Raw genomic sequence first — 56,707 nt, 5'->3', positions numbered from 1 at the left:
GCCACGAGTTCATCGCACCGCACTCGTCGGCCTCCACGTGCCCGAACGTGATCCACCGCAGTCTGTCGAGAGGAATCAGCCGGCCGACCGCCGCGGACACGGACGGGAACAGCGCACGCTGACCGGTGTGGAACAGCAGCGGTTCCTCACCGTCGACGAGGAACTGGTTCATGATCAGGTTGGGCTCGTCCAGATACGTGGACAGCCGGTAGATGTCGGGAGCGATCTCGGTAATCGTGGTGTCCATCCCTGGCTCCGATCACGTCACGGTGTCGTGAGGACAAGCCTTCTCGGGACAGCGGCGGCGCGCAAGATCCTGCGGGTCCGCGATGGCGCTACCGTCGTTGCCCGACGCCGATCCGGACGAGATCGTGCCCGACGGTCACGGTGCCGGCGAACGTGGACTTCACGCCTCGTTCCCACTGGTCGTCGGTGACCTGCCGGGGGTCGCCCGGCCCGATGTGGGAGAGCACCACCTGGCGGACATCCGCGTCCGTGGCGACGCGCCCGACGTCCTGCGCGGTGGTGTGCGCGTGAATCATGTGCTCGACCAGTGCGGGACCCGAAGTCTGCGCGTAGAAGTCGACGTCGATCACCTCGTGGACGAGGATGTCGGATCCTCGGGCGAGTCGAACCACGTTCGACGACTTCGCGGTGTCGCCGGAGAACGTGACCGCGCCGTCCTCCGTGTCGAACCGGTACGCCAGCGAGGGATAGACGGGGCCGTGCGGAACCAGCGTCGCGGTGACCCGGACCCGGTCGTCTTCGAACACCGGGAACGGCTCCATCTCCGGCGCCGTGTTGTCGGCGGACGCACCCGCCGACACCGGTGACAGTACGTCGTGCAGCGACAACCGCTGTCCGTAGTCGGACTGGGCGCCCTTTTCGACGTTGCGAATGTTGATGTCGTAGGCGAATGCGTCGAGTACGCCCGCGAACAGATCGGTGAGTCCGGGTGTCGGCGAGGCCGGACTCTGGATCGGAATGCTCTTGCCGCCGCGGGGCGTCGCCAATCTGCCCGCCGAGCCCGGGCCGTACACCGGCACCACGTTGCGGAATGTGTAGGACGGTGTCCCGCCCGGCAGCCAGAAGACGTTGAACAGATCGGCGATGTGATCGCTGTGCATGTGCGTGACGAAGACGCCACCGAGCGAATCCGCGGCGATACCAGCCTGGATCAGCTTTCGGCTCGACCAGGGACCCGCGTCGATCAGATACGGTCTGTCGCCGACGACGAGCACACTGGACGTGCCGCTCCGCCCCGGCACGGCGATGGGACCGGCCGCCGTGCCGAGCAGAATCAGCGTCGTCGCGTAACCATCGACGTCACCGGACAACTCGTAGGCGTCCGGTGGCGTCGCGCCACTCGGCTGCGCGTCCGCGGTGTGAGACGCGCAGCTCGTCGCGGCGATAGCAGTGGCGGCGGACCCCAGCAGGGCCAGCGCCCGCCGCCTCGACAGAGCTTGTCCGCCGACGGTTTCCATTCAGGCGTCCGTGCGGGCGGCGGCCAACTCCAGCGGCACCTGCCAGGCGTCGTATTCGTAGACCCAGTCGCCGTTGCCCGCGACCTTCAGCCATTCGTTGGACCGGGAGCCCCGCTGGATGCGTGACGTCCGCTGCAGTCGCGTCTCCTGGTAGGTCTGCAGCGCGACTGCGGGGTCGTCGAACAGGCTGAGGCAGCGGGACAGGACGACGGCGTCTTCGACTGCCATGCCGGCGCCCTGCGCCATGAACGGCATCATCGGATGTGCCGCGTCGCCGAGGAGCACGGACCGCCCGTCGGTCCACGACGCCAGCGGGTCGCGCACGTAGAGAGCCGATTTCAGGACGTCGTCGCAGGCGTCGAGGAGGGCTCGTGCCTCGGGGTGGAAGTCGCGGTACAGCTCACGAAGTTCGGTGACGGATCCCGGTGTGGTCCACGATTCCTCGGTCCACTCCTCCTGACCGCAGGTGGCGAAGACGAAGATGTCCTTGCCCTGGTTGAGCGGGAACGTCACGATCTGCGTCGACGAATCCGGCCCCCACCACTTGGTGAAGCAGTCGAGGTTCGGCAGGTCGCCGACGCGTTCGGTGGGGACGACGGCGCGGAACGCCACGACCCCGGTGAACGTCGGCTGTTCCCGCCCCAGCAGAGCGGTCCGGACCGCGGAGTGGATCCCGTCGGCGCCGACGATCACCTCTGCGGAAACCCCACTGCCGTCGGTGAACTCGATGCGGCCGTCGGCCACGCCCCTGACCCGGCGACCCATTTCGACGACACCCGACGGCAGCCGGTTCTCGAGCGCGGTCATGAGGTCGCCCCGGTGCATGGTCAACTGCGGTGCGCCGTACTGCTGTTCCGCGCTGTCGCCCATCGGCAGCCGGGACGTTTCGGCCCCCGTGTCCCACGTGCGGCTGATCCGGAACTGGGGCCGGGCGGCCGATTCGCGGATCGCCGGCCCGATGCCGAGTCCGTCGAGAGCCCGGACCGCGTTGGGGGTGAGGTTGATGTCGGCGCCGACGCGCGCGAACTGCCTCGTCTGCTCGTAGACCGTGACGTCGAGACCGAACTTGTGGAGGGCGATCGCCGTCGCCAGTCCGCCGATGCCGCCGCCGCAGACGGCGACCGTGGTCACTGTGCAGCCTTTCCGGGGACCGTGACGGGCGGCGTGAACGGTGCCGGCATGTCGCCGTAGGCGGCGAGATCGACCTCGACGATCACCGGCGCCTGCCTCGACACGGCGTCCGCGAGCACCTCGTGGGCCTCGCCGGCGCCACCGATCCGCAGGTACGGCACGCCGATGGACTGCGCCAGCAACGGGAAGTCGGGGGTGACGAGGTCGACGGCGTAGGTGTCTTCGCCGCCGCCCTTCTGCATGTTGCGCAGCACGCCGTAGCCGCCGTCGTTGAACACGAGCAGCACCAGCCACGGCTTCTCCTGCGCCATGGTCAGGATCTCGCCGAAGTGGACGGCCAGGCCGCCGTCGCCGACGAGGGCCAGGGTGGGACGGGTCTCGTCGGCCAGCGCGGAACCGATGGCCATGCCCAGTCCCTGCCCGATGCCGCCGCCGCGAGGGAAGACGTTGGACTTGGGGTCGAACATCGGCAGCAGCCGGTTGCCCCAGGAACTCGACGCAATGGTGACGTCGCGGGCGATCACGGAATCCTGTGGGAACGCGGCACGCACGGCGTCGCACAGCACCGCGTGATCGCCGAGTCCGGCGCGCTGCTTGCTGCGGACGAGTTCGCGGGTGGCGCGAGCACGTTCGGTCCAGGCGGCGTCGACGGGCGTCAGGCCCGACAGCTGCCGGAGGAACGTCGCGATGTCAGCGGTGACCCCGGCCTCCGCCGGGTAGACGCGTCCGATCGCGGCCGCGTCGATATCGACCTGCACGTGCACGGCGGGAACGGGCATGGAGTAGTCGCCGGTCTCGTTGGACCGGAAGTGGGTACCCAGCGACAGCAGCAGGTCGGCATCCTGGAGGAGTTCGCGCCCCACGGGGGTGTTGCCGTAGTTGCCGATGCACAGCGGATGGTCCTCGGGCACGGCGCCGCGCCCGGAGTTGCTGGTGAGCAACGGGACTCCCCACTGCTCCACCAGTTCGGTCAGCTCGACGCCGGCCGTGGCGACACCGCCGCCAGCCCAGATCACCGGGCGTTCCGCCGACTGCAGCAGGGCGAAGGCGACGGCCAACTCGTCGACGTCCGGTGTGCGCGGCGACTCCGACACCGGTCCGACCACGTCGATGACGTGTTCCGCGTACTGGAGGTCGATGGGCCATTCGATGCTCGACGGGCCGCCGGGCGCGGCGAGCGCAGCAGCGACGCCTTCCCGCAACACCTTTCCGGCGCCGTCGGTGTCGAGGATGGTGGCGGCATGCTTCGACGTCGCCGTCAGCATCCCCAGCTGATCCTTGGTCTCGTGGATGAAACCGCGACCCGAGCCGAGGTAGCGGCTCTCGACGTTGCCCGTCACGTGCAGCACCGACGTTCCGGCACTGAGCGATTCGATCAGCGAGCCGGCCGCGTTGCCGGCACCGGTGCCGGTACTCGTGAGAGCGCAGCCGAGGCTGCCGGTGGCGCGGGCGTACCCGTCGGCGGCGCTGACCGCGGTGGCCTCGTGCCGGACCGGCACGAACCGCAGGTGCTTGCTCACCGCCTGCACCAGGGGCTGGTTGTGGACGCTCACGATACCGAAGACGGTGTCGACACCGGCCTCGCGCAGCACCTGGACGAGCAGGTCGCCCCCATTACCCACCTGCTTGTCATTTCGTGCAGACATGGTGTTCCTCTCAGACATAGCGCGCGACGCCTCCGCAGACGTCGAGGCTGGTGCCCGTCACGTAGGACGAGCGTGGAGACAGCAGGGTCACGATCATGGCGGCCACCTCGTCGGCGCGGCCGAACCGGCCGAGGCCGATGCCGCGGTCCTGGGCGATCTCCGCCTCCCATTCGGCGAATGTGGCGTCGGTGCCCGATTCCTCGTAGCGGCGCCGCCACTGGCCGGTGTCGACCAGTCCGAGCGACACCGAGTTGACGCGGATGCCGTCGGCGGCGAGTTCGAGCGACAGCGACTTGCTGAGGTTCAGCAGCCCGGCCCGGGCGGCGCTGGTGGTGACCAGCCGCGGCTCGGGCTGACGTGCAAGCACCGCCGAGATGTTGACGATGGACGCGGCGTCGGACTTGCGCAGTACCGGCAGGGCGGCCTCGACGGTGTTGAGGACGCTGGAGAACTTGAGGTCGAGTTCGTCGCGCCAGTCGTCGAGGGTCGCCTCGCCGCGCGGGACCATGCGGGACTTGCCTGCGTTGTTGACCAGACCGTCGAGGCCGCCGAATCGGGCGACACCGGCGTCGACCAGCGCGGCGACCGCGGCCGGGTCGCGGACGTCGCAGGACGCGGTGAGGACGCGGTCACTGCCGGGCAGCGGCGCGATCACGGAGTCGAGCCGGTCGCGGTCGCGCGCACAGGTGACGACGTTGGCACCCTCCTCGAGCAGCATCGCGACGGTGGCGAGCCCGACTCCCGAGCTTCCGCCCGTCACCAGGTGGGTGCGGTCTTTCAGTTGCAGGTCCACGACGTGGTCCCCTTCTCTAGTGCAGGACGAATCCGCCGTTGACGACGAGTTGCTGGCCGGTGATGTAGGACGCCTCGGGTCCCATCAGGAACGCGACGGCGCCGACGAGGTCCGACGGCTGCTGTGGCCGCTCGAGCGCGCGGTTGAGGCGGTACAGCTCGTGCCGGTGCTCCGGAACCTTCTGCGCCGATTCGCTTTCGGTCAGACCGGGTGAGACGGTGTTGACGGTGATGCCGTGCGGGCCGAGGTCACGGGACATGGCGCGGGTCAGCGCGGCCACCCCGCCCTTGGAGGCGATGTAGTGCGCGAGGCGCGGCGAACCGTACAGGGCGGCGTCGGAGCCGATGGTGACGACTCGTCCGCCTCCGTTCCCGATGATGGAGGGAATGATCGCCCTGCTCACGAGGAACGTGCCGCGCAGGTTGACGCCCAGCACCCGGTCCCACTCGTCGATGTCGAGTTCGTGAATCGGTTTGCCGCCCACGCCGTCCGCGAGGGCCGCGTTGTTGACGAGGCCGTACAGCGGACCACCGGAGGTGACGGTGGCCGCCATCGCGTCGACGGACTCCGCGTCGCGGAGATCGACCCGGACGAACTGTGCCTTGACGCCGTCGGCGCGCAGGCTCGCCGCCGCGTCCTCGCCCCAGTCCTCGCGGATGTCGGCGAGCCACAGGGTGGCGCCCTCCTCGCCGAGCCGGCGGGCCAGGGCGAGTCCGAGACCCCGCCCCGCCCCGGTGACGAGAATGCTGCGGCCGTCGAGATTCACGGTCAGTCCCGCGTCACGCCGTGCATGGCCGACGTCTCGGGGTACGTCGGGATCTGCGGCTTCTGCGCGCCGATGATGACGCAGAACAGAGCGTCCTTGTCGCCGTTGTTCTTCAGGCTGCGCGGAACTCCGGCCGGGACGACGATCATGTCGCGGTAACCGAGGGTGCGCTTCTCGACCTGGCCGTCGCGGTGAACACCGACCTCCACCTCGCCCTCGAGCACGAAGAAGGCTTCCTCGGCGTCGTGGTGGGTGTGCTCCGGGCCCTCGGCGCCGGGGGGAAGCAGCATGTTGGAGAACGTGAATCCGCGCGAGACGATGGTGCGGTTGTCGTTCTCGTGGTTACCCGTCGCGCCGGAGCCGACGTAGCGGATCTGCGCGCGCTTGAACTGGTCGCCGGCCTTGGCCTGGAAACCCAGGGTGTCCCAGTCCTCGTGGCGGGAGCCACGGGTGAGGATCAGCGAGTCGGTGAATTCCTTCAGATCGGCGGTGCCGTATTCGAGTGTCATGTCGTGCTCCTTCTCTAGAGGTGGTTGCGTAGGCGTTCGGTGATGTGGATGAAGGATTCGACCCAGGCGTTGAAAGCCTCCGGCCGCTCCTGGTTCGCGAGGTGTCCGGCACCCCGGATGGTGACGAACACGGCACCCGGAATTCCGCCTGCGAGAACCTGACTCGCCGGAACCCCGGTCACTCTGTCCTCGTCTCCGCCGAGGACGAGCGTGGGGATGTCGATCTTCGGCAGATCGGCCGTGTGATCGGTGGCCGCCATCGACTCCGCGGCGTACCCGTAGCCGGGCAGCCGGATCGACGACGCCATGATCGCCGTGGCCTTCGCGGTCACTTGGTCGTCGGCGGTCCCGGACAGCAGCCGCGGGGCCCGTTCGGCGGCAAAGGCTTCCGCGCCTTCCTGCTCGAGCGTCGCGGCCCGGGCGCGCATCCGGCCGGCGGCGTCGCCGTCCGCTCCCGAGCCGACGGTGGAACTGCCGAGCAGCAGACTCCGCACGAGCCCGGGGTGGCGCAGCGCCAGCCGGGTGGCGATCACGCCGCCCCACGACATCCCCAGGAGGTGCGCTCCCGCGTCACCGCAACGGTCGCGGATCACGTCGGCGGCGGCGTCGGCGTAGTCGTCGAGGTCGAACGGACGGCCCGGGTCCTCGCTGCGGCCGTAACCGGGAGCGTCCCAGGCCAGCAGTCGCAGCGACGACGACAGTTCGTCGAACTGCGGCGCGAAACTGTCTGCGCCGCCCCCGATCCCGTGCAGCATGAGCAGCGCGGGGCCGGAACCGGATTCGACGACGTGCGTCACGACGCCCGCCCGAGGTCGAACCGCTCGAACGCACCGGGGTCGGGGATGCCGGCCATGTGGTCGCGGACCTGCTTGGACGGCGGGCCCGCGGTGCCCCACAGGTCGGAGAGTTCGGGAACCCGGCGCCAGACCTTGCACAGCCACCGGTCCTCGTCGACCTGCGCGATGCCGGACGTGTACTCGCACACCAGCCCTGCCGGGTCGGCGAAATAGGAGAAGGTGTTGTCGCCGGGGCCGTGCTTGCCCGGACCCCACAGCGGCACGGTGCCGTGGTGACGCAACCGGCCGATGCCGCGCATGAAGTGGTCGACGGTGGGCATCTCGTAGGCGACGTGATTCACCGACGTCCACTCGGCCTGGTTGAACGCGATGCTGTGATGGTCGGTGTTGCAGCGCAGGAACGCCATCTGGTGCTCGGACCAGTCGGAGACCCGCATGCCCAGGACGTCGCAGTAGAACGTCACCGCGGCGTCGATGTCGACGGTGTTGAGGACGACGTGCGTGACACCGACCGGGACGGCGTCCTCGCGGCCGAGCTTCGGGACCGCGAGCGCGTCGGCGAGCAGTTCGACGACGCGGCCCTCGGGGTCGACCAGGCTGACGCCGTAGCCGCCGCCGAGATCGTCGACCGGCCCCGGGCCGCTGACGATCGGGACGCCGCGGAGTTCGAGTCGGCGGGCGGCCTCGTCGACCTCGGCCGGCGTGGCGACGGCGAACGTGATGCGGCCGAGGCCGTTCCGCTCGGCCTGGGTGAGTTGCAGCGCGTGGTGGTGCTCACCGGTTCCCCGCAGCCAGGCACCGTCCGTGCCCTGCTCGACCACGCGCAGTCCCCACACCTCCGAGTAGAAGTCGGTGGATTCGATGCTGGCCTGTGTGCGCAGTTCGACGGAGCGCAGGCACCGCAGCCGGGCTATGGGTTGGTTCATCGCATGCCTCCAGTTGCTTAGGTCTCAATATCTTAGCGCTAAAGTAATAGGTCGTACAGAGCTGACGGGAATTTCTTTCCGGACGACCTACTACTTCAGCTTCCCCGTGGGCCGATGTGACCGTGGTTCAGTCAGACGGAACCCGTGTGACATTCGGCGAGCAAGCTTCAGTCAGCCCACGAGCGGGTCGCTCAATCAGCCCACGGATTGGGTTCCTCGTCGAGGCCCCAGTAGATGCTCTTCTGCCGCGAGTAGGCGGCGATACCGCTGCGCCCCTTCTCCACCCCGAGCCCGCTCTCCTTGACGCCGCCGAACGGCGTCGAGATGCTGAACTGCTTGTAGGTGTTGATCCACACGGTGCCGGCCTGGAGGCGGCGGGCGAGTTTCCACGCGCGACGGTAGTCGCGCGTCCAGATTCCCGACGCCAGACCGAATACCGAATCATTGGCCTGTGCAACCAGATCCGCGTCGCCGTCGAACGGCAGGACCACCAGGACGGGTCCGAAGATCTCCTCCTGGCAGGTGCGCGAATTGTTGGGGAGCCCGTCGATGATCGTCGGCAGGTAGTACGCGCCGTCGCGGAGCCGTTCGTCGTCGGGGATCGCCCCGCCGCACAACACTCGTCCGCCCTCTTCGCGAGCGAGGTCGACGTATGCGGCGACGCTGTCGCGGTGCTTGCGGTGGACCATCGGCCCGACCTGGGTGTCGGGGTCGCGGCCGGGTCCGAGTCGCAGTCGCTGCGTCTTGGCCACCAGCTTCTCGAGGAATTCGTCGTAGATGAGGCGGTCGACGAACAGCCGGGATCCGGCGATGCAGCTCTGCCCGGTGGACGAGAAGATCCCGTACATGACGCCGTTCACGGCGGCGTCGAGGTCCGCGTCGTCCAGCACGATCGTCGGCGACTTGCCGCCGAGTTCCAACGACACGGGCATCAGCTTGTCGGCTGCCGCGTGCGCGATGGACCGTCCGGTGTTGGTGCCGCCGGTGAACGTCACCTTCCCGACACCGGGGTGGGTGACGATGGCGTCGCCGACCACCGAGCCCTTGCCCGGCAGCACCGACAGCAGTCCGGCAGGCAGTTGTGTTTGGTCGATGAGCCGCGCCAGTTCCAGCGACACCAGCGGCGTCCACTCGGCGGGCTTGAGAACGACGGCGTTGCCTGCCGCCAGCGCGGGCGCGATCTTCTGCGCGTCGCTGGCCACCGGCGAGTTCCACGGTGCGATGGCGCCGACCACGCCGATGGGCTCGAGAACGCTCATCGTGAGGAAGTTGCCGCGTGGGGTGGTGAGGTCGTCGTCCGCGGTTTCGAGGACGGCGGCGAAGTAGCGGAACGTGCCCGCCGCGCTGCCGACGAGTGCGGTGGTCTCGGCGACCGTCTTGCCAGTGTTGTAGCTCTGCAGCAGCGCCAGCCGGGACGTGTTCGCCTCGATCGCGTCGGCGACGCGGTGCAGGTACTTGGCCCGCTGGTGCGGGAGCAGCGCGCGCCACGCCGGGTCGGCGGCGGCGGCGCGGCCCTTCCGGACCGCCTCGTCGGCGTCGTCGGCGGTGGCCTGGTGGATCACCTGCAGGGTTTCGCCGGTCGACGGGTCCGTGACCGCGAACGCGGGGCCGTTCGCCTGCCGCCACTGCCCGGCGACGAGGATCCGGTCGGCGACCGGGACGAACGGCAGTGTCTGTGGTGCGGTGTCGAGAACGGTCACTGGGAGATCTCCTCGAGGGTCTTTTCGCGGGTTTCGACGGCGAAGAAGCCGACCACGAGGGCACCGATCATTGCGACCGCGGCGAACATTCCGAAGACGACGGTGAGTGTGCCGCCCCCGTCGAGGATGGCGCCGACGGCGAGGGGGCCGACGATGATGCCGAGGCGTCCGCTCGCTCCGCCGATCGCGCAGCCGATGGCTCGCATCCGGGTCGGGTACAGCTCCGCGGTGTAGACGTAGAGCGCCATGTTGACGGCGAAGACGAACAGCGCGGATCCGGCCGACCAGAACAGGACCTTCGTCGCGGTGTCGGCGCCGGAGGCGGCGAGCAGGAAGAGCAGCGAGGAGCACAGGACCATCGACGCGGTGATGCAGATGCGGCGTCCGAGGTTGTCGATGAGGAATGCGACGAGGATGCAGCCGATCAGGCCGGCGACGCTGGTGACGATGCTGTAGTGCAGGGCGGTGTCGACGCTGACGTCGAATGCGGATCGGTACAGCGTCGGCAGCCAGGACGCGATGCCGTAGTTGACGAAGTAGGCGCAGCCCCAGATCGCGGCGAGCATCAGCGTGCGACGCAGGTAGATGCCCCGGAAGGCCTCCGCGAACGTTCCGCGGCGGGTGTCGACGGCGACGGCGGGCAGCGGCTGCGGGGCCGGGAGCGTCTTGCCGTACTTGCCGGTGATCTCGTTCTCGATGCGGGTCATGGCGTTGTGCGCATCCTCGTGGCGGCCACGGGACGCGAGCCAGCGCGGCGACTCTGGCAGCTTCCACAGCAGCGGCAGGAGCACGACGGGCAGCGCGCCGAGCGCGAACAGGATCTTGTAGCCGTAGTTCGGGACCACCCACGCCGACACGATCGCCGACATCACGAGCCCGATCGGGAAGATCACCTCGTAGAGCAGCACGAACCGTCCGCGCTTGTGGGCTTTGGTGATCTCGCCGATGTAGCTCGCTGCGACCGGGACCTCGGCGCCGAGGCCGATGCCCTGCACGAATCGGAAGACGAGGAAGAGCATCAGGCTGTCGGTGAACGCCATGCCGAGGCTCATCACGGCGTAGAGCGCGAGCGAGAAGATGATGACGTTGAGCCGGCCGACGCGGTCGGCGAACCAGCCGCCGGCGAGGGCGCCGACGAGCATGCCGATGCCGCCGATGGCGATCACCCAGGCGATGTCGCCGGGGGTCAGACCCCACTTGGGGATGAGAACGGGGAGAGAGTACGCGATCATCAGCTGGTCGAAGCCGTCGAAGAACGTGACGGCGCCGACGATGACGCGGGCCTTGATGTGCCACCTGCTCATCGGCAGGCGTTCGAGTCGGGCGCTGATCATCTCAGCTGTGGCAGCCATGGCGGGCGATACCGTCGTCATGAGCATCCTCAGGGTCGGGTCGAGGCATTTACTTAAGCCCTCAAAGGCTTACCACTAAGATGTAATCTCACGCACATGAGAAACGTCAACCCTTGACTTTGGAAGAAACATGTTATTCACACCTGTGCGTACTTCTTAACCTTCCGCGGTTAACAAGTGCTCACGGGTGAGAGAGCCGTCGACTACGCGGTGGACTGCATCCATTCTGCACAGATGCGTGTGGTCATGTGTCACCAGCAGCGTCGCGACCTCGCGCTCTCGCACCACACCGAGGATCAGATCCATGATCGCGGCGCCCCGTTCCTGGTCGAGCGCGCTGGTCGGCTCGTCGACGACCAGCAGCGACGGATCGTTCATCAGCGCCCGGGCCAGGTTGACCCGCTGCCGCTGCCCACCCGACAACTGCGCGGGCCGCTTCCCTGCATGGTCTGCGAGGCCGACGGCGTCGAGCAGGTCGCGAGCCTTCGCGCGCCCGGCCCGCCGCGGCACGAACATCCGCTGCCCGAGATGCGCCATCACCTCCAGTTGTTCGAGGGCCGTCAACGACGACACCAGATTGGACTGCTGGAACACGATGCCGATCCGGTCGCGGCGCAGCGTGGACGCCTCCCGCCGGCTCAGCGCGGTGAGTTCGGTGGTGCCCAACCGGACGGAGCCCGAGTCGGGCCGGATCAGCGTCGACGCCACCGCGAGGAGCGTCGACTTTCCGGAACCGGACGGACCGGTGATCGCGGCGATCTCACCCCGGCCGAGGGCCAGCGACACCGAGTCGAGGGCGGTGACGCGTCCCGCGCCGTCGGGGTAGGTGAGGGTGACGTCGTCGAGGGTGAGGGCGGGGGTGGTCATCGTGTGCTCCCGAGGGCGGTGAGGGGGTCGGTGGTGAACAGGAAGCGGAGCGCGAACGCGGCGCCGAGGAGGCCCAGCCCGACGAGAGCGGTGGCGGGCAGGACAGTGGTGGAGATGTCGAGCACGAACGGCACGGCGTCGCCGATCATCGACCCGGCCACCGCTGCCGTCCCGACACCGACACCCACGCCGGCGAGCAGGACGACGAGCGCCTGCCCGAGCGCGTCCTGCACGAGCGACCCGGTGGACGCGCCGAGCGCCTTCAACGTCGCGACATCGGGGGTCCGCTGGAGGGTCCAGACCGTGAAGAACGCGCCGATCACCAGCGCGGAGATCGCGAACAGCATCACCGTCATCAACGTCAGTGACCCGTTCTCGGAGGTATAGGAGCCGATGGCGGAGAAGGAGTCGGCCACACTTCGGGAGGTCGTCCCCGCGACGGCGTTCGTGGCGTCGTCCCCGCCGGCCACCGCGAGCACCGTCGCCGCACCCCCACGCGGGTTCGCGTGCTGCCAGTCGGCGAGCGTCATCCACACGGCCGGGCTGTGGCCGTACCAGTCGTCGCCGCGGACTGCGGTCACGGCGAAGGTGACGTCGCCGACGGTGAGACGGTCGCCGGCGCCGACGCCGAGGGATCGCGCCGCGCCTGCCCCGAGGATCACGGTTCCCGGCGCGGACGGTGAACGGTCGCCCACACCGCCGTCCGCGCCGACCAGTGCCACCCCCTTCGCCGGACCTCCTACTGCCGACGCCGAGCCTCGTCCGACGCCGATCGGCTGCACCGAGTCGGCGCTCCGCCGCCAGACGGCCACCTGCTCGGACGTCAGCACGGACTCGTCGAACCACGGACCGTCGTCGGAGGCGGCGAAGACCACCGACTCCGCGTCGATGCGTTCCACGACGGACACGTTCTGATGACGCAGTCCGGCCGTGAGGCCGCTGAGAAACGTGACGAGCAGCGCAATCAGCACCACGACGACGGATATCAGCGCGAAGCGACCACGCGCGGCACGCAGGTCTCTCGATGCGACGAACACAGGTGGTCCTCTCCAGATCACGACCGACGCCGCAGTCGATGCGGGCCGGGGCGGCCCTCACGGCCTCCGAACTCACCGTGCCCCGGACACGACACGGTTCCATCGCACGTGCGGTGGAATTCTCGGTGGTCGAAGGTCGGGTGCGCGTTCCGACTTTCGATGGATGCCGGGTGCGGTCGCGTCGATAAGCTGGGCGGGGTGCACCGCTCCCCTCTCACGCCCGTGTTCGCGGGACTCCAACTGGGACTGCATGCGCTGATCGCGGCGCTCACTGCAGTCGTGATCTTGCGCGCCGTCCTTCCGGACGTACCACAGGCACCGGCGATCGTGGTGCTGTCGGTGGCGTTTCTCGCGGTGTACGCGGCGGGAGCGACGCGTCGTCTGCGCGGGACGTGGTGGCTCGCAGCGCTGACGGCTTTGTGGGTGGCGCTGATGGTCCTCGCCCCCGACGCCGCCTATCTCGCGTTCGGGCTGTTCTTCCTGTACCTGCATCTGCTGCCGCGACGCTGGGGAGTCCTGGCGGTCGCAGCCGCGACCGTCGTGGCGGTCGTGGGCACCGGAATGCACCGCGGCTGGAGCGTCGCGGGTGTCGTCGGTCCGGTGATCGGTGCGTGCGTCGCGGTGGCGATCGGCCTCGGCTACCGGGCGTTGTACCGGGAGGCTGTCGAACGCGATCGCCTCATCGACGAATTGACCCGAACCCGAGCCGAACTCGCCGAGCAGGAACGTGCCGCCGGCTCCCTGACCGAACGTGAGCGGCTCGCACGCGAGATCCACGACACCGTCGCGCAGGATCTGTCGAGCATTCAGATGCTGCTCCACGCCGTCGAACGCGCCGCCCCCGACCACCCCGCCCGGGACCGCATCCGGTTGGCGCGGGAGACGGCCGCCGACAGCCTCGCCGAAACCCGTCAGCTCATCGGCGATCTCACACCCGCCGTCCTCGACGGGCAGTCACTCGTGGACGCGCTCGCACGGATCTGCACGCAGGCGAGGAACGACACGTTCGACACCATTGCCGTGGTCGAGGGGGAGCCTGTGCGATTGCCGATGCCCGTCGAGGCGGCGTTGGTGCGGATTGCGCAGGGCGCGGTGTCGAACGTGGTCCGGCACGCGCACGCATCCCGGATGGCGGTCACGCTCACCTACTACGAGGACGCGGTCCGGTTGGACGTCGTCGACGACGGCGGCGGCTTCGATGTCGCACTCCTCGACCGTGAACCGTCGAAAGCGTTCGGGCTGAATTCGATTCGCCGACGCGTCGAGCTGCTCGACGGGTCGATGTCGGTGGAGTCGGAACCAGGACTGACCGCGGTCGCGGTGTCGTTCCCACTCGAGGTCGGCGCATGATCCGACTGCTGCTCGCCGACGACCACGCGATCGTTCGCGCGGGCCTGCGCGCCCTCCTCGAGCACGAGCACGACATCGAGGTGGTCGGCGAGGCTGCCACCGCCGACGCCGCCGTGGCGTTGTGCGGGACGACTCCGGTCGACCTGGTGCTCATGGACCTCCGGTTCGGCGCCGGTACCTCAGGTGTGGACGCCACCCGGAACCTGCGGTCCCTGCCGAACCCACCGCACGTGCTGGTCGTCACCAACTACGACACGGACGCCGACATCCTCGACGCGGTCGCGGCCGGCGCCGCCGGGTATCTCCTGAAGGACACTCCCCCGCCCGAACTCCTCGCCGCCGTCCGCGCGGCGTCGGCCGGCGACAGCGTCCTCTCCCCGGCCGTGGCGTCGAAACTGATGACGCGCGTACGCCGACCTGCCACCAGCCTCAGCCCACGGGAGATCCAGGTGCTGACGTTGGTGGCTGCCGGGCGATCCAATCGGGAGATCGGTAAGGAACTCTTCCTCTCCGAGACCACCGTGAAGTCCCATCTCGTCCACATCTTCGGCAAACTCGGCGTCAAGTCCCGGACCTCCGCAATCGCGCGGGCCCGCGAGCTGGGCACCATCCCCAGGTGAGTGGCAATGTGTGCGGACGCACACTTTGCCACTCACATGCGTTTACGCTGGGGAAATGGACCCACCGGTCGTCCAGTACATCCAGCGGGACGGGCACGCGCTGGCGTATCAGGTGGTGGGCGGCGGTTCGCTGGACGTGGTGTGGCTCTTCGAGATCAACATGCACCTCGACCTGATGTGGACAGACCCGCAGATCCACTACCTGATGGAACGGGGCAGCACGTTCGCCCGCACCGCTTACTTCCAGCAGCGGGGGCTGGGCCTGTCCGACCCGGTCGACCACCTGCCGACGCTCGAGGAGCAGGCCGACGACATCGTCGCGGTCATGGACGAGATCGGGATGCGCGAGGCACTGCTGGTGGGCGTGGCCAGCGCGAGCGGCGCCGTCGCGCTCGTGGCGGCGCGGTCACCGGAACGAGTCACCGGAGTGCTGCTGATCCAGCCGTTCGCCGAACGCCTGATCGGCGGTGACCACGATCCGGAGGGATGGTCGACCGCCGAACGGGACCACTTCGTCGAGGGATGGCGGGCGGCCACGGAGGTGTGGGGGTCGGGCGCGACCGTCCCGTTGTGGGATCCCGGCGAGGATTCCCCGTTCAACCGACGGCTGATGTCGATGCTCGAGCGAAGTTCGGCGACACCGGCCGTCGCGCGCGCCCACATGGAGTGGATCTTCCGCCTCGACTACTCCGACATACTGCCGGCGATCCAGTGCCCGGCCCGGATCGTGATCGTCTCGGGCAGTCCCGTTCCCGCGGCCGCCGCGCGGTACGTCGCCGATCACATCCCGCAGAGCACTTTCCATCTGCTGCCGCCCGCGCCGACCGGCGCGTCGCTCGGGGAGGCGTGGAAGCCGATCATCGACGACGTCGAGCAACTCGCCACCGGTGGTCACCCGACACCGGACGCCGGGCAGTTCGTTGCGTCCGTGTTGTTCACCGACGTCGTCGGGTCGACGGAGATGCTCGCCAGGATCGGCGATGGCGCCTACCGGGAACTCCGCGCCGCCCACGAACGGCAGGTGCGCGACGGGGTGGAGAGGGCGGGCGGACGCCTCCTCAACGTCGCGGGCGACGGCACGTTCAGCATCTTCGACGGCCCCACCTCGGCGATCCGGTGTGCGCGGAGCGTCGTCGACGACGCGTGCGCCCTCGGCCTCGACGTGCGGACCGGCGTACACACCGGGCAGGTGGAGCGGAACGGGCCCGACGTCAGCGGGATGACCGTCCACATCGGAGCGCGCATCGGAGCGACGGCCCGCGCCGGGGAAGTGCTGGTGTCACGTACCGTGCGCGACCTCGTGGTGGGGTCGGGTCTCCGGTTCACCGAAGTCGGTGAACACGAACTCAAGGGTGTCCCGGGTCGATGGATCCTCTACGCGCTCTCCGACGCGGACACACCCCGGATGGTGCCGCGGCGCGCACCACGGCTCAGCGTCATCGACCAGGCCATCATGCGCACCGCGAAGCGGGCACCGCAGGCACTGCGCGCGCTCGTCGGCGCCGCCAACGCGAGGCAACGCCGACTGTCCCGCTGACCCCCAGGTGAGTGGCAAAGCGTGCGCCAGCACACTTTTCCACTCACGTCACCTCACACCGCCACGGTGGACCGGCGGGCAGGCGCCTGCTGGATGTCGGGCGTCGAGTATTTCCGGACGATCGCGACGAGGCAGAGCAGCCCGATCGCTCCGGCGCCGGCGAGGAAGGCGCCGACGCGCCACGCGTTGGACGCGTCGCCGTTGATGAGCAGCACCATGACCATCGGTGAGAAGCCACCGATGATGGCGGAGATCTGGTAGCCGAGGGAGGCACCGGAGAATCGGATCTCGGGCGGGAACAGTTCCGCGAACAGCGTTCCCTGCGTTCCGGTCTGGAACGACATGACGATCACGGCGCCGAAGACGGCGAGCGCGAACGGCCACAGCGTGCCCTGGCTCGAGTGTCCGATCATGAGCCACATGGGGATTCCCCACAGCAGCATCCCGGCGGTGCCGATTCCGAAGATCAGCTTCCGGCCGTAGATGTCGGAGAGGTATCCGGCCAGCGGTACCAGCGGAATCATCAGAACGCAGGCGGCGAGGATGAAGCCGAGCACGGTCGAGCGTTCGATCCCGAGGTATGTGGTGGCGAACTGCACGGACCCCGTGATCATCGTGTAGAAGAAGATGACGCCGATGGCGTTCGCGCCGGCCGCGGTGAGTACGGTGCCGGGATTGTTGCGCAGCACCTGCAGGATCGGCGACTTCCGCGCGACCGGGGCCTCGGCGAGCTTCTTCGACAGTTCCTGGAACTCGGGTGTCTCCTCCAGGTAGCGGTGGATGACGAAGGCGACCGGCAGCATCACGAGGCTGATCCAGAACGGGATGCGCCACGCCCACGCGAGGAACGACTCGGAGTCGAATATTGCTGTGATGACCAGGAACACGACGTTTCCGAGCACGACGCCGATGGGCACGCCGAGTTGCGCGAAGCTGCCGTAGAACCCGCGACGTCCGGCGGGGGCGTTCTCGGTGGCGAGGAGGACGGCACCGCCCCATTGCGCTCCGACGGCGAGGCCCTGGCAGATCCGCAGCGTCACGAGAATCGTGGGTGCGAGCCACACGAGTTGGGTGTTTGGTACGAGGCCGATCAGCGACGTCGCGACGGCCATCATCACGATGGCCGCGACGAGTACCGGTTTGCGCCCCACCTTGTCGCCGAAGTGCCCGGCGAGGACGCCGCCGATCGGCCGGGCGACGAAACCGACCGCCACTGTGGCGAACGAGTTGAGGGCGGCGACGACCTGACTGTCGGTCGCGAAGAATGTGGCGTTGAAGACGAGTGCGGCGGCGGTCGCGTAGATGAAGAAGTCGTACCACTCGAGTGAGGTCGAGATGGCGGCCGCGAACGAGGCGCGCGCGGCCCGGGGCTTGCTCGCGCGTTGTGTGTTCGAATCGGTGGGCATGGTGGTCTCCTGCTCAGTCTTGGGCAATGGAACCGAATGTGTCTCGGAGAACGCGTTTGAGGATCTTGCCGCTCGGGTTCTTCGGGAGGGAGTCGGCGACGATCACGTACTTGGGCACCTTGTATCCGGCGAGTCGTCCGCGGCAGTGCTCCACGACGTCCTTCTCGTCGAGTTCGACGCCGGCGGCGGGGACCACGACTGCGGCGACCGCTTCGATCCACCGTGGGTGCGGCACCGCGAACACGGCGGCCTCACCGACGCCGTCGAGTTCGTAGAGCGTCTCCTCGACCTCCCGGGTCGCGACGTTCTCCCCGCCGGACTTGATCATGTCCTTCTTGCGGTCGACCACCCACAGGTATCCGTCCTCGTCGAGGTAGCCGAGGTCGCCGGAGTGGAACCACCCGCCCGCGAATGCTTCCGCGGTCTTCTCGGGTTGTCCGAGATAGCCGACGGTGGCGTGCGGGCTGCGGTGCACGATCTCGCCGACCGCACCCGCCGGAAGCGGAAGGTCCCGGTCGTCGACGATGCGTGTCTCCACGTTGAGAGCGGGTTTGCCCGCCGAACCACCCCGCGTCTCTTGATCTTCCGGCCCGAGCGCCGTCGCGAGTGACGCCATTTCCGTCTGCCCGTAGAAGTTCCACAGCCGGATACCCGGCAACCGGCGGTTCATTTCGCGCAGGATCTCCACCGGCAGCGGTGATGCGCCGTAGTAGCCCTTGCGCAGCGAACGCAGGTCGGCGCTCTCGAACTCGGGTGACTGCAGCAGCGAGATCCACACCGTCGGAGGGCAGAACAGGTTGGTCACCTGCTCGGCCTCGATGGTGCGGAGCAGCACCTGCGGGTCGGGCCCGTCGACGATGATGCTCGTCGCGCCGAGATAGACGTCGGTGCTGAGGAAGTTGTCGAGCTGAGCGCAGTGGTACAGCGGCAGCGCGTGCACCTCCACGTCGTCGCTGCTCATGCCGCCGGTGACGATGCAGCTGATGTACTGCCACATCAGCGACCGGCTGGTGAGCATCGCACCCTTGGGCCGTGATTCGGTACCGGACGTGTACATGATGCGGACCACGTCGTCGTCCGCCACGAACACCTCGGGCGGCGAACCGAATTCGCCCTCGGCCCAGTCCGTCACCGAACGCCACCCATCTGGTGTGGCCGTATCGCCGAGCGGAATCGTGGCCCGCACCCGGACGCTTCCCGTCGATTCCGCGAGCGCCTTCTCGGCAACGGGCACCAGGGCGTCCTCGACGACGAACGCGTGGGCTGCGCAGTCGTCGAGGATGTATGCGATCTCCCCGCCGGTCAGCATGAAATTGACCGGCACGAGAACCACACCGAGCCGGGCGGTCGCGAAGTTCAGCACCGGGTACTGCCAGCAGTTATGCGACAACAACGCGAGCCGGTCGCCCCGCGTCAACCCCTCGGAGTGCAGGGCCGCCGCGACCCTGTCGATCAGGGTGTCGAATTCGGCGAACGTGAGCCGGACGTCGCGGTGCACGACCGCGAGCTTGTCCGGGGAACGCGCCGCGGACCGCCGCGGAATGTCGCCGATGCTCTGCTGCCGGGCGTGCGTGGTGGCCTCGTTCACCCGCGGACTTCTGTCAGTACCGGGGTGGCGGCGAACTCGGCGCGGGCGAGGGAGCGGCGGTGCACCTGGTCGGGACCGTCGGCGATCTGCAGGAACCGGGCCTGCGCGTAGAGCACCGGCAGGATCGTGTCCTGCGACAGGCCGGCGCCGCCGAAGATCTGCATCGCGTCGTCGACGATCCGCTTGACCGTCAGCGGGACCATCACCTTGGCGGCGGCGATGTCGTGACGGGCCGCCTTCGTGCCCTCGGCGTCCATCCGCCAGGCGGCCCGCAGCACCAGCAGCCGGGCGGCGTCGAGGTGGATCCGCGCGTCCGCGACGGTCGCCTGCACGACCCCTTCGTCGGCGAGGGGCCTGCCGAACGCCACTCGGGTGCGGGCGCGTTCGGTCATCAGCGCAATCGCCCGCTCGGCCATGCCGATCAACCGCATGCAGTGGTGGATGCGCCCCGGACCGAGGCGGGCCTGCGCGACCGCGAAGCCCTTGCCGCGCGGTCCGAGCAGGTTCGCCTTGGGGACGCGGACCTTGTCGAAGACGATCTCGCCGTGCCCGCCCTCGTGGCGGTCGGTGAAGCCGAGCACCGTGGTGGACCGGACGATGGTCAGACCGGGGGTGTCCATGGGAACGAGGACGATGCTGTGCCGGCTGCCGACCGGGGCACCTGGGTCGGTGACGCCCATGACCATCGCCACCCGGCAGTCGTCGCGCAGGGCCGCGGTGGACCACCACTTGCGGCCGGTCAGCACCCAGTCGTCGCCGTCCTCGGCGATCTCGAGCCGGACGTTGTTGGCGTCCGAGCTCGCGACGTCGGGTTCGGTCATCGAGAAGCACGACCGGAACTCGCCCGCGAGCAGGGGTTCGAGCCATTCCCGCTTCTGCTCGTCGGTTCCGTACAGGTGCAGCAGCTCCATGTTGCCGGTGTCGGGCGGGTTGCAGTTGAACGCCTCGGGCGCGATCAGCGGGCTCCAGCCGGTGAGTTCCGCCAGGGGCGCGTACTCGAGGTTCGTCAGGCCCGCACCCTCGCGCGCGGGCAGGAAGAGATTCCACAGGCCCTCGCGCTTCGCGACCGCCTTCAGGTCGGCCACGATCGGCGGCGCACCCCAGTGGTCCGGCTTCGACGCCAGTTGCTCTTCGGCGATCGTCTCGGCAGGTAGTACCCGCTCCTGCATGAACTTCGTCAGCTTCGCTTGCAGTTCCAGCACTTTCGGGCTGTAGTCGAAATCCACTTCCGTGGCTCCAATCTCTTCGGTGGTGACTCAGTCAGCGGCGGAGTTCGGACACGGGCGACATGGCGGCGAGGTCGAGTGCACGCTGCAACAGCGGGCCGACCATGTCGCCGACGTCGTCGAAACCCCCACCAACGGTGTCGCCCTGTGCGTGCCGGGCATTGATGCCCTCGAGGATGACGGCGATCTTGACGTCGGCGAACACCGTGTACCAGTCGATGTCGGGGATCTCGATGCCGCGCCGCGTGGCGTATCGGTCGAGAAGTTCGGTACGGGTGGGGAATCCGTCGAGTCGGGCGAGACCCTTGGTCACCGGGTTGTCGACGGCGCCGGGTTGGTCCCAGAAGCTCAGCATGATCCCGACGTCGGCGAGCGTGTCGCCGAGCGTGGCCATTTCCCAGTCCAGAACGGCGACGATCTTCCCGGCGTCGTCGCGGGACGCGAGCACGTTGTCGAGTTTGACGTCGCCGTGGACGATGCCCGGGAAGTGCGAGGTGGGCAGCGCCCGGCGCAGCTTGTCGAGCAGCACGGACACCTCGGGCCGATCGGTGGTGCGCGAGGCCTCCCACTGCCGGGACCAACGGTCGAGCTGACGTTCGAGGTATCCGCCGGGGCGGCCGAACGAGCCGAGCCCGACCGCGGCGGGGTCGACGCCGTGCAGTGCGGCCAGGGTGTCGGCGAGGTCGAGTCCGAGCCGGCGACGGTCGTCCGGGGTGAGTGCCGACGCCTGCTCGACCGTTCCGACGGGTGTTCCGTCCACCAGTTCCATGAGGTAGAACGCGGCTCCGAGCACGTCCTTGTCCTCGCACAGCAGCACCGCGTCGGGCACCGGGACGGCGGTTCCCGCCAGTCCCCTGATCACGGTGAACTCGCGCTTCATGTCGTGAGCGCTGGGCAGGACGTGCCCGTACGGTGGCCGCCGCAGAACCCACGTCCGGTCGGCGTCGGCGACGCGGTAGGTGGGGTTCGATCGGCCACCGCTGATGAGCGAGACGGCGAGGTCGCCGCGCACCCCGCCCTCGAGTGCGTCGTCGAGGTAGTGGGCGAGAGCGGTGAGGTCGACGCCGGCCGAATCCTCCCGGTCCTCGTGGGTGTCCGCTTCGGCGTGGGACGTCGTCATCCGCTGCGTCCTTTCGAGTACTTCGATCTTCAGCCAAACGCTCGTTCGGCCAGTTCTCATCATCAACCGAGTGAACGTCGGAAGTCAATAGCTCCTTATACAGCGACTAAAGATCCAGAACTGCCGAAAAAGGCCCGACGCCCGAACACCTTGCCAATCGATCGTTCGCTTGGCATGATCCACGAGAAGTGATGCACGTCTCATCCGCCTCCGAAAGGTCAGGACACCAATGACGGACCAGTTGACCGGGTCTGCTGCCACCACCGCATGGCGGACCGAAGACCGCATCCGAGCGCGCCGCGCCGCGATCGCGGGTGGCGTGGGCACCCTGATCGAGTACTACGACTTCAGCCTGTACGGCTACCTCGCGATCGTGATGGCCCCGCTCTTCTTCCCCAGCAGCGACCCGGCCATCGCGCTGCTGTCCGCACTCGCCGTGTTCGGCACCGCCTACCTCATGCGCCCACTCGGTGGCATCGTGTTCGGGCACATCGGCGACCGACTCGGAAGGAAGAAGGCCCTCCTCGCGACGCTCGTCTGCATGGGCCTCGGCAGCATGGCCATGGGATTCCTGCCCACCCACGCGCAAGCGGGGATCTGGGCCACCGTGCTGCTCGTCGTCGTGCGGATGGTCCAGGGATTCTCGGCAGGCGGCGAGGTCGGCGGCTCGGCCACGTTCATCTCCGAATCCGCGCCGCGGCATCTCGAGGCCACCTACGGGGCGTTCACCCCGCTCGGATCCACGATGGGGTTCGCGATGGCCGCAGCGGTCGCAGGCACGGTGTCGGCGTTGACGACCGACGCGCAACTCGAGAGCTGGGGATGGCGGGTCCCGTTCCTGCTCGCGTTGCCGCTGACGCTGCTCTGCCTGTGGGCCCGCACCCGGGTCGAGGAGACCCACGGTGAGGACGCCGATTCCGGACCGGTCCAGGCGCCCGTCGTCGCCGTCTTCCGGCGGCAGCCGCTCGCCCTCCTGCAGTCGGTCGGGATCAGCCTGGCGTGCAACGGAACCGCGTACATCGGCCTCACCTACATGAGCATCCATCTCATGAAGAGCCTCGGCTACGAACGCACCCCGGTCTACTGGATCGCGACCGCCGTCATCGGTGTCGTCGCGCTCGCGATGCCGCTCGGGGGCATGCTCGCCGACCGCATCGGACGGTTGCGGTTCACCGTGATCAGCCTCGCCGGATTCGCGATCATCACCTTCCCCGCCATGGCCGTCATGCACCACAGCCTGTGGATCGCCGCGATCGCCTACCTACTGATCATGGTCAACACCGTGGGAACCCAGGTCGGCGCGTACACGCTGATGCCGCTGCTGTTCGACAAGGACGTCCGCTTCACCGGGGTCGCCATGGGCTGGAACCTCGGCGTCGTCATCGCCGGTGGCACCGCCCCCTTCGTCGCCGTCTGGCTGGTGGAGAAGACCGGAAACGTCCTCTCCCCTGCCGTTTTCGTGATCGTCGCTGCGGTCATCGGACTGATCTCGGTGGCCGGTGTGGCCCGCCGGTCCAAGGTCGCGCAGGAGCAACTCGGCTGACGTCCGGACAGTGTCCCCCTCGAGATTCCTCACGAATTGGAGCAACCATGTATCCCGGCGCTCATGCTGCCACCACCCCCGACAAGCCGGCCGTGATCATGGCGGGCACCGGACAGACGGTCACCTTCGCCGAACTCGAGTCCCGCTCGATCCGGATCGCCCGCCACCTGCACGCCCTCGGACTGCGCCGCGGAGATCACGTTGCGGTGCTGGCCACGAACACTCCCGCGATCTTCGACATCTATTGGGCGGCCATGCGTTCCGGTCTCTACCTCACGATGGCGAACTGGCACCTCACGCCACCCGAGATCGCCTACATCGTCGAAGATTGCGGCGCCAAGGCGTTGATCGTCGACGCCGCACTGGACGCGGTTGCGCGTGACCTCCCCGCCCTCACCCCGGCCACCGAGCACCGGCTCGCGTTCGGGGGAACCATTCCCGGCTACGACTCGCTCGACCGGGCCGCCGCCGCGGAGTCGGACGTCCCGCTCACCGACCAGCCCCGCGGGGCGGACATGCTGTATTCGTCCGGCACCACCGGTCGCCCGAAGGGCATCAAACCGGAACTGCCCGCGCGTCAGATCCAGGAACCCGGCGACACCATGACCGGCATGAACGCGACGGTATGGGGAGTCACACCGGACACCGTCTACCTCTCACCCGCCCCGCTGTATCACGCCGCACCGCTCCGCACCTGCGCCTCGGTGCAGGCCCTCGGCGGCACCGTCGTCGTGATGGACCGCTTCGACGCCGAGCAGGCGCTCGCGTACATCGAGCAGTACCACGTCACCTACAGCCAGTGGGTACCCACGATGTTCGTCCGCATGCTGAAGCTGCCCGCCGAGACCCGGCAGAAGTACGACGTCTCCAGCCTGCGCGTCGCCGTGCACGCCGCGGCCCCGTGCCCGGTGGAGGTGAAGCGGCAGATGATCGAGTGGTGGGGTCCGATCCTGTCGGAGTACTACTCGTCCACCGAACTCAACGGAATGACCCTCGTGAATTCGGACGAATGGCTCCGCAAGCCCGGAACCGTCGGCCGCGCCGCGCTCGGCGTCGCCCACATCTGCGGCGACGACGGTGCCGACCTCGCACCGGGCGAGATCGGCACCCTCTACTTCGAGCGGGACACGCTGCCGTTCGAGTATCACAACGCCCCAGCCAAGACCCGCGACGCCCAGCACCCACAGCACCCGACGTGGACCACCACCGGCGACGTCGGCTACCTCGACGAGGACGGGTTTCTGTTCCTCACCGACCGGAAGTCGTTCATGATCATCTCCGGCGGCGTCAACATCTATCCGCAGGAAATCGAGAACACCCTCACCGAACACCCTGCCGTCCTGGACGTCGCGGTGATCGGGATCCCCGACGAGGAGATGGGTGAATCGGTGCTGGCCGTGGTCCAGACCGTTCCGGGTGTGATCGGGGACGACGCGCTGGCCGGTGACCTCCTCGACCACGTGCGGGGACGGCTCGCCCGGTTCAAGGTCCCGCGGAACGTCGTCTTCAGCGACGACCTCCCCCGCACCCCCACCGGGAAACTCGTCAAGGGCACGTTACGAGATCGGTACGCCGCCGGAGTTCACGCCTGAACCGTCAGCCGTCGGCGGCCGGTTCGTCCCGGCGCCGGCGGTCGAGGAGGACCGCGATGGTGAGGACGATCAGTCCGGCGACGCCGAGGAGGGCGCCGACGGCGGCCGGGGCGGTGTAGCCGTATCCGGCCGCGATCACGACGCCACCGATCCACGCGCCACCCGCGTTGGCGAGGTTGAACGCGCCGTGGATCAGCGTCGACGCCAGGGTCTTCGCGTCACCCGCCGCGTCCATCAGCCGCGACTGGACGGCCGGGAAGATCGCCGTCACCGCCATCCCGATGAAGAACAGCACGATCAGCGCCGTCACCGGGTTGTGTGCGGCGACGATGAACAGGGCGAGGACGCAGATCAGGGCGATCATGCACCCGAACAGCCCGGGGACCACCGCGTTGTCGGCGATGCGGCCACCCACGACGTTGCCGAGGATCATCCCCGAACCGAACAGCATCAGCGCCACCGGAACCATCGCGTGCGGCAACCCGGACACGTCGGTGAGCGTCGAACTGATGTAGGTGTACACCGCGAACGAACCGCCGAACCCGACTGTCGCGAAGATCAGCGTCATCCACACCTGCACCCGGCTCAGCGCCCCGAGTTCGGCCACCGGGTTGCTCACGTGCACCCCGGCCAGCGGCGGGACGAGGCGTGCCAACGCCACCAGCGTCACGATTCCGATGATCACCACGAGCACGAACGCGGACCGCCAGCCCAGGATCTGGCCGAAGAACGCCGTCGCAGGCACCCCGACCACGTTCGCTACCGACAGGCCCATCATCACGGTCGCGACCGCCTTGGCGCGCTTGCCCGGTTCCGCAAGGTGCGCGGCGACCAACGCTGCGACCCCGAAGTACGCGCCGTGGGGCAGCCCGGCGAGGAACCGGGCCGCCAGCAGCGACTCGTAACCGGGGGCGAGGGCGGTCGCGAGATTGCCGACGACGAACGTGGCCATCAACGCGATGAGCAGCGTGCGCCGCTCGACGCGCGCGGCCAGCGCCGCGATCGTGGGCGCCCCCACGACGACGCCGAGCGCGTACGCGGAGACGAAGTGCCCGGCCACCGGCTCCGACACCCCGGTCCCCGCAGCCATCGCGGGCAGCAGGCCCATGGACGCGAATTCCGTTGTGCCGATACCGAACCCGCCGAGGGCAAGCGCCAGCATCGCGCCCCGCCGACTCGGTGACGGAATCCGCGGACGCAGAGACGGACGAGCGGTGACCGCAGGTTCGGTGAGGTGAACTGCAGGCGGCGTCATGGCAGCAAGACTCCCGTCGGGCTGATCGTAGGATCGGCGAGCACGTCCAATGGACTCGCCTGAGGATGAACCGGGCCGAGATAGTGGCACACCGGCTCGTACCAGTATGGGCGAGGCTGCAACCGAATTGACAATTCACGCGGGGGTGATTCCACTCACCGGCGCGGCATGTGGGTGCGTCGCCGTGACCTGGGGCGACGCACCGTAGCAGAGCGACCTACGTCACGTGATGTGTTCGAGGATCACCGTGTGCACGTGGTGGGCCTTGTCCATGCCACGGAAGTCGGCCTCGTACGTGGTGTCGGCGACGTCGAGGGCGATGCTGCTGGAGGAGAAGAACTGGCCTGCCCACGACTTGTTGCTGAGGAACGAGACCGAGCGGATGTTCTTGTACGGGATGGACGTGATCGCGGTGCGCTTGCCGACGAAGCTCTTGTCCTGGATGACGACGCGGAGGTTCGTGATCCCGAGGAAGCCGGTGCCCGCGCCGATGCAGTCGTACACGGCGATGATCGTCTCGCCGGGAAGGATGCCCTGCTGGACCTGCTTCAACTGTTCCGACTTGTCGAAGATCGGGTCGGTCATGGTTCCTCCTTCGACGGCGGTCCAGGCCTGTCCATCTTCGCAGAAACTTCGTCGAACGTGACGTGGATGCCCTCGTGCGGTACCGCGCGTTGTGCCTTCGCCTGGTCGGTGAACGTCCGCCTGTCGCCCTCCACGAGGTCGGCCTTGTCCGTGAAGGGCCCGAGCAGCGCCCGCGGGTGCAGCCGGTCGACGCGGACGACGTTGATCTCCACACACACCACGATCGCCGCGGCGGCGAGGAAGAGGAACGCCAGCAAGCCCAGCACGACGGCGAACACCCCGTTCGTCACGGACGCCGTGCTCACCACCTTGCTCACGTAATACGCGCCGAACGATTGGAGTACCTGCCACACCACGGCTGCTGCGACGGCGCCGGGCGCGACGTCGGCGACGGACAGCGGCCGGGCAGTGGCGAGCCGGAACGCGAGGGTGAAGATCGCGGAGTTGATCGTGATCGCGGCGAGCATGAGAAGCACGGTGGACGATCCGGACAGGTGCGTCGCGGCGCCGACCGCCGCCACCGCGGCGGTGCCGAGGACGGCGAGACCGATCGTGCCGAGCAACAGCAGACCCCGCAACCGGCCTCGGATCGGGTCGGGCCGCATGTTGCGGGGCACCGACCACGCCGTGTTCATCGCGTTCTGGCTGGCCAGTGCCACCCCGAGGCCGCCGTAGAGGGCGCCGACGAGTCCGATCACCAGGCCCGTCACCCCGCCGCCGATCCGGTGCGGGTCCGCCAGGTCGGCGCCGATGACCGGGAACTGGCTCAGCGCCGAGTCGATGATGTCCTGCTGCAGTTCGGGGTGCCCCGCCAGCACGAACCCGAGCACCGTCGAGAGCAGAAGCAGGAGGGGAAACAGTGAGATGAACCCGTAGTAGGCGATCAACGCCGCAAGGTACACGCCCTGATCGTCGAGGAATTTGTACGTGACGGCGATCGGGAAGCCCATTGCCGGGTACTTCTGCTGGAGAGCGTCGAGCCGTCTGGCGAACTTCATCTCACGCTCCGTTTCCGCGACACCCGCTACCCCGATTCTGCCCGGGCCGCGGCCACGGCGATCAGACGGTCGGTTTCACCATCGCCAGGGCGAGGTCGGCGTAGCGCTCGGCGAGTTCCTCGGGCTTCAGCGGACCGTCGGCGTGCCACCACGTGCACACCGATTGACCCATGTTGATGATGCCGCGGACGGCGTCCCGCGGGAATTCGGTCGCGAAGTCGCCCTCCTCGACACCGCGCTCGACGACGTCGCGGAAGAGGTGCTCCTGTTCGTCGCGGAGGGCGACGACGAGCCGGCGGCCGGCGTCGTCGAGGCTGCGTATCTCGGTGGCGCCGACCATCGCGTCCAGCTGCCGGGTGGTGTGGAACATGACCCACGCCCGCGTCAGCGCCTGCAACTGGTCGGCGGGGGCGCCACCCGAGCGCAGCAGGGCCCCGCGGGTCATCGCGATGGCGTCGTGGAGTGCGCGCACCATGATGTCCTGCAGGATCTCCTGCTTCGACGCGAAGTGGTGGTAGATCGAGGCGACGGTGATGTCGGCGCCGCGGGCGATGTCGCGCATGGACGTGCCGTGATAGCCGCGTTCGTTCATGTTGGCCACCGCGGAGTCGAGGATCACCTGCCGCCCGGTACCCGTTGCCACGGCGGCGACTTTTGCAGCGCACATCCCTCGGTCTCCGTCCCCGATCCGATCGTCACACGACCACTCAAGGGTAGTGGGTCCCGTCACAGAACCCGCTCTAGCGATCGTTCGGTAACAATGTCATGCTGGGGCGGTGGATCACATCGGACTCGCCGTCGCGGACGGTATCGCGACGATCACCCTGAACCGGCCCGACCAGCTCAACGCGTTCACCACCACCATGGAGAACGAGCTGATCGCCGCCTACGACCAGCTCGATGCGGACGATTCCGTCCGGGCGATCGTGCTCACCGGAGCCGGACGAGCGTTCTGTGCGGGCGCAGACCTGTCCGCCGGTGCCGCCACGTTCGATCACTGGCAGGACGAGGACGGGGACGAGGGCGCCGACGCCCGCCGCGACGGTGGCGGTCGCGTGGTGCTCCGGATGTTCGAATCCCGCAAGCCGATCATCGCCGCGATCAACGGACCGGCAGTGGGAGTGGGCATCACGATGACCCTCGCCGCCGACTTCCGCCTCGCCGCCGACGACGCCCGCATCGGATTCGTCTTCAACCGCCGAGGCATCGTGCCCGAATCCTGCTCGACCTGGTTCCTGCCCCGCCTCGTCCCCCTGCAGACGGCCCTCGACTGGGTCTACTCCGGCCGGGTGTTCCCCGCCACGGAAGCGTTCGACGCCGGCCTCGTGTACAAGCTGTACCCGCGGGAATCCCTGCTCGACGAGGCGTATGCGCTGGCCCGGAGTCTGACCGAGCACTCCGCCCCGGTGTCGGTGGCGCTGTCGCGCCAGATGATGTGGCGGGCACTGGGCGCCGAGCACCCGATGATCGCGCACCGCGTCGAGACACGCGGGATCAATATCCGCGGCATCGGACCGGACGCGCGCGAAGGCATCTCCGCGTTCCTCGAGAAGCGGCCGGCCGTGTTCCCCGACAGCGTGCGCGACGACCTGCCGGACGTGTTCGGCGAAGACCTCCCGACCCCGGCGTTCCGCGGATGACCGCCGAACTGCCTGCCCGCCCCGGCGTCGTCGACCGCTGGCACCACGTCGTCGACCGTCGCGACCTCACTGCCCTCGACGCCCTGATCGCGGACGACGCCGTGTTCTCCTCCCCCGCCGTGTTCACTCCGCAGGAAGGAAGGGCGAAGGTCCTGGCGTACCTCCGCGCCGCCCTGACCGTCTTCGACGGCACCGGTTTCCACTACGTCGAGGAGTGGTACGGCGACCGTTCGGCGGTCCTGGAATTCGCCACCGAACTCGACGGCATCCACGTCAACGGCATCGACCTCATTCACTGGAACGACCGCGATCAGATCACGTCGTTCAAGGTGATGGTCCGTCCCGTGAAAGGCCTGCAGGCGCTCATCCCGCTGATGGCCGCCCAGCTCTCCCAGTCGTAAACCACTGCATCAAGGAGAAATTCATGAGCCTGCCCCCCATCCTGCAAGACCGGCTTCGCCTGCCCGTCGTCGCGTCGCCGATGTTCATCGTCTCGGGTCCCGACCTGGTGATCGCCCAGTCGACGTCGGGCATCGTCGGATCGTTCCCCTCGCTCAACGCCCGCCCGCAGCCCGTCCTGCGTGAATGGCTCACCCGCATCACCGAAGAACTCGCCAAACACGACGCCAACAACCCGGAGACACCGTCCGCGCCGTACGCGGTCAACCTGATCGTCCACAAGAGCAACGACCGCCTCGACGAGGACCTCGCGACCATCGTCGAGTTCGAGGTCCCGATCGTCATCACGTCCCTCGGCGCCCGCGCCGACGTCAACGACGCCATCCACAGCTACGGCGGCATCGTCCTCCACGACGTCATCAACAACAAATTCGCGAAGAAGGCCGTGGAGAAGGGCGCCGACGGCCTCATCGCCGTCGCGGCCGGCGCGGGCGGACACGCGGGCACCCTGTCGCCGTTCGCGTTGATCCAGGAGATCCGCGAATGGTTCGACGGGCCGGTCCTGCTGTCGGGCTCCATCGCCCACGGCCGCTCGGTCCTCGCCGCGCAGGCCGCCGGCGCCGACCTCGCCTACGTCGGCTCCGCGTTCATCGCCACCGAAGAGGCCAACGCAGACCAGGGCTACAAGCAGATGATCGTCGACTCCACCGCATCCGACATCGTCTACTCCAACCTGTTCACCGGGGTGCACGGCAACTACCTGCGCGGCAGCATCGAGGCCGCCGGACTCGACCCGAACAACCTCGCCGTGTCGGACCCGTCCGCCATGAACTTCGGTGTCGGCGAGGACGCGGACAAGAGCACGAAGTCGGAAGCCAAGCCCTGGCGCGACATCTGGGGCGCCGGACAGGGCATCGGCGCCGTCGACGCCGTCGTCCCGGCCGCGGAGATCGTCGAACGCCTCACCCGCGAGTACGCCGACGCGCGGGCTCGCCTGCTCTAGGCGCTTCGCGCCCGTGCGCCTTTTTGGTAACTGGGACAACCAAAAAGGCGCACGGGCGGCGGAGCCGCCTATCCTGCCGCGATGTCGCGACCGATGATTTCCTTCATGATCTCGGTGGTGCCGCCGTAGATCGTCTGGATCCGGCTGTCGACGTATGCGCGGCCGATGGGGTACTCCATCATGTAGCCGTAGCCGCCGTGCAACTGGACGCAGCGGTCGACGACACGCTTCTGCAGTTCACTGGCCCACCACTTGCCCTTCGACGCGTCGACGGCGGTGAGTTCGTCTGCGTTCAAGGCGAGTACGCACCGGTCGATGTGCGATTCGGTCACCTCGATCTCGGTGAGCATCTCCGCCAGCGCGAACCGGGTGTTCTGCAGATCGCCGATCGGCTTCCCGAACGCCTTGCGCTCGAACACGTAGTCCCTCGTCCACTGGTAGGCGGCCTTCGCGGCGGCGATCGCGTTGACCGCGATCGAAATACGTTCGAGGGGCAGGTTTTCCATGAGGTGGACGAAGCCGCGACCCTCGGTGCCGAGCAGATTGGTGGCGGGCACCCGCACGTCCTCGAACACGAGCTCGGCCGTGTCCTGACCGGCCAGTCCGACCTTGTGCAGCTTGCGGCCACGGCTGAAACCAGGCATGCCCCGCTCCACGACGAGCAGGGAGAAGCCCTTGGAACCGGCGCTCGGGTCGGTGCGCGCGACGACGATGACGAGGTCGGAGTGAATACCGTTGGTGATGAACGTCTTCTGACCGTTGATCACCCACTCGTCGCCGTCCCGCACCGCGGTGGTCTTCACGCCCTGCAGGTCGCTGCCCGCACCGGGCTCGGTCATCGCGATGGCACCGATCAGCTCGCCCGCGGCCATGCCGGGCAGCCACCGCTGCTTCTGCTCCTCGGTGCCGAGGTTCACGATGTACGGGATGGCGATGTCGTCCTGGAGGGACAGTCCCGAACCGAACGACGTCGTCGCGGTGCGGGCGATCTCCTCGGCGACGACGTACCGGAACCGGTAGTCGGTGACGCCCGAGCCACCGAATTCCTCGGGCACACCGAGTCCGACGATCCCGGACTTGCCGGCCGCCAGCCACGCCGAGCGGTCGATGAGCCGCTCGGATTCCCACCGTTCGTAGTTCGGCTCGATCTCGCGGGCGAGGAATTCGCGCACGGTCTCCCGGTACGCTTCGTGATCCTTCTCGAAAAGGTTGCGCTGCATGGTCTCTCCTTGTCGCCGGGACGAGCTCGTCCGGCTCGGTGGACCCGGCGCGATGTCAGTGCTCGGGTAGATACCCGACGGTGTGTAGGGCGATGTCGACGTAGCGGCCGGCGACCTGCTCGGGGGTCAATGCTCCACCGAGCTGGAACCAGCGCGGAATGGACTGGCACATCCCGAGGAGGGCGCGCACGGTCTCGGGGACGTCCCCGCTGTGGAACACGTCGCGGGCGACGCCGTCGGCGACGAGGTCGATCATCATCAGCTCGAGCCGCTTGCGGTTCGCGGCGTAGCGGCTGCGGCTGTCGGCCGAGACGTGCCGCAACTCGGTGTCGAGGGACACGTGCCGCACCCGGTACGTCATGTACAGGACGATCGCCTCGACGACGTTGGAGAATTGCGCCACCACGTCGTCGCCGGCCTCGCGGGCGGCTGCCTCGGCGCGGTCGTTCAGCTCGCGCATCTGCAGTTCGAACAGGGCCACGAGAACGGCTTCCTTGCTCTCGTGGTGGTAGTAGAGGGCGGGGACGGTCACCCCGACACGACGGGCGATCTGCCGCACCGTCGTGCCGTGGTAACCGTTCTCGTTGAACAGATCCAATGCCTGCTCGAGGATGGGCGTCAGCGGCAGGGCCTCGAACGTCCGCCAGTCGGCGTACACCGGCTCCGTCACCGTCGGCCCGTCCTCGCGCAGAGTCACAGGTCGCCGATCAGCGCGGTGCCATGCGGATGGCGCCGTCGAGACGGATGGTCTCGCCGTTGAGCATCGGGTTGCTGACGATGTGCGCGGCGAGCGCGCCGTACTCGGACGGGTCGCCGAGACGCGAGGGGTGCGGGACCTGACCGCCGAGCGACTGCTGCGCAGCCTCCGGCAGGGAGCCGAGCAGCGGCGTCTTGAACAGGCCGGGAGCGATCGTGTTGACGCGAATCAGCAGCGACGCGAGGTCGCGAGCGATCGGCAGGGTCATGCCGACGACGCCGCCCTTGGACGCGGAGTACGCGGCCTGACCGATCTGGCCCTCGTATGCGGCTACGGAGGCGGTGTTGATGATGACGCCGCGCTCGCCGTCGATCGGCTCGTTCTTCGAGATGCGCTCGGCGGCAAGGCGGATCACGTTGAACGTGCCGATCAGGTTGACGGTGACGATTTTGGTGAAGTCGGCCAGCGGGAACGCGCCGTTCTTGCTCACGGTCTTGATGGCGTTGCCGATGCCGGCGCAGTTCACTGCGACACGCAGCGGTCCGAGCGACTCCGCGACATCGAGTGCGGCGGACACGTCGGTCTCGCTGGTGACGTCGCCGGCGGCGAAGCGCACACGGTCGCCGAGTTCCTTGGCGACGGTCTCACCGTTGGACGAGGGCAGGTCGATGATGACGACGCTGGCGCCGTCGGCGAGCAGGGCCTTGGTGGTGGCCAGGCCGAGGCCCGAGGCGCCGCCGGTGACGAGTGCGACGCTGTCATTGACGATCATGTCTATACCTTTCGGAAGCAGGGTTTTCGGGGAAGTGGGTCAGATGCGTTCGATGATGGTGGCGTTGGCCATGCCCGCGCCCTCGCACATGGTCTGCAGGCCGTAGCGTCCGCCGGTGGCCTCGAGGTTGTTGACCAGCGTGCTCAGCAGGCGGGTGCCCGAAGAGCCGAGTGCGTGCCCGAGCGCGATGGCGCCGCCCCACGGGTTGAGCTTGGCCGGGTCGGCCCCGAATTCGTGCGCCCACGCCAGCGGCACCGGCGCGAACGCCTCGTTGACCTCGTAGGCGTCGATGTCGTCGATGCTCAGCCCCGACTTCGCGAGGATCTTCTTGGTCGCCGGGATCGGCGCGGTGAGCATGAAGACCGGATCGTCACCGGCAACGGCGAACGAGTGGAACCGTGCCCGCGGGGTCAGCCCCAGCTTCGACGCCATCTCCTCGCTCATGATCAGCGCCGCGGACGCGCCGTCGGTCAGCGGCGACGAGTTGCCCGGGGTGATGTGCCACTGCGCCTCGGGGAACCGGGCCGCGTACTTCTCGGAGTAGAACGACGACTTCAGCCCGGACAGTCCCTCGGCGGTGGTGGAGGCGCGCACGGTCTCGTCGGCGGTGTGGGTCACCGTCTCACCGGCGGCGTTGGTGACCGAGATCGGGACGATCTCCTTGTCGAACAGGCCCTTCGACAGGGCGTCGGCGGCACGCTGATGCGACTGCGCGGAGAACGCGTCGAGGGTGTCGCGGTCGAACTTCCACTTGGCGGCGATCAGTTCGGCGGAGATGCCCTGGTTGACGAGTCCCTCGGGGTAGCGGGCGGCGATGCCCGGGCCGGAGGCGTCCTGACCGATGGTCGTCGTGCCCATCGGAACGCGGGACATCGACTCCACACCGCAGGCGATCACGATGTCGTAGGCGCCGGCGATCACGCCCTGCGCGGCGAAGTGCGCCGCCTGCTGGCTCGAGCCGCACTGGCGGTCGACGGTGGTGGCCGGAACCGAATCCGGGAATCCGGCCGACAGCACCGCTGTCCGGGAGATGTTGAGGGCCTGCTCGCCGGCCTGCCCGACGCAGCCGCCGATGACGTCGTCGACCTGTGCGGGGTCGATGCCGTTGCGTTCGACGATGCTGCGGAGCACGTGTGCCAGCAGTTCGACCGGGTGCGTGCCCGACAGCGCACCGCCGGGCTTGCCCTTACCGGAGGCGAGGCGGACGACGTCCACGATGACAGCGTTGGTCATGATGTTCCCTTTCGAGGAGGAGAAAGTGTGTGCGGCTGCGCCACCCGTGAGTACTTATTAACCGCCCGCGGTTAATAAGTACTCACGGGTCAGCGGCCCTGCCAGACCGGCTGGCGCTTCTCGGCGAACGCCGTCGGGCCTTCCTTGGCGTCGGCGCTGGTGAAGATGGTGGCGATAGCGGCGTTGTTCGCCTCCCACGCCCCGTCGCCCCAGTCGGGTTCGGTTGCGGTGCGGTGGATCATGGCCTTCGATTCGCGCACCGACAGCGGTGCGTTGGCGGCGATCTGCTCGGCGAGTTCGAGCGCGACGTCGAGGGCGGTGCCTGCCGGGGCGACACGGTTGACCAGGCCCAGTTCCTTGCCCTGCGCCGCGGTGATCGGCTCGCCGGTGAGTGCGATTTCCAGCGCGACCTTCTTCGGGATCTGCTGCTGCAGGCGGATCACGCCGCCGGCGGCGGCGAACAGTCCGCGCTTGACCTCGGGAAGCCCGAGGGCCGCCTCCTCATCGACGACCGCGAGGTCACTGGCGAGGACCAGTTCAGTGCCACCGCCGAGGGCGAAGCCGTTGACCGCGGCGATGGTCGGCTTGCTGATCCAGTGTTGCGCGTATCCGGCGAAGCCCCATTCGGGGTGCCCCTCCGCAGCGATGTTCCCGCCCGTGGAGAGGGCCTTGAGATCGGCGCCGGCGCAGAACGCGCGGCCGGCCCCGGTCACGACGACCACCCGCACCTCGGGGTCGTTCTCGGCCTGCTCGAGCAGATTGCCCACTGCGGTCGACAACGCGCCGTTCACCGCATTGAGCGCCTTGGGGCGGTTCAGCGTGATGATGCCGATTCCTCCGCGCCGCTCCCACAGTGCGGCTGCCTCCGTCGTCTCCGTCTGTTCTGGCACGTCTCGTCCTCCGCCTCGGCATGATTACTGATCGCTCGTTAAAGTTAGTACCACGGCGTCACCTACAGGGTCAATGGTCGAATTTATCTAGCGCCCGTTCAGTTGCGTCTGGTATGGATAGTCAGGGACCGACGGAGGAGATCACCACGTGTATGCCCAGCAATTGACCACCGCTTCCGGCCCCGCCGGAGTCCAGCTCGTCGAGATCGACGAACCCGACGGCACCGGCCGCGTCGTCGTGGATCTGCACGCCGCCGGAGTGTCGTTTCCCGACCTTCTGCAGACCACGGGCAGCTACCAGCTCGTCCGGGAACTGCCGTTCGTGCTCGGTGTCGAGGGCGCGGGCGTGGTCCGCAGCGCACCCACGGACAGCGGCATCCGTGCCGGGCAGCGGGTGGCCGTCCTCGCGTCGGACGGATCGTGGCAGCAGACCATTGCGGTGGAGCCGGACTCGGTGTTCCCGCTGCCCGATTCGGTGTCGCTCGAGGCCGGGGCGGGCTTCCTGATGAACTACCTCACCGTGCACTTCGCTCTCGACGAGCGCGCCCGCTACCGCCCCGGCGAGATCGTGCTGGTGCACGGCGCCGCAGGCGGTGTCGGGGTCGCCGCCCTGCAGGTCGCCGCCGCGCTGGGGCTCGAGACGATCGCCGTGGTCAGCACCGAGGAGAAAGCCGGCATCGCGAAGGCCAACCGCGCCGATCACGTCGTTCTCCTGGACGGCTGGAAGGACCAGGTCCGCGACCTCACCGGAGGCCGCGGAGTCGACATCATCCTCGACCCGGTCGGCGGCGACCGTTTCACCGACAGCCTGCGCAGCCTCGCGCCCAACGGGCGACTGGTGGTCCTCGGCTTCACCGGCGGCGAGATCCCCACCGTCAAGGTCAATCGCCTTCTCCTGCGTAACATCTCCGTTCTCGGGGCCGGCTGGGGCGAGTACGTGCGCACCAACCCCGGCTACACGAGCAGGCAGTGGGCGGCCCTGGGCCCGCTCCTCGAATCCGGTGCGCTGCAGATCGCCGAGCCCACCACCTACTCGTTCGAACACGCCGTCGACGCACTGCGGACGCTCGAAACCCGTTCCGCCACCGGCAAGATCGCCCTCTCCGTCCACCCTTCCTGACAAGGATCCCCATGAGCTCCGACATTCCCGGCGTGGACACGACCGTCGACGACGGCGTCCTGCGCGTCACCCTCGACCGTCCCGCCCGCATGAACGCCGTCACCACCGAAACCCTCGACGCCGTCGCCGACGCATTCGACAAGTACGCCGGCGACGCGGAGGTGCGGGCCGCCGTCCTCGCCGGCGCCGGTCGTGCGTTCTGCACGGGTGCGGACCTGGGTGGCGAGAACGTCTCCGGTCCTCCGTCGTCCGCGACGATCGACGCCGCGAACCGCACGGCGGCCACGATTCGCGCGTTCCCCCGGCCCGTGATCGGCGCGGTCAACGGTCCCGCCGCCGGCGTCGGGGTGTCCCTCGCCCTGGCCTGCGACCTCACGGTCGCCACCGCGTCGAGCTATTTCCTGCTCGCGTTCACGAAGGTCGGCCTCATGCCGGACGGTGGTGCCACCGCACTGGTCGCCGCGTCGGTCGGTCGCGCCCGCGCGCTGAAGATGGCGCTCCTGGCCGAACGACTGCCCGCACCTGAGGCTCTCGCGGCCGGGTTGATCGCCGACGTGTACCCCGACGACGAGTTCGCCGCGACCGTCGACGCCCTCGCGCGACGTCTCGCCGACGGACCGTCGGAGGCGTTCCACTTCACCAAGGACGCGGTCAACGACGCCACCCTCACCGAACTCGACAACGCGTTCGCCCGCGAGCGCACGGGTCAGCTCGACCTCCTCGCCGCCCCCGACTTCCGGGAAGGCGTCGCGGCGTTCCTGGAGAAGCGTCCGGCAGTGTTCGGCCGCGGCTGACGGCATCACGATGACCGCGACGTCGAACGCGCAGCCCTTCGCCTCCCGGCGCACCCACTGGGCGAATCATGTTGCCCGGCATGCCTTCGCGAAACCCGAGGCGGTGGCGCTCCGGTTCCGGGGCACGTCGACCACCTGGCGTGAGCTCGAGGACCGCAGCGCGCGGACGGCCGCCGTCCTCGCCGCCCACGGTGTCGGCCGCGGCGACCGCGTCGTGCTGCTGCTGACCAACCGCCCCGAGTTCCTCGAGGTGATGCTGGCGGCGACTCGCCTGGGTGCGATCGCGGTGCCGGTGAACTTCCGGCTCAGCCCCGGCGAGGTGCGGTTCATCGTCGCCGACAGCGACGCCACCGTCGTGGTCGTGGAGGATTCACTCACCGGGCTCGCCGCGGAGGTCGACGACAGCGTGCCGGTTCTCGTGGTCGGCGACGCCCCCGTCGACGTCTCGCTCGAGACGCAGTTGCGCGCAGCCGATCCCGACGTCCCGATCGCGGACGTGGCGGAAGACTCCCCCGCCGCCATCATGTACACGTCCGGCACCACCGGCCGTCCGAAGGGCGCGGTGCTGTCGCACCTCAATCTGCAGGCACAGGCACTGACCTTGATCCGCGGATGGCGACTGTTCGACACCGAGTCCGAGGTCAACCTGGTCTCGTCCCCGCTGTTCCACATCGCCGCCCTCGGCAGCGTCGGGCCGTTCCTGCTGATCGGCGCCACCATCGTGATCCACCCGACCGGTGCGTTCGATGCGACCGAGCTACTCGACGCGCTCGAGCGTGAGCGGGTGACCAGCGTGTTCATGGTGCCCACCCAGTGGCAGGCCATCCTCGACGACGCCGGCCTCGAGGGTCGGGATCTCGCCCTGCGGGTGCTGGGCTGGGGAGCCGCGCCGGCCACCCCGACCCTCCTCGACCGCCTGTACGCCGCCTTCCCGGACGCCGCGATCGTCGCGTTCTTCGGGCAGACCGAGATGTCGCCGGTGACGTGCATGCTCGACGGCAAGGACGCCGTGCGCAAGATCGGGTCGGTCGGGAAACCGATCGACACCGTGGCGATGCGCGTGGTCGACGAAGCGATGAACGACGTGCCGCAGGGCGAGATCGGTGAGATCGTCTACCGCGGCCCGGGACTCATGGAGGGGTACTGGCGGAACCCCGCGGCCACCGCGGACGCGTTCGACGGCGGCTGGTTCCACTCCGGCGACCTCGTGCGGGTGGACTCGGACGGGTTCGTGTACGTGGTAGACCGCAAGAAGGACATGATCATCTCGGGTGGGGAGAACATCTACTGCGCCGAGGTCGAGAATGCCCTGGCCGCCCACCCGGACATCATGGATGTCGCGGTGATCGGGCGGGCCGACGAGCGGTGGGGTGAGGTTCCCGTCGCGGTCGTCGTCCCGCGGGCCGGGGCGGCGCTCGAGGTCGACGCCCTCGCGGACTGGCTCGACGGCCGGGTCGCCCGCTACAAGCGGCCCAAATTCGTCGAGGTCCTCCCCCAACTGCCCCGCAACGCCAGCGGGAAGGTCGTCAAAGGTGTTCTGCGGGAACAGTTCGGCACGGTCAGCGGCTAGCCGGGGGACGGAGGTGGCGGACGAGGAAGTCGGTCTCGTCCGCGACCACCCGCTCGAAGAGCTCGCCGAAGTAGGGGTCGAAATGACCGCCCGGGTACACGTGCACCTCGGCGCCCGGGGTCTTGGCCGCGGCCTTCTGCGCGCTGCGGGTGAACGTGACGACGTCGTGGTCCGCGATGGCGAAGAAGACGGGGCAGGCGATCTTCGCGACCGTTTTCGTCGGCCGGTACAGCGCTGCCTGCAACGCCACCCGCCCCGGTGTCTCGTTGCGCCATGTCGAACCGGGCGGATCCATCCCGTGATATCCCGCCTCCGCGTCGGGTGTGGTCATGGCCGCGAACGAGCCCGGCGGCCCGACGACGGGAAACATGTACGGCGGCCGGTGCCGCAGCTGGGCGTACCGGTCCCGCAGGTAGGCGACCGCCATGCGGCCGAGGCCGACCACACCCAGTCGCGGAAGGTTCGTCAGACCGTCGACGTACGGAACCTGCGACACGACCGCGGCCACCCGCCGGTCCCGCGCTGCCGCCGTCAGGACGAGTCCGCCGGACAGTGACGTTCCCCAGAGCGCGACCCGGCTGGGGTCGATGTCCGGGCGGCTGCGCACGAACGCGACGGCGCTGTCCCAGTCGTCGAGTTGGCTGTCGATGTCGAGCAGTTGGCGGGGTTCGCCCTCGCTGGCGCCGAAGTAGCGGTAGTCGAACACCAGCGCCGTGACTCCCGCGGCCGCGAACCGTTCCGCGAACGCGTCGAGTCTCTGTTCGCGTACCCCGCTCCAGCCGTGCGCGAGCACCACACAGGGTGCTGCCGTGTGGGTTTCGGAATGGCGCCGGTACAGCCAGGCCGCGCAGCGCTGTCCCCGCGAGGAGAACCACACGTCCTCACGGCGGACGTCAGGGCACGACCGACCAGCTTCGACGGGTGACGGCCGAGGATTCATGGGAGGCGCCTCCGAGAGGTGTGGACATGGTCCAGTCTCGGGCCCTGCGCGCGGCGGCGACAGCCACCCTAGGGTGAAGAATCGGCACCCCAGGGTGGAAAATCAGCTCTCGAGTGCGACTTTCATGCACTCGAGCGTCTGCCGCATCCCGTCCTGCATCAGCTGGTCGCGGTTGCTGCCCAGCACCTTCGACTTCTGCACCAGCCGTACCCACCATACGGGCGTCGCGTAGATCTCCCGGGTCTCGGTGACGAGTGTGCCCGCGCCGGAGGGTTCGAGATGATACGTCCAGCGCGCCTTCGGCTCGTCCGCCTCGAAGGAGAACTTCTGGCCCGGAACGATATCCACGACGGTGCAGTGCGTCTTCCACCGAACCGGGCCGTGCCGGTTGGCGCCGATGAACCGCGCGCCCACCGTCACCGGGGTGCCGGACTTCCAACGGGCCCCGGTGTTCTCGGGGCTGAACCGGCCCATGCCCTCCACGTCGGTGACCACGTCCCACACGATCGCGGGCGGAACCTCGATCACGATGCTCGCAGTGTCCACGGCTACCGGCCCGGGATCCACTGCAGCGCCTTCACGAAAGGCGGCATGATCTTGGCCCACACCTTCGGCGACAGTCCGCGCGGACCGCCGAGGTTGAGGATGCGGGTGGTGGCGATGGTCTGCGGTTCGGTGTACTTGAGGAGCCCGTCGTCGCCGTGGCGGCGGCCGACACCGGACACCCCCATGCCACCCATCGGCGCACCGGTGCTGCCCCATGCCGGGGCGTAACCCTCGTCGACGTTGACGGTTCCGGCGTGGATCCGTGCGGCGATGGCCTCGCCCTCCGCCTTGGTTCCCGCCCACACGCTGGCGTTCAGGCCGTATTCGGTGTCGTTGGCGCGTTCGATCGCCTCGTCCACGTCGGCGACGGGGTAGATCGAGACGAGCGGTCCGAACGTCTCGTCGCGGTAGCACTCGGCGTCCTCGGGAACGCCGGTCAGGACGGTCGGCTCGTAGAACAGGGGGCCGAGGTCGGGGCGCGCCTTACCGCCGGCGACCACGGTGGCGCCCTTGACGACGGCGTCGTCGACGTGGCTGGACACGGCCTTGACCTGCGCCTCGGACACGAGGCTGCCCATTTCGATGCCGAAGTCGTAGCCGGCGCCGAGCTTCATGTTGCGGACGCGTTCCCCGAACAACCGGGTGAACTCGGGTGCGATGGACTCCTCGACGTAGATCCGCTCGATCGAGATGCACAGCTGCCCGGAGTTGGAGTAGCAGGCGCGGACGGCGGCGTCGGTGACCTCACGGAGGTTCGCGCCTGCGGTGACGATCATCGGGTTCTTGCCGCCGAGTTCGGCGGAGAAGCCGATGAGACGGCGACCGGCCTGCTCGGCGAGGAGCTGACCCGTGGCCGAGGACCCGGTGAACATCAGGTACTCGGTGTTCTCGACGAGGGCGGTGCCGACCACCGAGCCCGGTCCGGGGACGACGGCGAACAGGTCGCGCGGCAGCCCAGCCTGGTACAGCAGGTCGACGCAGGCCAGCGCGCAGTACGGGGTCTGGCTGTCGGGCTTGAGGACGACGGCGTTGCCGGCGAGGAGCGCGGCGACCGCGTCGGACACCGCGAGGGTCATGGGGTAGTTCCACGGCGAGATGACGCCGACGACGCCCTTCGGCTGGTACCGCACGACGGTCTTGGTGAGGCCGGGCAGCATGCCCGAGATGCGCCGGGGACGCAGCAGCTTGGGGGCGACGCGCGCGTAGTGGCGGGCGGTCATCGAGATGTCGAGGACCTCCTCCTGCGCGGCGGCGCGGGACTTGCCCGTCTCGGCCTGAGCCATGTCCATCAGGGCGTCGCGGTTCTCGAGCACCAGGTCGCGGTACCGGTGGAAGATCGCGGCGCGTTCCGTGACGGGACGCTTGGCCCATTCCTTCTGTGCCACCCGGGCGCGTGCGATCGCGTCCTTGGCGTCCTGAGCGGTACCGACCGGGACGGTGGCCAGTTCCTTACCCGTGAACGCCTCGACGACGGACCGCGTCGGGCGATCCGCCGCATCCGGGATGGCGATGAGGTCGGCGAGCCGCGCGAACGTGGCGGCGGACGGAACAGGCATTTCGTACCCCTACTGGTTAGTAGTTTTTGCGGTTACACATAACTTACCTGCTTGGTGCGCCAAGTCACAGGGGCGGATGGACTAGTGCCGGTCTTCGAGCCCGACAGCCTCCCGCAACTTCTCCTCCGCCTTCTTCAGCTCGGGGTTGTCCTGGGCGGAGGAATCGAGCAGGGCGGCGAGCGCCTCGGCGATGACGTTCAGTTTCTCCTGCAGAGCCTCGGTGGCACGGCGGCTGGCATTCTCGAGCAGGACCACGAGAAGCAACGTGAAGACGGCACCGGCGGTGTGGATGGCGATCTGCCACTCGTGAAGGTCCTTCCAGAGCGGAATGCTGACGACCCACAGCGCGACCACTCCTGCGCAGATCCCGAAGAACGGCGCCTGGCTGACCCGGAGTTCGATCTGCTCCACGAACCTGTCGAACGCCGAACGCTGATCGGTGGGCTGCTGACGTGCGGCCTTCGCGTTGCGCACCATCTTCGGAGTCTAGGCTCGCCGGCTGACGCTGCGTCGGCCCGGCGTATCGCAGCACATGTCGAGGCACTGCCCGCGGCGCGTTGTCTTGGCTGGGTGCTGTGCAACGAGCGTCAATCCGACCGGACAGCCCTCCTGCAGTTTCACCCGTCGATGTCCTACGAAGACTTCGTCCGTGGGTTCCGACCCGGCTCCGACGGCAAACTCACCTTGATCGACGGTTCTCTGCTCACCGCCGCCAAGAACGCCCGCCAAGACTGCGAATGCGACTACGTCCTGGTCATCGAGGAGATCAACCGCGGCAATCCCGCACAGATCTTCGGCGAGATGCTCACCTGCTCGAACACGACAAGCGCGACCCCGAGAACGCGCTGAACCTCGCCTACTCGCGGGACGGGGAAAAACCGTTTCATCTGCCCTCGAACCTGCACCTCATCGGCACGATGAACGTCGCGGACCGGTCCCTGGCCCCGGTCGACATAGCGATACGGCGGAGATTCGCCTTCTTCGACCTGGGGCCGGAGTACAACGATGCCCGACGCGAGTTCGTGATCGAACGCGGCTACGACGAATCGGTCGTTGACCGCATCGCGGTACGGATGACCAGGCTGAACGAGGTGATCGCGGCCGACCCGCACCTCGGCAAGGACTACTGCATCGGTCATTCGTACTTCACTTGCGCGACCCGGCTCGCTCGCGTACTCGTCGCGAGCGCCGCCGACGACGAAGCACGACATCGGGAGTCACTCGAGCGCAGCCTGCCGGCGCGACTTCGCCTCTAATCGAGTCGAACCTCACAGATCCCTCGCTGTCGCCAGCCGGCGCCTCGACTGTGGTCTCCGAACGCATTTCACGCGTCGATTCCGCGACGCGTCGACATGACTTCACGCGATTGGCGGTGTCTGCCGGAATCGACCGGCCGATTGACCGTCTGCCGTCGGTGCGCCGGGGTGAAAAGACATGTGCGGCATCGGTGTTCGTGCCTTGGAATGCCGAAAGCCCCCCAACAAGGTTGGGGGGCTTTCGGTAACGGATGTTCGGCGGTGTCCTACTCTCCCACACCCTGTCGGGTGCAGTACCATCGGCGCTGGAGGGCTTAGCTTCCGGGTTCGGAATGGGACCGGGCGTTTCCCCTCCGCTATGGCCGCCGTAACTCTATGAAACTGTCACACGGAACATCAGCGAAGAAACACAACACCATGGGTGGGTGGGGTGTTCTTCTTTCTTCTGTTCTGAAACGTGTGTGTTGTTTCAGATACTGCACAGTGGACGCGTAGCTTCTTTGTGGTAAGTCCTCGGCCTATTAGTACCAGTCACCTGCATCCGTTACCGGACTTCCAGTTCTGGCCTATCAACCCGGTGGTCTGCCGGGGGCCTTACCCCCTCGAGGGGGTGAGAAACCTCATCTTGGAACAGGCTTCCCGCTTAGATGCTTTCAGCGGTTATCCCTTCCGAACGTAGCTAACCAGCGGTGCTCCTGGTGGAACAACTGGCACACCAGAGGTTCGTCCGTCCCGGTCCTCTCGTACTAGGGACAGCCTTCCTCAAGTTTCTAACGCGCGCGGCGGATAGAGACCGAACTGTCTCACGACGTTCTAAACCCAGCTCGCGTGCCGCTTTAATGGGCGAACAGCCCAACCCTTGGGACCTACTCCAGCCCCAGGATGCGACGAGCCGACATCGAGGTGCCAAACCATCCCGTCGATATGGACTCTTGGGGAAGATCAGCCTGTTATCCCCGGGGTACCTTTTATCCGTTGAGCGACACCGCTTCCACTTGCCGGTGCCGGATCACTAGTCCCGACTTTCGTCCCTGCTCGACCTGTCAGTCTCACAGTCAAGCTCCCTTGTGCACTTGCACTCGACACCTGATTGCCAACCAGGCTGAGGGAACCTTTGGGCGCCTCCGTTACATTTTGGGAGGCAACCGCCCCAGTTAAACTACCCACCAGGCACTGTCCCTGAACCAGATCATGGTCCGAGGTTAGAGGTCCAATACGATCAGAGTGGTATTTCAACAACGACTCCACACTCACTGGCGTGAGCGCTTCACAGTCTCCCACCTATCCTACACAAACCGAACCGAACACCAATACCAAGCTGTAGTGAAGGTCCCGGGGTCTTTTCGTCCTGCCGCGCGTAACGAGCATCTTTACTCGTAATGCAATTTCGCCGAGTCTATGGTTGAGACAGCTGAGAAGTCGTTACGCCATTCGTGCAGGTCGGAACTTACCCGACAAGGAATTTCGCTACCTTAGGATGGTTATAGTTACCACCGCCGTTTACTGGGGCTTAAATTCTCAGCTTCGCCACCGAAGTGGCTAACCGGTCCTCTTAACCTTCCAGCACCGGGCAGGCGTCAGTCCGTATACATCGTCTTACGACTTCGCACGGACCTGTGTTTTTAGTAAACAGTCGCTTCTCACTGGTCTCTGCGGCCCCACCCAGCTCACACTGCAAGAGTGATCACCGGACGAGGCCCCCCTTCTCCCGAAGTTACGGGGGCATTTTGCCGAGTTCCTTAACCATAGTTATCTCGATCGCCTTAGTATTCTCTACCTGACCACCTGTGTCGGTTTGGGGTACGGGCCGTGTGAAAGCTCGCTAGAGGCTTTTCTCGGCAGCATAGGATCACTGAATTCGCCTCATTCGGCTATGCGTCACCTCTCAGGCTGTGTGAATGGCGGATTTGCCTACCATTCGCCCTACAGGCTTACACCAGTATTACCACTGACTGGCTCAGCTACCTTCCTGCGTCACCCCATCGCTTGGCTACTACCAGATCAGGTCCCATGCATCCACATCCAGGGCCCCCGAAGGGGCGTAAGGACGCTTCAGGATGGTTAGTATCACTGATTCACCAGGGGCGCGTTCACACGGGTACGGGAATATCAACCCGTTGTCCATCGGCTACGCCTGTCGGCCTCGTCTTAGGTCCCGACTCACCCTGGGCGGATTAACCTGGCCCAGGAACCCTTGGTCATTCGGCGGACGAGTTTCTCACTCGTCTTTCGCTACTCATGCCTGCATTCTCACTCGTGTGGCCTCCACGGCTGGGTCACCCCGCCGCTTCCATGGCCACACGACGCTCCCCTACCCATCCACACCACTGCCCAAGACTCCGCAGAATCAAGGGGGTGCATTGTGTGAATGCCGCAGCTTCGGTGGTGTACTTGAGCCCCGCTACATTGTCGGCGCAGGATCACTTGACCAGTGAGCTATTACGCACTCTTTCAAGGGTGGCTGCTTCTAAGCCAACCTCCTGGTTGTCTTCGCGACCCCACATCCTTTTCCACTTAGTACACGCTTAGGGACCTTAGCTGGCGATCTGGGCTGTTTCCCTCTCGACTACGAACCTTATCGCCCGCAGTCTCACTGCCGCGCTCTCACTCACCGGCATTCGGAGTTTGGCTGATTTCGGTAAGCTTGTGGGCCCCCTAGACCATCCAGTAGCTCTACCTCCGGTGAGAAACACGCGACGCTGCACCTAAATGCATTTCGGGGAGAACCAGCTATCACGGAGTTTGATTGGCCTTTCACCCCTACCCACAGCTCATCCCCTCAGTTTTCAACCTAAGTGGGTTCGGTCCTCCACGACGTCTTACCGTCGCTTCAACCTGGCCATGGGTAGATCACTCCGCTTCGGGTCTAGAACATGCCACTAAAAACGCCCTATTCGGACTCGCTTTCGCTACGGCTACCCCACACGGGTTAACCTCGCGACATGCCACTAACTCGCAGGCTCATTCTTCAAAAGGCACGCCATCACCCCCCACACCGAAGTGTGCAAAGGCTTTGACGGATTGTAAGCGCACGGTTTCAGGTACTATTTCACTCCCCTCCCGGGGTACTTTTCACCTTTCCCTCACGGTACTAGTCCGCTATCGGTCACCAGGGAGTATTCAGGCTTATCGGGTGGTCCCGACAGATTCACACCAGATTTCACGGGCCCGGTGCTACTTGGGTTTCCATCACGACAGTCATCATGTTTTCGTGTACGGGACTCTCACCCTCTACGACAGGCCGTTCCAGACCACTTCCACTAACACAATGATTTCTTACTGTCGGCCAACACGGCAGCATTGACAAGATGAACCCCACAACCCCACGAATGCAACACCTGCCGGCTATCACACATCCATGGTTTAGCCTCTTCCGCTTTCGCTCGCCACTACTCACGGAATCACTATTGTTTTCTCTTCCTGTGGGTACTGAGATGTTTCACTTCCCCACGTTCCCTCCACACACCCTATATATTCAGGTGCGGGTAACACGACATCACTCGTGCTGGGTTTCCCCATTCGGACATCCTCGGATCTCAGCTCGGTTGACAGCTCCCCGAGGCTTATCGCAGCCTCCTACGTCCTTCATCGGCTCCTGGTGCCAAGGCATCCACCGTACGCTCTTCATTACTTACAACAAAGATGCTCGCGTCCACTGTGCAGTTCTCAAACAACACACAACCAACCACCCACACAGACACCAGACCAGACACGAAGAAGAGCCGAAACCCTCCACCACGCCCGCGGTTTGACCTGCAGTGCTTGCTTGTCGTCACTTCCTGTAGAAAAAACACTTACGTGTTCTCTCAGGACCCAACAGTGCATCGATATATCACCCGCCGGCCGATCATCAGATCGGGTCGTGACGCGGGAAAGTTTGTCAGTGTTCCACCCATGAGCGTCCGCAGCCCTACTGATGAGGACTAAACGGTCTCTGCCAGAACATCATCCACTGACTGTTCAGTGGTACACGTCTGGAGATGTGCTCCTTAGAAAGGAGGTGATCCAGCCGCACCTTCCGGTACGGCTACCTTGTTACGACTTCGTCCCAATCGCCGATCCCACCTTCGACGGCTCCCTCCCACAAGGGGTTAGGCCACCGGCTTCGGGTGTTACCGACTTTCATGACGTGACGGGCGGTGTGTACAAGGCCCGGGAACGTATTCACCGCAGCGTTGCTGATCTGCGATTACTAGCGACTCCGACTTCACGGGGTCGAGTTGCAGACCCCGATCCGAACTGAGACCAGCTTTAAGGGATTCGCTCCACCTCACGGTCTCGCAGCCCTCTGTACTGGCCATTGTAGCATGTGTGAAGCCCTGGACATAAGGGGCATGATGACTTGACGTCGTCCCCACCTTCCTCCGAGTTGACCCCGGCAGTCTCTTACGAGTCCCCACCATTACGTGCTGGCAACATAAGACAAGGGTTGCGCTCGTTGCGGGACTTAACCCAACATCTCACGACACGAGCTGACGACAGCCATGCACCACCTGTATACCGACCACAAGGGGGGCCGTATCTCTACGGCTTTCCGGTATATGTCAAACCCAGGTAAGGTTCTTCGCGTTGCATCGAATTAATCCACATGCTCCGCCGCTTGTGCGGGCCCCCGTCAATTCCTTTGAGTTTTAGCCTTGCGGCCGTACTCCCCAGGCGGGGCGCTTAATGCGTTAGCTACGGCACAGATCCCGTGGAAGGAACCCACACCTAGCGCCCACCGTTTACGGCGTGGACTACCAGGGTATCTAATCCTGTTTGCTACCCACGCTTTCGTTCCTCAGCGTCAGTTACTGCCCAGAGACCCGCCTTCGCCACCGGTGTTCCTCCTGATATCTGCGCATTTCACCGCTACACCAGGAATTCCAGTCTCCCCTGCAGTACTCAAGTCTGCCCGTATCGCCTGCAGGCTCACAGTTGAGCTGTGAGTTTTCACAAACGACGCGACAAACCGCCTACGAACTCTTTACGCCCAGTAATTCCGGACAACGCTTGCACCCTACGTATTACCGCGGCTGCTGGCACGTAGTTAGCCGGTGCTTCTTCTGCAGGTACCGTCACTTTCGCTTCGTCCCTGCTGAAAGAGGTTTACAACCCGAAGGCCGTCATCCCTCACGCGGCGTCGCTGCATCAGGCTTTCGCCCATTGTGCAATATTCCCCACTGCTGCCTCCCGTAGGAGTCTGGGCCGTGTCTCAGTCCCAGTGTGGCCGGTCACCCTCTCAGGTCGGCTACCCGTCGTCGCCTTGGTAGGCCATTACCCCACCAACAAGCTGATAGGCCGCGGGCCCATCCTGCACCAGTAAACCTTTCCACCCTCAGCCATGCAGCCGAAGGTCATATCCGGTATTAGACCCAGTTTCCCAGGCTTATCCCGAAGTGCAGGGCAGATCACCCACGTGTTACTCACCCGTTCGCCGCTCGTGTACCCCGAAGGGCCTTACCGCTCGACTTGCATGTGTTAAGCACGCCGCCAGCGTTCGTCCTGAGCCAGGATCAAACTCTCCGTTGAAGACTCTAGATTTCGAAACCCCAAAAGGTCTCTAATCAGTCATAGACATCGAGTCAAATCACTAGCAATCAAAAACTCAAACTAGCATTTTCAAACACTGACCCCCCTCCGACGGAAGAAGGAGAAGAGCCAGCAAATACCCACACCACCATCACAACCAAACCCGAAGGGCCAGTTGATCATCCGTGATGCGGAGTACCAAAAACATTTGGCACTGACATTCATCGACACACTGTTGAGTTCTCAAAGAACACGCACACACCATCACTTCTGGCACACTCGCCAGCCGCTCCGGGGCAACTTTTCCAGCTTATCTCATCGGACTGACCGGCGCAAACCGGCACCCGCTGAAGACATTCCGGGGTTGAAGCACAACCATACACGATGGTGAACTTCGGATTGGTCAGGCACTTCGTACAACCTCGTTGCATCACCAGGTGGTGAATGTCGGTGTCCGTGTCGCTCTGACTTGGAATAAGTTACGCGAACCGCACGCGATATTCCAAATCGCCTGGTCGCGGGGATTCGCACGCTGAACTCCGCCGGATCTGCCATTCGTGCCGGCGTGCACCGTCAGACCAGAAGCGTGCACGCTGAGCCGGTTTAGCAGGTCCGAAAGCTCGACGGTGGGACCGTCGCTCCCATTGCCACTCGCTCTTCATCGGGGAGTCCTCATCGAGAAGTACGGCATACCGGCAGTCACCACTCTCGGCGGCACCGAGATCCCCTACAAGGACCGGGGTGCCGGCCGCCCGTAGTCCTGAGCCACGGGTGGCCGCTCAATGCGGACAGCTGGGAGGCGCAGGACCGACCTCGCGGCGCTACTCGAGCACCTCGACCTTCACGACACCACGCTGGTCGGTCTCTCGACCGGCGGTGGTGAGGTGAGTAGATACGCCGGACGGCACGGGACCGGCCGGGTCGCCCAGATCGTGCTCGCCTCGGCGGTGCCGCCATTCATGCTGCAGACCGCCGACAACCCCGACGGCATCCCGGTCGAAGCCTTCGATTCTTCGGCGCAACCGACCTGACAGTCACCCGTCCCAGGGTGTACGCGACTCGTTCTGGTCGCAGGCAAATCAGGGGGGTCACCACAACGCCTACGAAGGCATCGCCGCGTTCTCGGCGACGGACTTCCGAGCTGACCTCGACAAGGTCGACGTCCCCACCCTCGTCATTCACGTGACGACGACCAGACAGTGCCGTTCGATGTCGGCGGCAAGAAAGTCATCCGCGCGGATCGACGGCGCCGTGCTCGCGGTCTACCTACACCTCGTGGCATCCCCTCACCCGAGACGAAAGGATCACAGTCATGAAAGGTCACACCGCAGCACCCGACACCCTCGACCTCGTCCACGGGCTGTGGATGACCCCACACAGCTGGACGGGCGCCTGGCTGACCCGGAGTTCGATCTGCTCCACGAACCTGCCGAACGCCGAACGCCGATCGGTGGGCTGCTGACGTGCGGCCTTCGCGTTGCGCACCATCTTCGGAGTCCAGTTCGCCGCACCAATTCTCAGACGGTCCTCAGGAAAGTCACAATTCGGGCCCCTATCGTTTCCCCGGCAAACCAACCGACATGGGAGGACTCGTCATGAACGTTTCACGAGCACGTCTGCAATTCGGTATCGCCGCCGTCGGCGCGATCTCCGCCGCCCTCGTGATCCCGGGCATCGCCTCCGCCGATCCAGTCGACTCTGACTCCGCCCGCCTCGTGAACTCCACGTGCAGCTTCGCGCAGATCGATGCGGCGATGCACGACGTGACTCCGCAGCTCGCCGCGCGCCTCGACCAGGCACCCGAGCGCAAGGCTCAGCTGGCGGACTTCTTCTCGAAGTCCCCGGCCGACCGCCAGGCCGTCCTCGACGCCCACCCGCAGCTGAAGAGCCGACTGGACACCGTGCCTACCGAGGGACCGGCCGTCGAGTGGCGCGCGAAGGCGCTGGCGATCGCCGAGACCTGCGGTAACTACTGACGCACGCTAGCCGGGGCGGACGGTGCGCAGGACCGTCTGCCCCGTGTCCAGCCTGCGGATGTTGTCGGTGATGTCGCCGACCCGGCCGACGAACGTGTGGTCGGTGACGCCGGACGAGTGCGGGGTCATCAGGACGTTCGGCAGATCGCGGAACGGCAGCGCGCTCGGGGCGCCGTGACCGCCGGCGTCGGGGTAGGAGTACCAGACGTCGATCGCCGCGGCCGCGATCCGGCGCGACGCCAGCGCGTCGTACAGCGGCTGTTCCTGGACGAGGAGGCCGCGCCCGACGTTGATCAAGATGCCATCGGGGCCGAGCGCGTCGAGTTCCGCGCCGCCGATCATGTCGCGGGTGTGATCGTTCAGGGGCGCGGACACCACCACGACGTCGGACTCCGTCAGGAGCCGGAGCAGCGACGTGTTGCCCCCTGCCCAGGCGAGGCCTTCCTCGGCGGCGTCGAGATTTCCCCGCCCGGTCACGGCGCAGCCCTCGGACCCGAACGCGCGCAGCACGTTCCACGACCGCCGGCCGATGTGACCGAAGCCGACGAATCCGACCCGCGCGCCCCGCATCGACCGGGACTGCGCGATCGCGTCGTCGTACACCGAGGTGGCCCACACGTCGCCGCGGAGGGCGCGATCGTGCCGGAGGAATCCGCGGCGCAGCATCAGCGCCGCCGACACGATGTACTCGGCGATCGAGTCCTCGTGGTGGAAGGTGTTGGCCACCAGGGTGTCCGCGGGGAGCGCGGCGAACGCCACGTTGTCGGTGCCCGCGCCGGCGACGTGCAGCAGGCGCAACTTCGGCGCAGCGGCCGCCATCGCGGCGGTGAACCGGCCGCCCACATAGACGTCGGCGTCGGCGAGGTCGGCGACGATGGCCGACTCGTCGAACGTCCGATGCCACGACACCGTCGCACCGGACGGCAGCCCCGACTCGAACAGTTCGCGATGCGGCAGCAGGTTCCGATCGCCGACGACGACCTTCATCAGGCGCGCACCAACGCCGGGCGCTTGCTGTCGAACGTCCAGCCGGGCACCAGGAACTGCATGCCGATCGAGTCGTCGCGCGCGCCGAGCCCCTTCTGCCGGTACAGCTCGTGGGCGGCCTCGACGCGGTCCATGTCGAGTTCGACACCGAGGCCGGGGGTCGACGGCACGGTGAGGTAGCCGTCTTCGATCTCGAACGGGTCCTTCGTGATCCGCTGACCGTCCTGCCAGATCCAGTGCGTATCGATGGCGGTGATGTCGCCCGGAGCCGCGGCCGCGACGTGGGTGAACATCGCGAGCGACACGTCGAAGTGGTTGTTGGAATGCGAACCCCACGTGAGACCCCACGCGTCGCAGAGCTGGGCGACGCGGACGGATCCGTTCATGGTCCAGAAGTGCGGGTCGGCGAGCGGGATGTCGACGGCGCCGGAGCGGATGGTGTGCCCCATCTCGCGCCAGTCGGTGGCGATCATGTTGGTGGCGGTCGGCAGTCCGGTGGCGCGCTTGAATTCGCTCATCACCTCTCGACCGGAGAAGCTGCCCTCGGGGCCGACCGGGTCCTCGGCATACGCGAGAACGTCTTTCAGCCCGCGGCACGTCTCGATCGCCTCCGACAGCAGCCAACCGCCGTTGGGGTCGAGGGTGATCCGGGCGTCGGGGAATCGCTCGGCCAGCGCCGTCACGGCCGCCGCCTCCTCGCGGGGTGCCAGGACGCCGCCCTTGAGCTTGAAGTCGGCGAAGCCGTATCGCGCCTGAGCCGCCTCGGCCAGCCGCACGACCGCGTCCGGTGTCAGCGCCTCCTCGTGCCGCAGGCGCAGCCAGTCGTCGGACTCCGCCGCACCCGACTGGTACTCGAGGTCGGTCTTGTTGCGGTCGCCGACGAAGAAGAGGTAGCCGAGCGCCTGCACCTTCTCGCGCTGCTGCCCCTCGCCGAGCAGGGCCGCGACGGGAACACCGAGGTGCTGCCCGAGCACGTCGAGGAGTGCCGACTCGACGGCGGTGACGGCGTGGATCGCAACTCGGAGGTCGAACGTCTGGTTGCCGCGGCCCGCCGCGTCCCGGTCGGCGAACGTGCGTCGCAGATCGGCGAGAACGCCGTTGTACTCGCCGATGCTGCGCCCGGTCACGATCGCGCGGACGTCTTCGAGGGTACGGCGGATCGGTTCACCGCCGGGCACCTCGCCGACACCGGTGTTGCCGTCGGAATCGGTGAGGATCACCAGGTTCCGGGTGAAGTACGGGGCATGCGCGCCGGACAGGTTCAGGAGCATGCTGTCGTGTCCCGCGATCGGGACCACTCGCATGTCGGTGACGACCGGGGTGGTGCTCGTTGTACTCATCTCCGAAAACCTTCCTTCACAGCGCAGCGCCGCCCGTGAGGCGCCTCACAACCAAAACTCTAAGTGGCCCGATCGATACATGTCCAAGACTTGTTGAGCATCGAACGATGCAGACACTGCATCAGAGAAGCTGCTGTCCGATCAGCATCAACGCACCCACACAGGACACCGTGATCGACGCCCGGCGCAGGCGTGCAGCGTCCAGGTGGCGATTCACGAACCGCGACGCCACGTAGCCGAGCACCGTCGCCGGGATCAGCAGCAGGAACATCACCGCCGACTCGCGATGCACCGACCCCGTCGCGGCGAGAACGGCCACCGACAGCGTGGAGCCCACCAGGAAGAACGCGCTCATGTTGCCGCGCAGCTGCGCCCCCTTCGACCCCTGCATCACCAGTGCCATCGGCGGCCCGCCGATCGACGTGGCCGTGCCGAGCAGACCCGACGCGGCGCCTGCGACGGCGAGGTTCCGGCGTCGCGGCGGCGGTGCCCAGCCCAGCGTCGCGAAGACGACCCCGGCCAGCACCACGGCGGCGAGTAGCAGCGACAGCCCCCGTTCCGGCAGCACCACCAGCAGCAACGCGCCCGCGATCGTGCCCGGCACCCGGCCGGCCAGCGCCCACCCGGTGCCCGACAGATCGAGGGCGTCGCGTTCCCGCCACACCACCATCACCGTGACGACCGTCGCCGTCATGATCAGGGTCCCGGGCAGCAGGCCCGGGTCGACGAGCGCGACGACGGGTGCGGCGAGCATCCCCATCCCGAATCCGATCGAGGCCTGCATGCACGAGGCGAGGAAGACGGCGAACGCGATGATCGCGAACCCTGCCCCGCTCACCCGACCGCGACGGGAACGCCGAGTTCGATCGGACGCCGGGGGTGGTGGCATTCGGCGACGTGGCCGCTCTCCCGCTCGTCGACGGCGGCGGGCGGCACGGTGCTCGCGCAGATGTCGGTGGCGTGGGCGCAGCGGGTGCGGAACCGGCAGCCCGACGGCGGGTTCAGCGGCGACGGCACTTCACCGTCGAGGATGATCCGCTTGCCCCGGGATTCGGCGTCCAGCTTCGGTGCCGCCGACATCAGGGCCTCGGTGTACGGATGGGCGGGACGGTCGAAGACGGCGTCCGTCACACCCGTCTCCACGATCCGCCCGAGGTACATCACGGCGACGCGGTCGGCGACGTGCCGGACCACCGACAGGTCGTGCGAGATGAACACGTACGAGATGCCGAGCTGCTTCTGCAGGTCGTTCAGCAGGTTGAGCACCTGCGCCTGCACCGACAGGTCGAGAGCCGACACGGGTTCGTCGCAGATGACGACGCTCGGGTTCAACGCCAGGGCACGGGCGATCCCGAGTCGCTGCCGCTGACCGCCGGAGAACTCCTGCGGGTACCGGTGCTCGTCGCTCGGCCGCAGACCCACGAGGTGCAGCAGTTCCCGCACCCGTGCCGCCCGGTCGCGGCTCGTCTTGTACATCGTCTTGTGGGTGCGCCACGGCTCGGCGATGATGTCGGCCGCCGACATCCGGGAGTTCAGCGACGCGTACGGGTCCTGGAACACCATCTGCACCCGGCGGCGCAGCGCCAGCAGGTCCTTGCCCTTCAGCGAGAACGGGTCGACGCCGTCCCAGGTCACCGAACCGGAGTCGGGGCGCTCGAGCATCATCAGCGTGCGGGCGAGAGTGGACTTTCCACAACCCGATTCGCCGACGAGCCCGAGCGTTTCGCCGCGGGCGAGGTCGAGGTCGATGCCGTCGAGCGCGCGCAACTGATTCTTGCCCGCCGCGTTGGCAGGCACCTTGAACGTCTTGGTGAGGCCCCGCACCTTCAGAATCGACTCAGACATGCGAGATCTCCTCGGGGAAGTGGCACGCCGAGCGGCGGCCGTGTGTGGCGACGTCGGCGAGCGGTGGGCGGGTGGTGCGGCACAGGTCGCGGGCCAGCGGGCAGCGCGCCTGGTAGACGCAGCCGGACGGAATGGAGTGCAGGTCGGGCGGGGTGCCGCCGATGGATTTCAGGTCTTCGCCGCGGACCGCGTGCACGGGAACCGAATCGAGCAGCCCCTTGGTGTACGGGTGCTGCGGCGACGAGAACACCTCGGCGACCGGGCCCGTCTCGACGACGTTGCCCGCGTACATGATCGCGACGCGGTCGGCCTCCTCGGCGACGAGCGCGAGATCGTGGGTGATCAGGATGACGGCCATGTCGTGCTCGGTGCGCAGATCCCGCAGCAGCGACATGATCTGTGCCTGCACCGTGACGTCGAGTGCCGTCGTCGGTTCGTCGGCGAGCAGGACCGTCGGGCTCAGTGCGACGGCCATCGCGATCAGCAGGCGCTGCCGCATGCCGCCGGAGAACTGGTGCGGGTAGGAGTCGACGCGCGATTCGGGCTCGGGAATCCCTACCCTCTCCATCAGCGAGACCGCTTCCCGTCGCGCCTCTTTCGAGGACAGCCCGCGATGGATGCGGAACGGTTCGGCCAACTGCTTACCGACCGTGTACACCGGGTTGAGCGCGGTCAGCGCGTCCTGGAACACGATGGCGAGTTCGGTGGCGGCGAGGGTGCGGCGGGTCCTGGCCTTCGCCGTCACCAGGTCGACGTCGCCGAGACGGACCGAACCGTCGGTGATGTCGGCGATCGGTTCGAGCAGGCCGACGAGCGCCTGCGCGGTCATCGACTTGCCGCACCCCGACTCACCGAGCAGCGCGAGGGTTTCCCCGCGCCGCGCGGTGAACGACACGTGGTCGACGGCCCGGACCGTGCCCGAGGGGGTGCGCAGGTCGACGGTCAGATCCGCGACCTCGAGGGCGACGCGGTCGGTGTCTGCGACGTCGGGCGATTCGACAGCCGGTGCGGGTGCACTCATGAGACGACCTTTCGGGTGGGGAACAGCCGGGAGCGACGCGACCGCGGGACGGTCAGACGCCAGCGCTGGGCGGGGTCGGTGGCGATCCGCGCCCATGCCGCGAGCACGGTCGCCGACACGGTGGTGATCACGATGGCGAGGCCGGGGAAGAACGACAGCCACCACGCCGTCTGCAGGTACGTCCGGCCCTGGGACACCATCAGGCCCCAGCTGATGTCCGGCGGCTGGATGCCGATGCCCAGGAAGCTCAGCGACGACTCGGCCAGCATCACGTAGCAGAAGTCGAGGGTGGCGACGGTGAGCAGCGTCGGCAGCAGGATGGGGAACACGTGCCTGCGGATGACGGCTCCGCTGCGGGCGCCGAACGTGCGGGCGGCGTCCACGAACAACCGGCTCTGCAGTTCCGCCGACTCCGCGCGGGCGGTGCGGAGGTAGATCGGGATGCGGGTGATGGCCAGGACCAGGACGATGTTCGCGGCGCTGGGCGAGAACACGTAGAGGACGACGACGGCCATCAGCAGCGAGGGGAAGCTCATGATGACGTCGGCAACGCGCATCGCCGT

The 56,707-nt window shown here is 67.1% G+C and carries 52 protein-coding genes and 3 rRNA genes (2 of these 55 cut by a window edge); 16 read left to right on the top strand and 39 right to left on the bottom strand.

Features of this window, described 5'->3' with window-relative positions; all coding sequences use genetic code 11:
- The 13 genes from ACLIVD_RS01705 to ACLIVD_RS01645 all read right to left on the bottom strand — a co-directional run.
- Positions 1 to 247, bottom strand: the 5' portion of a protein-coding gene (locus tag ACLIVD_RS01705; RefSeq protein ID WP_317569637.1) for an oxygen-binding di-iron domain-containing protein. It extends 488 nt beyond the left edge of the window; the window shows 247 of its 735 coding nt (coding positions 1–247); its start codon is at positions 245 to 247; its stop codon lies off the left edge, out of view.
- 88 nt (positions 248 to 335) lie between these two features.
- Entirely contained in the window at positions 336 to 1,484 is a 1,149-nt protein-coding gene (locus ACLIVD_RS01700; protein ID WP_491931835.1) for an MBL fold metallo-hydrolase, read from the bottom strand.
- Positions 1,485 to 2,615, bottom strand: a complete 1,131-nt coding sequence (locus ACLIVD_RS01695) for an FAD-dependent monooxygenase (RefSeq protein WP_491931834.1) — start codon at positions 2,613 to 2,615, stop codon at positions 1,485 to 1,487.
- A complete protein-coding gene (locus ACLIVD_RS01690; protein ID WP_491931833.1) occupies positions 2,612 to 4,279 on the bottom strand; it encodes a thiamine pyrophosphate-binding protein in 1,668 nt (555 codons plus the stop codon). The genes ACLIVD_RS01695 and ACLIVD_RS01690 overlap by 4 nt, the downstream gene beginning before the upstream one ends.
- Entirely contained in the window at positions 4,272 to 5,054 is a 783-nt protein-coding gene (locus ACLIVD_RS01685; protein WP_009477067.1) for an SDR family oxidoreductase, read from the bottom strand. Before ACLIVD_RS01685 ends, ACLIVD_RS01690 begins: the two co-directional genes overlap by 8 nt.
- Before the next feature lie 16 nt (positions 5,055 to 5,070).
- Positions 5,071 to 5,820 (bottom strand): 3-oxoacyl-ACP reductase family protein, encoded by a 750-nt coding sequence (locus tag ACLIVD_RS01680; protein WP_283332584.1) that lies wholly within the window; start codon positions 5,818 to 5,820, stop codon positions 5,071 to 5,073.
- A 2-nt stretch (positions 5,821 to 5,822) separates the two neighbouring features.
- On the bottom strand, positions 5,823 to 6,329 hold the full coding sequence (locus tag ACLIVD_RS01675; protein WP_005248926.1) for a cupin domain-containing protein: 507 nt from the start codon (positions 6,327 to 6,329) through the stop codon (positions 5,823 to 5,825).
- Between the two features lie 14 nt (positions 6,330 to 6,343).
- Positions 6,344 to 7,126, bottom strand: a complete 783-nt coding sequence (locus tag ACLIVD_RS01670) for an alpha/beta fold hydrolase (protein ID WP_280781939.1) — start codon at positions 7,124 to 7,126, stop codon at positions 6,344 to 6,346.
- Positions 7,123 to 8,052, bottom strand: coding sequence for a VOC family protein (locus ACLIVD_RS01665; protein ID WP_005254764.1), 930 nt, complete (start codon positions 8,050 to 8,052; stop codon positions 7,123 to 7,125). Before ACLIVD_RS01665 ends, ACLIVD_RS01670 begins: the two co-directional genes overlap by 4 nt.
- Positions 8,053 to 8,243: 191 nt before the next feature.
- On the bottom strand, positions 8,244 to 9,752 hold the full coding sequence (locus ACLIVD_RS01660; RefSeq protein WP_491931832.1) for an aldehyde dehydrogenase: 1,509 nt from the start codon (positions 9,750 to 9,752) through the stop codon (positions 8,244 to 8,246).
- Entirely contained in the window at positions 9,749 to 11,131 is a 1,383-nt protein-coding gene (locus ACLIVD_RS01655) for an MFS transporter (RefSeq protein WP_317569642.1), read from the bottom strand. Before ACLIVD_RS01655 ends, ACLIVD_RS01660 begins: the two co-directional genes overlap by 4 nt.
- Positions 11,132 to 11,260: 129 nt before the next feature.
- Complete coding sequence (locus tag ACLIVD_RS01650; protein WP_283332582.1) at positions 11,261 to 11,971, bottom strand: ABC transporter ATP-binding protein; 711 nt, start codon at positions 11,969 to 11,971, stop codon at positions 11,261 to 11,263.
- Positions 11,968 to 13,008 (bottom strand): ABC transporter permease, encoded by a 1,041-nt coding sequence (locus tag ACLIVD_RS01645; protein WP_283332581.1) that lies wholly within the window; start codon positions 13,006 to 13,008, stop codon positions 11,968 to 11,970. The genes ACLIVD_RS01650 and ACLIVD_RS01645 overlap by 4 nt, the downstream gene beginning before the upstream one ends.
- A 198-nt stretch (positions 13,009 to 13,206) precedes the next feature.
- Here ACLIVD_RS01645 and ACLIVD_RS01640 point away from each other — a divergent pair, with 198 nt between their 5' ends.
- Genes ACLIVD_RS01640 through ACLIVD_RS01630 form a run of 3 tightly spaced genes read left to right on the top strand, consistent with a single transcriptional unit; the run spans position 13,207 to position 16,515 of the window.
- A complete protein-coding gene (locus ACLIVD_RS01640; protein ID WP_491931831.1) occupies positions 13,207 to 14,358 on the top strand; it encodes a sensor histidine kinase in 1,152 nt (383 codons plus the stop codon).
- Entirely contained in the window at positions 14,355 to 14,978 is a 624-nt protein-coding gene (locus tag ACLIVD_RS01635; RefSeq protein ID WP_491931830.1) for a response regulator, read from the top strand. Before ACLIVD_RS01640 ends, ACLIVD_RS01635 begins: the two co-directional genes overlap by 4 nt.
- A gap of 55 nt (positions 14,979 to 15,033) precedes the next feature.
- Positions 15,034 to 16,515, top strand: a complete 1,482-nt coding sequence (locus ACLIVD_RS01630; RefSeq protein ID WP_491931829.1) for an adenylate/guanylate cyclase domain-containing protein — start codon at positions 15,034 to 15,036, stop codon at positions 16,513 to 16,515.
- Between the two features lie 53 nt (positions 16,516 to 16,568).
- On the opposite strand, the gene ACLIVD_RS01625 is transcribed toward ACLIVD_RS01630, so the two are convergent.
- From ACLIVD_RS01625 to ACLIVD_RS01610, 4 genes are read right to left on the bottom strand one after another with little or no spacing between them, the layout of a single operon-like run.
- A complete protein-coding gene (locus ACLIVD_RS01625; protein ID WP_491931828.1) occupies positions 16,569 to 17,921 on the bottom strand; it encodes an MFS transporter in 1,353 nt (450 codons plus the stop codon).
- 13 nt (positions 17,922 to 17,934) lie between these two features.
- The gene (locus ACLIVD_RS01620) at positions 17,935 to 19,509 is read right to left on the bottom strand and encodes an acyl-CoA synthetase (RefSeq protein ID WP_491931827.1); all 1,575 of its coding nucleotides are present in this window, start codon (positions 19,507 to 19,509) and stop codon (positions 17,935 to 17,937) included.
- Positions 19,506 to 20,735: an acyl-CoA dehydrogenase family protein gene (locus tag ACLIVD_RS01615; RefSeq protein WP_491931826.1), complete on the bottom strand. Its 1,230-nt coding sequence runs from the start codon at positions 20,733 to 20,735 to the stop codon at positions 19,506 to 19,508. Before ACLIVD_RS01615 ends, ACLIVD_RS01620 begins: the two co-directional genes overlap by 4 nt.
- 34 nt (positions 20,736 to 20,769) lie before the next feature.
- Complete coding sequence (locus tag ACLIVD_RS01610; RefSeq protein WP_247251937.1) at positions 20,770 to 21,855, bottom strand: phosphotransferase family protein; 1,086 nt, start codon at positions 21,853 to 21,855, stop codon at positions 20,770 to 20,772.
- 229 nt (positions 21,856 to 22,084) lie between these two features.
- Between ACLIVD_RS01610 and ACLIVD_RS01605 the strand changes: the two genes are divergently transcribed.
- The gene (locus ACLIVD_RS01605) at positions 22,085 to 23,398 is read left to right on the top strand and encodes an MFS transporter (RefSeq protein ID WP_283353881.1); all 1,314 of its coding nucleotides are present in this window, start codon (positions 22,085 to 22,087) and stop codon (positions 23,396 to 23,398) included.
- A 47-nt stretch (positions 23,399 to 23,445) separates the two neighbouring features.
- Positions 23,446 to 24,990: an acyl-CoA synthetase gene (locus ACLIVD_RS01600; protein WP_491931825.1), complete on the top strand. Its 1,545-nt coding sequence runs from the start codon at positions 23,446 to 23,448 to the stop codon at positions 24,988 to 24,990.
- A 4-nt stretch (positions 24,991 to 24,994) separates the two neighbouring features.
- Here the strand turns inward: ACLIVD_RS01600 and ACLIVD_RS01595 are convergent, their stop codons facing one another.
- The 4 genes from ACLIVD_RS01595 to ACLIVD_RS01580 form a co-directional block, all read right to left on the bottom strand.
- Positions 24,995 to 26,245, bottom strand: a complete 1,251-nt coding sequence (locus tag ACLIVD_RS01595) for an MFS transporter (RefSeq protein ID WP_283332572.1) — start codon at positions 26,243 to 26,245, stop codon at positions 24,995 to 24,997.
- A 222-nt stretch (positions 26,246 to 26,467) separates the two neighbouring features.
- Positions 26,468 to 26,830 (bottom strand): PH domain-containing protein, encoded by a 363-nt coding sequence (locus ACLIVD_RS01590; protein ID WP_054248435.1) that lies wholly within the window; start codon positions 26,828 to 26,830, stop codon positions 26,468 to 26,470.
- Positions 26,827 to 27,828 carry a YihY/virulence factor BrkB family protein gene (locus tag ACLIVD_RS01585; protein WP_491931824.1) on the bottom strand — a complete coding sequence of 334 codons (1,002 nt, stop codon included), beginning with the start codon at positions 27,826 to 27,828 and terminating at the stop codon, positions 26,827 to 26,829. Before ACLIVD_RS01585 ends, ACLIVD_RS01590 begins: the two co-directional genes overlap by 4 nt.
- Before the next feature lie 61 nt (positions 27,829 to 27,889).
- Complete coding sequence (locus ACLIVD_RS01580) at positions 27,890 to 28,495, bottom strand: TetR/AcrR family transcriptional regulator (RefSeq protein WP_491931823.1); 606 nt, start codon at positions 28,493 to 28,495, stop codon at positions 27,890 to 27,892.
- Positions 28,496 to 28,604: 109 nt separating this feature from the next.
- Between ACLIVD_RS01580 and ACLIVD_RS01575 the strand changes: the two genes are divergently transcribed.
- The 3 genes from ACLIVD_RS01575 to ACLIVD_RS01565 are packed head-to-tail and all read left to right on the top strand — an operon-like array spanning position 28,605 to position 30,870.
- A complete protein-coding gene (locus ACLIVD_RS01575; RefSeq protein WP_280781954.1) occupies positions 28,605 to 29,468 on the top strand; it encodes a crotonase/enoyl-CoA hydratase family protein in 864 nt (287 codons plus the stop codon).
- Positions 29,465 to 29,869, top strand: a complete 405-nt coding sequence (locus ACLIVD_RS01570; protein ID WP_491931822.1) for a nuclear transport factor 2 family protein — start codon at positions 29,465 to 29,467, stop codon at positions 29,867 to 29,869. Before ACLIVD_RS01575 ends, ACLIVD_RS01570 begins: the two co-directional genes overlap by 4 nt.
- 23 nt (positions 29,870 to 29,892) lie before the next feature.
- Complete coding sequence (locus ACLIVD_RS01565; RefSeq protein WP_491931821.1) at positions 29,893 to 30,870, top strand: NAD(P)H-dependent flavin oxidoreductase; 978 nt, start codon at positions 29,893 to 29,895, stop codon at positions 30,868 to 30,870.
- A 68-nt stretch (positions 30,871 to 30,938) separates the two neighbouring features.
- Here ACLIVD_RS01565 and ACLIVD_RS01560 read toward each other — a convergent pair whose 3' ends face one another.
- The 5 genes from ACLIVD_RS01560 to ACLIVD_RS01540 all read right to left on the bottom strand — a co-directional run bounded on the left by ACLIVD_RS01560 (position 30,939) and on the right by ACLIVD_RS01540 (position 35,682).
- A complete protein-coding gene (locus tag ACLIVD_RS01560; RefSeq protein WP_491931820.1) occupies positions 30,939 to 32,090 on the bottom strand; it encodes an acyl-CoA dehydrogenase family protein in 1,152 nt (383 codons plus the stop codon).
- Between the two features lie 55 nt (positions 32,091 to 32,145).
- Positions 32,146 to 32,787, bottom strand: coding sequence for a TetR/AcrR family transcriptional regulator (locus ACLIVD_RS01555; protein WP_491931819.1), 642 nt, complete (start codon positions 32,785 to 32,787; stop codon positions 32,146 to 32,148).
- 10 nt (positions 32,788 to 32,797) lie between these two features.
- Positions 32,798 to 33,559 (bottom strand): 3-hydroxyacyl-CoA dehydrogenase, encoded by a 762-nt coding sequence (locus ACLIVD_RS01550; RefSeq protein WP_317569656.1) that lies wholly within the window; start codon positions 33,557 to 33,559, stop codon positions 32,798 to 32,800.
- Between the two features lie 39 nt (positions 33,560 to 33,598).
- Complete coding sequence (locus ACLIVD_RS01545; protein ID WP_061042174.1) at positions 33,599 to 34,792, bottom strand: thiolase family protein; 1,194 nt, start codon at positions 34,790 to 34,792, stop codon at positions 33,599 to 33,601.
- 89 nt (positions 34,793 to 34,881) lie between these two features.
- Positions 34,882 to 35,682, bottom strand: coding sequence for a crotonase/enoyl-CoA hydratase family protein (locus ACLIVD_RS01540; RefSeq protein ID WP_283332567.1), 801 nt, complete (start codon positions 35,680 to 35,682; stop codon positions 34,882 to 34,884).
- Positions 35,683 to 35,830: 148 nt separating this feature from the next.
- Between ACLIVD_RS01540 and ACLIVD_RS01535 the strand changes: the two genes are divergently transcribed.
- The 3 genes from ACLIVD_RS01535 to ACLIVD_RS01525 are packed head-to-tail and all read left to right on the top strand — an operon-like array spanning position 35,831 to position 39,166.
- A complete protein-coding gene (locus tag ACLIVD_RS01535; RefSeq protein ID WP_283353874.1) occupies positions 35,831 to 36,802 on the top strand; it encodes an NADPH:quinone oxidoreductase family protein in 972 nt (323 codons plus the stop codon).
- 11 nt (positions 36,803 to 36,813) lie between these two features.
- Complete coding sequence (locus ACLIVD_RS01530; RefSeq protein WP_491931818.1) at positions 36,814 to 37,596, top strand: enoyl-CoA hydratase; 783 nt, start codon at positions 36,814 to 36,816, stop codon at positions 37,594 to 37,596.
- 10 nt (positions 37,597 to 37,606) lie between these two features.
- Positions 37,607 to 39,166: a long-chain-fatty-acid--CoA ligase gene (locus tag ACLIVD_RS01525; protein ID WP_283332563.1), complete on the top strand. Its 1,560-nt coding sequence runs from the start codon at positions 37,607 to 37,609 to the stop codon at positions 39,164 to 39,166.
- Here the strand turns inward: ACLIVD_RS01525 and ACLIVD_RS01520 are convergent.
- From ACLIVD_RS01520 to ACLIVD_RS01505, 4 genes are all read right to left on the bottom strand, one after another.
- Positions 39,156 to 40,106, bottom strand: coding sequence for an alpha/beta hydrolase (locus ACLIVD_RS01520; RefSeq protein ID WP_283332562.1), 951 nt, complete (start codon positions 40,104 to 40,106; stop codon positions 39,156 to 39,158). The two genes, ACLIVD_RS01525 and ACLIVD_RS01520, sit on opposite strands and share 11 nt — an antisense overlap.
- A gap of 102 nt (positions 40,107 to 40,208) precedes the next feature.
- Positions 40,209 to 40,652: an SRPBCC family protein gene (locus ACLIVD_RS01515; protein ID WP_283332561.1), complete on the bottom strand. Its 444-nt coding sequence runs from the start codon at positions 40,650 to 40,652 to the stop codon at positions 40,209 to 40,211.
- A gap of 2 nt (positions 40,653 to 40,654) precedes the next feature.
- On the bottom strand, positions 40,655 to 42,208 hold the full coding sequence (locus ACLIVD_RS01510) for a succinic semialdehyde dehydrogenase (protein ID WP_280785190.1): 1,554 nt from the start codon (positions 42,206 to 42,208) through the stop codon (positions 40,655 to 40,657).
- Positions 42,209 to 42,289: 81 nt separating this feature from the next.
- On the bottom strand, positions 42,290 to 42,685 hold the full coding sequence (locus tag ACLIVD_RS01505) for a low affinity iron permease family protein (RefSeq protein WP_005248960.1): 396 nt from the start codon (positions 42,683 to 42,685) through the stop codon (positions 42,290 to 42,292).
- 150 nt (positions 42,686 to 42,835) lie between these two features.
- Here ACLIVD_RS01505 and ACLIVD_RS01500 point away from each other — a divergent pair, with 150 nt between their 5' ends.
- Both ACLIVD_RS01500 and ACLIVD_RS01495 read left to right on the top strand, forming a co-directional pair.
- The gene (locus ACLIVD_RS01500; RefSeq protein ID WP_491931817.1) at positions 42,836 to 43,057 is read left to right on the top strand and encodes a hypothetical protein; all 222 of its coding nucleotides are present in this window, start codon (positions 42,836 to 42,838) and stop codon (positions 43,055 to 43,057) included.
- A gap of 68 nt (positions 43,058 to 43,125) precedes the next feature.
- Positions 43,126 to 43,464 (top strand): hypothetical protein, encoded by a 339-nt coding sequence (locus ACLIVD_RS01495; RefSeq protein WP_283332558.1) that lies wholly within the window; start codon positions 43,126 to 43,128, stop codon positions 43,462 to 43,464.
- A 253-nt stretch (positions 43,465 to 43,717) separates the two neighbouring features.
- Here the strand turns inward: ACLIVD_RS01495 and rrf are convergent.
- The 3 genes from rrf to ACLIVD_RS01480 all read right to left on the bottom strand — a co-directional run bounded on the left by rrf (position 43,718) and on the right by ACLIVD_RS01480 (position 48,975).
- Positions 43,718 to 43,834, bottom strand: a 5S ribosomal RNA gene (gene rrf / locus ACLIVD_RS01490).
- Positions 43,835 to 43,965: 131 nt separating this feature from the next.
- A 23S ribosomal RNA gene (locus ACLIVD_RS01485) occupies positions 43,966 to 47,101 on the bottom strand.
- A gap of 356 nt (positions 47,102 to 47,457) precedes the next feature.
- A 16S ribosomal RNA gene (locus ACLIVD_RS01480) occupies positions 47,458 to 48,975 on the bottom strand.
- Together the 16S, 23S and 5S rRNA genes form the textbook arrangement of a ribosomal RNA operon.
- 782 nt (positions 48,976 to 49,757) lie before the next feature.
- On the opposite strand from ACLIVD_RS01480, the gene ACLIVD_RS01475 reads away from it, so the two are divergent.
- The 3 genes from ACLIVD_RS01475 to ACLIVD_RS01465 all read left to right on the top strand — a co-directional run bounded on the left by ACLIVD_RS01475 (position 49,758) and on the right by ACLIVD_RS01465 (position 50,951).
- Positions 49,758 to 50,006, top strand: a complete 249-nt coding sequence (locus tag ACLIVD_RS01475) for an alpha/beta fold hydrolase (RefSeq protein ID WP_491931816.1) — start codon at positions 49,758 to 49,760, stop codon at positions 50,004 to 50,006.
- A gap of 281 nt (positions 50,007 to 50,287) precedes the next feature.
- On the top strand, positions 50,288 to 50,437 hold the full coding sequence (locus tag ACLIVD_RS01470; RefSeq protein WP_283336507.1) for a hypothetical protein: 150 nt from the start codon (positions 50,288 to 50,290) through the stop codon (positions 50,435 to 50,437).
- A 133-nt stretch (positions 50,438 to 50,570) separates the two neighbouring features.
- A complete protein-coding gene (locus tag ACLIVD_RS01465; protein ID WP_283336506.1) occupies positions 50,571 to 50,951 on the top strand; it encodes a hemophore-related protein in 381 nt (126 codons plus the stop codon).
- 6 nt (positions 50,952 to 50,957) lie between these two features.
- Here ACLIVD_RS01465 and ACLIVD_RS01460 read toward each other — a convergent pair whose 3' ends face one another.
- The 6 genes from ACLIVD_RS01460 to ACLIVD_RS01435 all read right to left on the bottom strand — a co-directional run.
- Entirely contained in the window at positions 50,958 to 51,938 is a 981-nt protein-coding gene (locus tag ACLIVD_RS01460) for a 2-hydroxyacid dehydrogenase (protein WP_283336505.1), read from the bottom strand.
- Positions 51,938 to 53,278, bottom strand: a complete 1,341-nt coding sequence (gene gudD / locus ACLIVD_RS01455; protein WP_491931815.1) for a glucarate dehydratase — start codon at positions 53,276 to 53,278, stop codon at positions 51,938 to 51,940. Before gudD ends, ACLIVD_RS01460 begins: the two co-directional genes overlap by 1 nt.
- 121 nt (positions 53,279 to 53,399) lie before the next feature.
- On the bottom strand, positions 53,400 to 54,116 hold the full coding sequence (locus ACLIVD_RS01450; RefSeq protein WP_169695018.1) for a sulfite exporter TauE/SafE family protein: 717 nt from the start codon (positions 54,114 to 54,116) through the stop codon (positions 53,400 to 53,402).
- Positions 54,113 to 55,123 (bottom strand): ABC transporter ATP-binding protein, encoded by a 1,011-nt coding sequence (locus tag ACLIVD_RS01445; RefSeq protein WP_283336504.1) that lies wholly within the window; start codon positions 55,121 to 55,123, stop codon positions 54,113 to 54,115. Before ACLIVD_RS01445 ends, ACLIVD_RS01450 begins: the two co-directional genes overlap by 4 nt.
- Complete coding sequence (locus tag ACLIVD_RS01440) at positions 55,116 to 56,144, bottom strand: ABC transporter ATP-binding protein (protein WP_283336503.1); 1,029 nt, start codon at positions 56,142 to 56,144, stop codon at positions 55,116 to 55,118. Before ACLIVD_RS01440 ends, ACLIVD_RS01445 begins: the two co-directional genes overlap by 8 nt.
- Positions 56,141 to 56,707 carry the 3' portion of an ABC transporter permease gene (locus ACLIVD_RS01435; RefSeq protein ID WP_491931814.1) on the bottom strand. Its footprint extends 462 nt past the window's final position, so only the last 567 of its 1,029 coding nucleotides appear in the window; the start codon falls outside the window, past its right edge; the stop codon is at positions 56,141 to 56,143. Before ACLIVD_RS01435 ends, ACLIVD_RS01440 begins: the two co-directional genes overlap by 4 nt.

Source organism: Rhodococcus sp. G6(2025) (assembly GCF_058628105.1).
This window is presented reverse-complemented; position numbering and strand designations above follow the sequence as displayed.

Excerpts from the sequence above, each read along its gene's own strand:
- ACLIVD_RS01635 (WP_491931830.1), top strand. The coding sequence starts at position 14,355 with ATGATCCGACTGCTGCTCGCCGACGACCACGCGATCGTTCGCGCGGGC.
- ACLIVD_RS01560 (WP_491931820.1), bottom strand. The coding sequence starts at position 32,090 with ATGCAGCGCAACCTTTTCGAGAAGGATCACGAAGCGTACCGGGAGACC.
- ACLIVD_RS01700 (WP_491931835.1), bottom strand. The coding sequence starts at position 1,484 with ATGGAAACCGTCGGCGGACAAGCTCTGTCGAGGCGGCGGGCGCTGGCC.
- ACLIVD_RS01545 (WP_061042174.1), bottom strand. The coding sequence starts at position 34,792 with ATGACCAACGCTGTCATCGTGGACGTCGTCCGCCTCGCCTCCGGTAAG.
- ACLIVD_RS01675 (WP_005248926.1), bottom strand. The coding sequence starts at position 6,329 with ATGACACTCGAATACGGCACCGCCGATCTGAAGGAATTCACCGACTCG.
- ACLIVD_RS01510 (WP_280785190.1), bottom strand. The coding sequence starts at position 42,208 with ATGCCTGTTCCGTCCGCCGCCACGTTCGCGCGGCTCGCCGACCTCATC.
- ACLIVD_RS01585 (WP_491931824.1), bottom strand. The coding sequence starts at position 27,828 with ATGAAGTTCGCCAGACGGCTCGACGCTCTCCAGCAGAAGTACCCGGCA.
- ACLIVD_RS01570 (WP_491931822.1), top strand. The coding sequence starts at position 29,465 with ATGACCGCCGAACTGCCTGCCCGCCCCGGCGTCGTCGACCGCTGGCAC.
- ACLIVD_RS01445 (WP_283336504.1), bottom strand. The coding sequence starts at position 55,123 with ATGTCTGAGTCGATTCTGAAGGTGCGGGGCCTCACCAAGACGTTCAAG.
- ACLIVD_RS01600 (WP_491931825.1), top strand. The coding sequence starts at position 23,446 with ATGTATCCCGGCGCTCATGCTGCCACCACCCCCGACAAGCCGGCCGTG.
- ACLIVD_RS01525 (WP_283332563.1), top strand. The coding sequence starts at position 37,607 with ATGACCGCGACGTCGAACGCGCAGCCCTTCGCCTCCCGGCGCACCCAC.
- ACLIVD_RS01580 (WP_491931823.1), bottom strand. The coding sequence starts at position 28,495 with ATGTGCGCTGCAAAAGTCGCCGCCGTGGCAACGGGTACCGGGCGGCAG.
- ACLIVD_RS01590 (WP_054248435.1), bottom strand. The coding sequence starts at position 26,830 with ATGACCGACCCGATCTTCGACAAGTCGGAACAGTTGAAGCAGGTCCAG.
- ACLIVD_RS01610 (WP_247251937.1), bottom strand. The coding sequence starts at position 21,855 with ATGACGACGTCCCACGCCGAAGCGGACACCCACGAGGACCGGGAGGAT.
- ACLIVD_RS01630 (WP_491931829.1), top strand. The coding sequence starts at position 15,034 with ATGGACCCACCGGTCGTCCAGTACATCCAGCGGGACGGGCACGCGCTG.
- ACLIVD_RS01550 (WP_317569656.1), bottom strand. The coding sequence starts at position 33,559 with ATGATCGTCAATGACAGCGTCGCACTCGTCACCGGCGGCGCCTCGGGC.
- ACLIVD_RS01595 (WP_283332572.1), bottom strand. The coding sequence starts at position 26,245 with ATGACGCCGCCTGCAGTTCACCTCACCGAACCTGCGGTCACCGCTCGT.
- ACLIVD_RS01665 (WP_005254764.1), bottom strand. The coding sequence starts at position 8,052 with ATGAACCAACCCATAGCCCGGCTGCGGTGCCTGCGCTCCGTCGAACTG.
- ACLIVD_RS01465 (WP_283336506.1), top strand. The coding sequence starts at position 50,571 with ATGAACGTTTCACGAGCACGTCTGCAATTCGGTATCGCCGCCGTCGGC.
- ACLIVD_RS01470 (WP_283336507.1), top strand. The coding sequence starts at position 50,288 with ATGAAAGGTCACACCGCAGCACCCGACACCCTCGACCTCGTCCACGGG.
- ACLIVD_RS01475 (WP_491931816.1), top strand. The coding sequence starts at position 49,758 with ATGCGGACAGCTGGGAGGCGCAGGACCGACCTCGCGGCGCTACTCGAG.
- gudD (WP_491931815.1), bottom strand. The coding sequence starts at position 53,278 with ATGAGTACAACGAGCACCACCCCGGTCGTCACCGACATGCGAGTGGTC.
- ACLIVD_RS01460 (WP_283336505.1), bottom strand. The coding sequence starts at position 51,938 with ATGAAGGTCGTCGTCGGCGATCGGAACCTGCTGCCGCATCGCGAACTG.
- ACLIVD_RS01495 (WP_283332558.1), top strand. The coding sequence starts at position 43,126 with ATGAACGTCGCGGACCGGTCCCTGGCCCCGGTCGACATAGCGATACGG.
- ACLIVD_RS01500 (WP_491931817.1), top strand. The coding sequence starts at position 42,836 with ATGTCCTACGAAGACTTCGTCCGTGGGTTCCGACCCGGCTCCGACGGC.
- ACLIVD_RS01650 (WP_283332582.1), bottom strand. The coding sequence starts at position 11,971 with ATGACCACCCCCGCCCTCACCCTCGACGACGTCACCCTCACCTACCCC.
- ACLIVD_RS01530 (WP_491931818.1), top strand. The coding sequence starts at position 36,814 with ATGAGCTCCGACATTCCCGGCGTGGACACGACCGTCGACGACGGCGTC.
- ACLIVD_RS01520 (WP_283332562.1), bottom strand. The coding sequence starts at position 40,106 with ATGAATCCTCGGCCGTCACCCGTCGAAGCTGGTCGGTCGTGCCCTGAC.
- ACLIVD_RS01565 (WP_491931821.1), top strand. The coding sequence starts at position 29,893 with ATGAGCCTGCCCCCCATCCTGCAAGACCGGCTTCGCCTGCCCGTCGTC.
- ACLIVD_RS01505 (WP_005248960.1), bottom strand. The coding sequence starts at position 42,685 with ATGGTGCGCAACGCGAAGGCCGCACGTCAGCAGCCCACCGATCAGCGT.
- ACLIVD_RS01440 (WP_283336503.1), bottom strand. The coding sequence starts at position 56,144 with ATGAGTGCACCCGCACCGGCTGTCGAATCGCCCGACGTCGCAGACACC.
- ACLIVD_RS01605 (WP_283353881.1), top strand. The coding sequence starts at position 22,085 with ATGACGGACCAGTTGACCGGGTCTGCTGCCACCACCGCATGGCGGACC.
- ACLIVD_RS01690 (WP_491931833.1), bottom strand. The coding sequence starts at position 4,279 with ATGTCTGAGAGGAACACCATGTCTGCACGAAATGACAAGCAGGTGGGT.
- ACLIVD_RS01655 (WP_317569642.1), bottom strand. The coding sequence starts at position 11,131 with ATGCTCATGACGACGGTATCGCCCGCCATGGCTGCCACAGCTGAGATG.
- ACLIVD_RS01625 (WP_491931828.1), bottom strand. The coding sequence starts at position 17,921 with ATGCCCACCGATTCGAACACACAACGCGCGAGCAAGCCCCGGGCCGCG.